The 55,604-nt window shown below is 65.3% G+C and carries 55 protein-coding genes (1 of these 55 running past the window's edge); 26 read left to right on the top strand and 29 right to left on the bottom strand.

From position 1 onward, the window contains the following. From dadA to ACIPK7_RS20190, 4 genes are all read right to left on the bottom strand, one after another. A protein-coding gene (dadA, locus tag ACIPK7_RS20205; RefSeq protein ID WP_192210541.1) for a D-amino acid dehydrogenase crosses the window boundary here: on the bottom strand, positions 1–1,251 show its 5' portion. Its footprint begins 45 nt before the window's first position; the window shows 1,251 of its 1,296 coding nt (coding positions 1–1,251); it begins with the start codon at positions 1,249–1,251; its stop codon lies beyond the left edge, outside the window. A 361-nt stretch (positions 1,252–1,612) separates the two neighbouring features. Then, complete coding sequence (locus ACIPK7_RS20200) at positions 1,613–1,957, bottom strand: YdbL family protein (RefSeq protein ID WP_192433376.1); 345 nt, start codon at positions 1,955–1,957, stop codon at positions 1,613–1,615. 14 nt (positions 1,958–1,971) lie between these two features. Beyond that, positions 1,972–2,163 (bottom strand): YnbE family lipoprotein, encoded by a 192-nt coding sequence (locus ACIPK7_RS20195; RefSeq protein WP_081515164.1) that lies wholly within the window; start codon positions 2,161–2,163, stop codon positions 1,972–1,974. 18 nt (positions 2,164–2,181) lie between these two features. After that, positions 2,182–4,746: a YdbH domain-containing protein gene (locus ACIPK7_RS20190; protein ID WP_401089791.1), complete on the bottom strand. Its 2,565-nt coding sequence runs from the start codon at positions 4,744–4,746 to the stop codon at positions 2,182–2,184. 172 nt (positions 4,747–4,918) lie between these two features. On the opposite strand from ACIPK7_RS20190, the gene dadR reads away from it, so the two are divergent. The 3 genes from dadR (at position 4,919) to ACIPK7_RS20175 (ending at position 8,500) form a co-directional block, all read left to right on the top strand. Continuing rightward, the gene (gene dadR / locus ACIPK7_RS20185; protein WP_015479539.1) at positions 4,919–5,407 is read left to right on the top strand and encodes a transcriptional regulator DadR; all 489 of its coding nucleotides are present in this window, start codon (positions 4,919–4,921) and stop codon (positions 5,405–5,407) included. A gap of 150 nt (positions 5,408–5,557) precedes the next feature. Continuing rightward, positions 5,558–6,877: an FAD-binding oxidoreductase gene (locus tag ACIPK7_RS20180; RefSeq protein WP_081515162.1), complete on the top strand. Its 1,320-nt coding sequence runs from the start codon at positions 5,558–5,560 to the stop codon at positions 6,875–6,877. 69 nt (positions 6,878–6,946) lie between these two features. Further along, the gene (locus ACIPK7_RS20175) at positions 6,947–8,500 is read left to right on the top strand and encodes a phospholipase D family protein (protein ID WP_401089789.1); all 1,554 of its coding nucleotides are present in this window, start codon (positions 6,947–6,949) and stop codon (positions 8,498–8,500) included. Here ACIPK7_RS20175 and ACIPK7_RS20170 read toward each other — a convergent pair. Further along, positions 8,497–9,666, bottom strand: a complete 1,170-nt coding sequence (locus ACIPK7_RS20170) for an MFS transporter (RefSeq protein ID WP_401089787.1) — start codon at positions 9,664–9,666, stop codon at positions 8,497–8,499. The genes ACIPK7_RS20175 and ACIPK7_RS20170 overlap by 4 nt on opposite strands. Before the next feature lie 157 nt (positions 9,667–9,823). After that, positions 9,824–11,317: an aldehyde dehydrogenase gene (locus ACIPK7_RS20165; RefSeq protein ID WP_401089785.1), complete on the bottom strand. Its 1,494-nt coding sequence runs from the start codon at positions 11,315–11,317 to the stop codon at positions 9,824–9,826. A gap of 300 nt (positions 11,318–11,617) precedes the next feature. Between ACIPK7_RS20165 and ACIPK7_RS20160 the strand changes: the two genes are divergently transcribed. Further along, on the top strand, positions 11,618–11,980 hold the full coding sequence (locus ACIPK7_RS20160) for a cupin domain-containing protein (protein WP_024762072.1): 363 nt from the start codon (positions 11,618–11,620) through the stop codon (positions 11,978–11,980). Positions 11,981–12,106: 126 nt separating this feature from the next. Here the strand turns inward: ACIPK7_RS20160 and rpmG are convergent, their stop codons facing one another. Then, entirely contained in the window at positions 12,107–12,262 is a 156-nt protein-coding gene (gene rpmG, locus ACIPK7_RS20155) for a 50S ribosomal protein L33 (protein ID WP_017520721.1), read from the bottom strand. Between the two features lie 12 nt (positions 12,263–12,274). Next, on the bottom strand, positions 12,275–12,511 hold the full coding sequence (gene rpmB / locus ACIPK7_RS20150; protein WP_009614118.1) for a 50S ribosomal protein L28: 237 nt from the start codon (positions 12,509–12,511) through the stop codon (positions 12,275–12,277). Between the two features lie 365 nt (positions 12,512–12,876). Here rpmB and ACIPK7_RS20145 point away from each other — a divergent pair, with 365 nt between their 5' ends. Together ACIPK7_RS20145 and ACIPK7_RS20140 are read left to right on the top strand one after the other, a co-directional pair. After that, entirely contained in the window at positions 12,877–14,448 is a 1,572-nt protein-coding gene (locus ACIPK7_RS20145) for an ABC transporter substrate-binding protein (RefSeq protein ID WP_401089783.1), read from the top strand. A gap of 62 nt (positions 14,449–14,510) precedes the next feature. Continuing rightward, complete coding sequence (locus ACIPK7_RS20140) at positions 14,511–15,026, top strand: hypothetical protein (RefSeq protein ID WP_401089781.1); 516 nt, start codon at positions 14,511–14,513, stop codon at positions 15,024–15,026. On the opposite strand, the gene radC is transcribed toward ACIPK7_RS20140, so the two are convergent. Continuing rightward, complete coding sequence (radC, locus tag ACIPK7_RS20135) at positions 15,000–15,674, bottom strand: DNA repair protein RadC (protein ID WP_192433390.1); 675 nt, start codon at positions 15,672–15,674, stop codon at positions 15,000–15,002. The two genes, ACIPK7_RS20140 and radC, sit on opposite strands and share 27 nt — an antisense overlap. A 142-nt stretch (positions 15,675–15,816) precedes the next feature. Here radC and coaBC point away from each other — a divergent pair, with 142 nt between their 5' ends. Genes coaBC through ACIPK7_RS20110 form a run of 5 tightly spaced genes read left to right on the top strand, consistent with a single transcriptional unit; the run spans position 15,817 to position 21,591 of the window. Further along, positions 15,817–17,025: a bifunctional phosphopantothenoylcysteine decarboxylase/phosphopantothenate--cysteine ligase CoaBC gene (coaBC, locus tag ACIPK7_RS20130; RefSeq protein ID WP_045217692.1), complete on the top strand. Its 1,209-nt coding sequence runs from the start codon at positions 15,817–15,819 to the stop codon at positions 17,023–17,025. Positions 17,026–17,032: 7 nt separating this feature from the next. Continuing rightward, positions 17,033–17,488, top strand: coding sequence for a dUTP diphosphatase (gene dut / locus ACIPK7_RS20125; RefSeq protein ID WP_081515156.1), 456 nt, complete (start codon positions 17,033–17,035; stop codon positions 17,486–17,488). Positions 17,489–17,528: 40 nt separating this feature from the next. Then, positions 17,529–20,153: a phosphomannomutase/phosphoglucomutase gene (locus ACIPK7_RS20120; protein WP_401089778.1), complete on the top strand. Its 2,625-nt coding sequence runs from the start codon at positions 17,529–17,531 to the stop codon at positions 20,151–20,153. A 26-nt stretch (positions 20,154–20,179) separates the two neighbouring features. Further along, positions 20,180–21,085 (top strand): acetylglutamate kinase, encoded by a 906-nt coding sequence (gene argB / locus ACIPK7_RS20115; RefSeq protein WP_192433396.1) that lies wholly within the window; start codon positions 20,180–20,182, stop codon positions 21,083–21,085. Between the two features lie 59 nt (positions 21,086–21,144). After that, complete coding sequence (locus tag ACIPK7_RS20110) at positions 21,145–21,591, top strand: thioesterase family protein (RefSeq protein WP_192433398.1); 447 nt, start codon at positions 21,145–21,147, stop codon at positions 21,589–21,591. 15 nt (positions 21,592–21,606) lie between these two features. Here ACIPK7_RS20110 and ACIPK7_RS20105 read toward each other — a convergent pair whose 3' ends face one another. Continuing rightward, positions 21,607–22,227, bottom strand: coding sequence for a DUF4124 domain-containing protein (locus ACIPK7_RS20105; RefSeq protein WP_192433400.1), 621 nt, complete (start codon positions 22,225–22,227; stop codon positions 21,607–21,609). Between the two features lie 20 nt (positions 22,228–22,247). After that, positions 22,248–22,889 (bottom strand): orotate phosphoribosyltransferase, encoded by a 642-nt coding sequence (gene pyrE / locus ACIPK7_RS20100; RefSeq protein ID WP_045217699.1) that lies wholly within the window; start codon positions 22,887–22,889, stop codon positions 22,248–22,250. Positions 22,890–22,970: 81 nt separating this feature from the next. On the opposite strand from pyrE, the gene ACIPK7_RS20095 reads away from it, so the two are divergent. Continuing rightward, the gene (locus ACIPK7_RS20095) at positions 22,971–23,750 is read left to right on the top strand and encodes an exodeoxyribonuclease III (protein ID WP_045217700.1); all 780 of its coding nucleotides are present in this window, start codon (positions 22,971–22,973) and stop codon (positions 23,748–23,750) included. A gap of 73 nt (positions 23,751–23,823) precedes the next feature. Here ACIPK7_RS20095 and ACIPK7_RS20090 read toward each other — a convergent pair whose 3' ends face one another. Continuing rightward, positions 23,824–24,195: a DUF4870 domain-containing protein gene (locus tag ACIPK7_RS20090; protein WP_401089775.1), complete on the bottom strand. Its 372-nt coding sequence runs from the start codon at positions 24,193–24,195 to the stop codon at positions 23,824–23,826. A gap of 49 nt (positions 24,196–24,244) precedes the next feature. Then, on the bottom strand, positions 24,245–24,964 hold the full coding sequence (gene rph, locus ACIPK7_RS20085) for a ribonuclease PH (protein WP_192433402.1): 720 nt from the start codon (positions 24,962–24,964) through the stop codon (positions 24,245–24,247). Positions 24,965–25,130: 166 nt separating this feature from the next. On the opposite strand from rph, the gene ACIPK7_RS20080 reads away from it, so the two are divergent. The 6 genes from ACIPK7_RS20080 (at position 25,131) to ACIPK7_RS20055 (ending at position 30,383) form a co-directional block, all read left to right on the top strand. Next, the gene (locus tag ACIPK7_RS20080) at positions 25,131–25,994 is read left to right on the top strand and encodes a YicC/YloC family endoribonuclease (protein ID WP_192433404.1); all 864 of its coding nucleotides are present in this window, start codon (positions 25,131–25,133) and stop codon (positions 25,992–25,994) included. A gap of 46 nt (positions 25,995–26,040) precedes the next feature. Continuing rightward, complete coding sequence (gene gmk, locus ACIPK7_RS20075; RefSeq protein WP_192433406.1) at positions 26,041–26,652, top strand: guanylate kinase; 612 nt, start codon at positions 26,041–26,043, stop codon at positions 26,650–26,652. Positions 26,653–26,751: 99 nt separating this feature from the next. Continuing rightward, a complete protein-coding gene (rpoZ, locus tag ACIPK7_RS20070) occupies positions 26,752–27,018 on the top strand; it encodes a DNA-directed RNA polymerase subunit omega (RefSeq protein WP_045217709.1) in 267 nt (88 codons plus the stop codon). A 60-nt stretch (positions 27,019–27,078) separates the two neighbouring features. Next, positions 27,079–29,187: a bifunctional GTP diphosphokinase/guanosine-3',5'-bis pyrophosphate 3'-pyrophosphohydrolase gene (gene spoT, locus ACIPK7_RS20065; RefSeq protein ID WP_192433408.1), complete on the top strand. Its 2,109-nt coding sequence runs from the start codon at positions 27,079–27,081 to the stop codon at positions 29,185–29,187. Between the two features lie 22 nt (positions 29,188–29,209). Then, positions 29,210–29,590 (top strand): RidA family protein, encoded by a 381-nt coding sequence (locus ACIPK7_RS20060; protein ID WP_017520704.1) that lies wholly within the window; start codon positions 29,210–29,212, stop codon positions 29,588–29,590. Between the two features lie 58 nt (positions 29,591–29,648). Next, positions 29,649–30,383: a hypothetical protein gene (locus tag ACIPK7_RS20055; protein WP_192433410.1), complete on the top strand. Its 735-nt coding sequence runs from the start codon at positions 29,649–29,651 to the stop codon at positions 30,381–30,383. Positions 30,384–30,416: 33 nt separating this feature from the next. Here ACIPK7_RS20055 and ACIPK7_RS20050 read toward each other — a convergent pair whose 3' ends face one another. The 3 genes from ACIPK7_RS20050 to ACIPK7_RS20040 all read right to left on the bottom strand — a co-directional run bounded on the left by ACIPK7_RS20050 (position 30,417) and on the right by ACIPK7_RS20040 (position 32,777). Continuing rightward, positions 30,417–31,040: a LysE family translocator gene (locus ACIPK7_RS20050; RefSeq protein WP_192433412.1), complete on the bottom strand. Its 624-nt coding sequence runs from the start codon at positions 31,038–31,040 to the stop codon at positions 30,417–30,419. Between the two features lie 67 nt (positions 31,041–31,107). Beyond that, entirely contained in the window at positions 31,108–31,908 is an 801-nt protein-coding gene (locus tag ACIPK7_RS20045; protein ID WP_401089771.1) for an AraC family transcriptional regulator, read from the bottom strand. Beyond that, a complete protein-coding gene (locus tag ACIPK7_RS20040) occupies positions 31,908–32,777 on the bottom strand; it encodes an NAD-dependent epimerase/dehydratase family protein (protein ID WP_192433416.1) in 870 nt (289 codons plus the stop codon). Before ACIPK7_RS20040 ends, ACIPK7_RS20045 begins: the two co-directional genes overlap by 1 nt. Positions 32,778–32,872: 95 nt before the next feature. On the opposite strand from ACIPK7_RS20040, the gene ACIPK7_RS20035 reads away from it, so the two are divergent. From ACIPK7_RS20035 to ACIPK7_RS20025, 3 genes are all read left to right on the top strand, one after another. Further along, the gene (locus ACIPK7_RS20035) at positions 32,873–33,805 is read left to right on the top strand and encodes a hydrogen peroxide-inducible genes activator (RefSeq protein ID WP_192433418.1); all 933 of its coding nucleotides are present in this window, start codon (positions 32,873–32,875) and stop codon (positions 33,803–33,805) included. Then, positions 33,802–35,877, top strand: a complete 2,076-nt coding sequence (recG, locus tag ACIPK7_RS20030) for an ATP-dependent DNA helicase RecG (RefSeq protein WP_192433420.1) — start codon at positions 33,802–33,804, stop codon at positions 35,875–35,877. Before ACIPK7_RS20035 ends, recG begins: the two co-directional genes overlap by 4 nt. 91 nt (positions 35,878–35,968) lie before the next feature. Then, a complete protein-coding gene (locus ACIPK7_RS20025; RefSeq protein WP_401089768.1) occupies positions 35,969–37,375 on the top strand; it encodes an HDOD domain-containing protein in 1,407 nt (468 codons plus the stop codon). 81 nt (positions 37,376–37,456) lie between these two features. Here ACIPK7_RS20025 and ACIPK7_RS20020 read toward each other — a convergent pair whose 3' ends face one another. The 5 genes from ACIPK7_RS20020 to ACIPK7_RS20000 form a co-directional block, all read right to left on the bottom strand. Beyond that, positions 37,457–37,858, bottom strand: a complete 402-nt coding sequence (locus ACIPK7_RS20020; protein WP_192433424.1) for a helicase — start codon at positions 37,856–37,858, stop codon at positions 37,457–37,459. Between the two features lie 135 nt (positions 37,859–37,993). Continuing rightward, positions 37,994–38,266 (bottom strand): HU family DNA-binding protein, encoded by a 273-nt coding sequence (locus tag ACIPK7_RS20015; protein WP_017520695.1) that lies wholly within the window; start codon positions 38,264–38,266, stop codon positions 37,994–37,996. Positions 38,267–38,462: 196 nt separating this feature from the next. Next, on the bottom strand, positions 38,463–39,617 hold the full coding sequence (locus ACIPK7_RS20010; protein WP_192433426.1) for an NAD(P)/FAD-dependent oxidoreductase: 1,155 nt from the start codon (positions 39,615–39,617) through the stop codon (positions 38,463–38,465). Between the two features lie 84 nt (positions 39,618–39,701). Continuing rightward, entirely contained in the window at positions 39,702–39,869 is a 168-nt protein-coding gene (locus ACIPK7_RS20005; protein ID WP_017520693.1) for a rubredoxin, read from the bottom strand. A 198-nt stretch (positions 39,870–40,067) separates the two neighbouring features. Next, a complete protein-coding gene (locus ACIPK7_RS20000; RefSeq protein ID WP_015479573.1) occupies positions 40,068–40,235 on the bottom strand; it encodes a rubredoxin in 168 nt (55 codons plus the stop codon). A 223-nt stretch (positions 40,236–40,458) separates the two neighbouring features. Between ACIPK7_RS20000 and ACIPK7_RS19995 the strand changes: the two genes are divergently transcribed. Together ACIPK7_RS19995 and ubiA are read left to right on the top strand one after the other, a co-directional pair. After that, a complete protein-coding gene (locus tag ACIPK7_RS19995) occupies positions 40,459–40,998 on the top strand; it encodes a chorismate lyase (protein WP_401090025.1) in 540 nt (179 codons plus the stop codon). 27 nt (positions 40,999–41,025) lie between these two features. Beyond that, positions 41,026–41,916, top strand: a complete 891-nt coding sequence (gene ubiA / locus ACIPK7_RS19990) for a 4-hydroxybenzoate octaprenyltransferase (RefSeq protein ID WP_192433428.1) — start codon at positions 41,026–41,028, stop codon at positions 41,914–41,916. 111 nt (positions 41,917–42,027) lie between these two features. On the opposite strand, the gene ACIPK7_RS19985 is transcribed toward ubiA, so the two are convergent. Next, positions 42,028–42,393: a hypothetical protein gene (locus tag ACIPK7_RS19985; protein ID WP_401089765.1), complete on the bottom strand. Its 366-nt coding sequence runs from the start codon at positions 42,391–42,393 to the stop codon at positions 42,028–42,030. Between the two features lie 314 nt (positions 42,394–42,707). Here ACIPK7_RS19985 and phoB point away from each other — a divergent pair, with 314 nt between their 5' ends. The 3 genes from phoB to ACIPK7_RS19970 all read left to right on the top strand — a co-directional run bounded on the left by phoB (position 42,708) and on the right by ACIPK7_RS19970 (position 46,174). Beyond that, positions 42,708–43,397, top strand: a complete 690-nt coding sequence (phoB, locus tag ACIPK7_RS19980) for a phosphate regulon transcriptional regulator PhoB (protein ID WP_138217117.1) — start codon at positions 42,708–42,710, stop codon at positions 43,395–43,397. A gap of 39 nt (positions 43,398–43,436) precedes the next feature. Continuing rightward, a complete protein-coding gene (gene phoR / locus ACIPK7_RS19975) occupies positions 43,437–44,741 on the top strand; it encodes a phosphate regulon sensor histidine kinase PhoR (protein WP_192433433.1) in 1,305 nt (434 codons plus the stop codon). A 92-nt stretch (positions 44,742–44,833) separates the two neighbouring features. Further along, positions 44,834–46,174, top strand: coding sequence for a hemolysin family protein (locus tag ACIPK7_RS19970; protein WP_401089763.1), 1,341 nt, complete (start codon positions 44,834–44,836; stop codon positions 46,172–46,174). Between the two features lie 154 nt (positions 46,175–46,328). Here the strand turns inward: ACIPK7_RS19970 and ACIPK7_RS19965 are convergent, their stop codons facing one another. The 7 genes from ACIPK7_RS19965 to pstS form a co-directional block, all read right to left on the bottom strand. Further along, positions 46,329–47,228, bottom strand: coding sequence for a peptidoglycan DD-metalloendopeptidase family protein (locus ACIPK7_RS19965; protein ID WP_401089761.1), 900 nt, complete (start codon positions 47,226–47,228; stop codon positions 46,329–46,331). 123 nt (positions 47,229–47,351) lie between these two features. Continuing rightward, a complete protein-coding gene (locus ACIPK7_RS19960) occupies positions 47,352–48,251 on the bottom strand; it encodes a response regulator (RefSeq protein ID WP_192433438.1) in 900 nt (299 codons plus the stop codon). Positions 48,252–48,384: 133 nt separating this feature from the next. Then, complete coding sequence (gene phoU, locus ACIPK7_RS19955) at positions 48,385–49,128, bottom strand: phosphate signaling complex protein PhoU (RefSeq protein ID WP_192433440.1); 744 nt, start codon at positions 49,126–49,128, stop codon at positions 48,385–48,387. Between the two features lie 85 nt (positions 49,129–49,213). Next, positions 49,214–50,050, bottom strand: a complete 837-nt coding sequence (gene pstB / locus ACIPK7_RS19950) for a phosphate ABC transporter ATP-binding protein PstB (protein ID WP_401089759.1) — start codon at positions 50,048–50,050, stop codon at positions 49,214–49,216. 52 nt (positions 50,051–50,102) lie between these two features. Continuing rightward, the gene (gene pstA / locus ACIPK7_RS19945) at positions 50,103–51,779 is read right to left on the bottom strand and encodes a phosphate ABC transporter permease PstA (protein WP_401089757.1); all 1,677 of its coding nucleotides are present in this window, start codon (positions 51,777–51,779) and stop codon (positions 50,103–50,105) included. A 25-nt stretch (positions 51,780–51,804) separates the two neighbouring features. Beyond that, positions 51,805–53,838, bottom strand: coding sequence for an ABC transporter permease subunit (locus ACIPK7_RS19940; RefSeq protein WP_401090023.1), 2,034 nt, complete (start codon positions 53,836–53,838; stop codon positions 51,805–51,807). A 395-nt stretch (positions 53,839–54,233) separates the two neighbouring features. Next, positions 54,234–55,205 carry a phosphate ABC transporter substrate-binding protein PstS gene (gene pstS / locus ACIPK7_RS19935; protein ID WP_192433446.1) on the bottom strand — a complete coding sequence of 324 codons (972 nt, stop codon included), beginning with the start codon at positions 55,203–55,205 and terminating at the stop codon, positions 54,234–54,236. Positions 55,206–55,604 lie beyond the last annotated feature (399 nt).

Here is a 55,604-nt window from a genome sequence, read left to right as displayed (position 1 = left end):
GCCGTAGCGGGAGATATCCAGACCTTCGGTGCTGATCTGCGGGCGCTTCTTCGCCATCAGGTCGGCGAGGTAGCGTCCCGAGCCGCAAGCCATGGTCCAGCCCAGGGTGCCGTGGCCGGTGTTGAGGAACAGGTTGCGGTAGCGGGTGGCGCCGACAATCGGGGTACCGTCCGGGGTGGCCGGGCGCAGGCCAGTCCAGAACTCTGCCTGGCTGACGTCGCCGCCTTCCGGATAGAGATCGGTGGTGATCATTTCCAGGGTGGCGCGGCGACGCGGGTTCAGCGACAGGTCGAAGCCGGCGATTTCCGCCATGCCGCCGACGCGGATGCGCTGGTCGAAGCGGGTGATCGCGACCTTGTAGGTCTCGTCGAGAATGGTCGAGGTCGGCGCCATGTCCGGGTTGGTGATCGGCACGGTCAGCGAGTAACCCTTGAGCGGGTAGACCGGGGCGTCGATGCCCAGCGGCTTGAGCATCTGCGGCGAGTAGCTGCCCAGCGCCAGCACGTAGCGGTCGGCGGTGACCAGTTGGCCATCGACCCAGACGCCGTTGATGCGGTCGCCGGCGAAGTCCAGGCGCTGGATGTCCTGGCCGAAGCGGAACTCCACGCCCAGGGCCTTGGCCATCTCGGCCAGCTTGGTGGTGAACATCTGGCAGTCGCCGGTCTGGTCGTTGGGCAGGCGCAGGGCGCCGACCAGCTTGTCGGCCACCTTGGCCAGGGCCGGCTCGACGCGGGCGATGCCGGCGCGATCCAGCACTTCATAGGGGACGCCGGTGCTTTCCAGGACGGCGATGTCCTTGGCAGCGGAGTCCAGTTGGGCCTGGGTGCGGAACAGTTGGGTGGTACCCAGGGAGCGGCCTTCGTAGGTGATGCCGGTCTCCGCACGCAGTTCGTCGAGGCAGTCGCGGCTGTACTCGGACAGGCGCACCATGCGCTCCTTGTTCACCGCGTAGCTCTTGGCATTGCAGTTGCGCAGCATCTGCCACATCCAGGTGTACTGGCTGGGGTCGCCGGTCAGCTTGATGGCCAGGGGCGCGTGGGTCTGCATCAGCCATTTCATGGCCTTGAGCGGGATGCCTGGGGCAGCCCAGGGCGAGGCGTAGCCAGGGGACACCTGGCCGGCGTTGGCGAAGCTGGTTTCAAGAGCCGGGCCGGGCTGGCGGTCGACGACGACCACTTCGAAGCCGGCACGGGCGAGATAGTAAGCACTGGCGGTACCGATCACACCGCTGCCAAGCACCAGAACGCGCATCTTTGCCTCCTACGTCGCGCCGGGGGCGCGGACGTTTCTTATTCTGAACGTAGATGCGCGCAGTATAGGAAGTCGGGCTCAGCGATATTCACTGAATGCGATACGTGTTTTGACGAAAATTCCTGGCGAAAGTCGCTTTCGCGGAGGGACATCCACCAGGATCAACGCATTTTTACCCGAGACCGGATGGTCGAGTATCTGGCGAAAATTTCACCAGACCCAGAGGAAATAGCGAACAGAAGGAGATTGGCCAGAACTTCTCGCGCCGGAGCATTTCCCGACGGGAATTACCTGCTTCCGCCGCAGCACCCCGGACTCACCGCCGGCAGCGGCGGCGAGCAGGGAAATCCCCTTGGCGTGCTTACTTACGCACCCACTGGCCGTTGACCTGTACGTACTGTCCCGAAGGCGTGCGCTCGATGGCCTTCTTGCCGGCCAGGGCTTCCACGTCCTTGAGGGTGGCGCCACTCTGGCTGGCGACCTTCTGGTACTCGGCGCGGCGCGCGGCGTTGATCTGCGCGGCGACATCCGCGGCGTCGCCGCTGTTCTTCACGACACCCAGGTAACCGTCGGGCTGCTCGCCGACCAGCCCCTGGGACTTGGCGCCGCCCAGCGCGGACATCGCCTGCTCCAGGCTCATGGCCATGACCGGCAGGCTCAGGCAGAGGGCGACCAGCGCGACGCCCAGTTTGCGGTGCAATCTCATGCAAAGGCTCCTTCTCAAAACAGGCCGCTGTTCTCGTTGATGATGCCGTCGAGCGCCTTGTCGACCTTGATATAGATCTCGTGCTCGATCTTCACGTTGAGGTTGATGTTGATCGGCTCCTTGGGCGCTGCCAGCTGCACGGTGGGCGTGCAGCCCTGGGCAAGGCCGGCCAGGAGCAGTAGGGCGAATAGGGCGCGGAGGCGCATTTCAGGTTCTCCTTGCGGTCATGGCGCGGCGGCCGGGTCGTTGCGCAGGCGGTCCTGCACGCGCTTGCGGATGGTGTCGCTGACCCGGTCGCTCAGTTGCAGGCTGGTGAGCAGCTTGGGCACGTTCTCCTCCAGATTGACGTTGAGGTTGATCGGCCGGCCCTGCTCCAGCTCGGGATTGCTCCCGCTCAGGCTCAGGGCAAGGAGCAGCTTGCCGGATTCATCATAATCCACGCGGCTGCTGAGCTTGTCGTAGCGGAAATCGTCGATGGCGGTGGCCACCAGTTGCATGGCCGGGTTGCTCTGGCCCAGCGACTGGATCTTCGGCGAACGGAACTGCAGCACGCCGGGTTGCCGCGCGGCCACTTCGCCATTGCGGATCACCAGCTTGCCCTCGTGCAGGCCCAGCGGCAGGTTGCCATCGATGATGCCGTTGCCGGAAAGGCCCTCCGCCGGATACGCCGCGAGGATCGCCTCCAGGGCCAGCCCCTCCAGCTTCAGGGTAAGACCCTGCCCCAGCGCAGAAAGATCCACGGCCCCCGCCGGCAGCCAGGCGCGGCCCTTGAACAGCCCCAGCTCCGCCTGCCGCCAGTCGACCCGGCCCGCCAGCGGCGCCGCCAGCGAGGCCTTGTAATTACCCTGCAGGGACAGTGGGCCGAGGGTGACACCGGGGTTCAGCGTGGCGACTTTTACCTGCGGCAGTTGCAACTGCATCTGCGAGCCCTTCAGGGCGAACTTCGCCTGCAGGTCGAGGCCATGCACCTCGCTGCGATCGTAGACACCCTCCAGCCCGCTGCCACGCAGGTTCAGGTCGAGGCTCTGCGGCGCAGTGCCCGGCGGCCGGCGCCAGTTCAAGTCGAAGCTGGCCTTGCCGTTGTTCAGGCTGAGCAGGCCGGGCCAGTCGCCGAGGGATTTCTCCAGCGGGTTGCCGGTGCGCAGGAAGAACTCCGGCTGCCGCGCGACCAGGGCAACGCCCTGCTTCGCCGAGTTGTTCAGCTCGACTTCGGCATTCAGCCCGCCGCTGTTCAACAGGCGGCCCTTGAACTGCTGGGTGTCGAGGCTCACCACCAGCGTGCCCATGGCATTCCAGGACAGCGGCTTGACGTGGGGCTGGCGCAGCTCGCCTACGGCCAGCTTCAGCGGGGCGCTCAATTGCAGGGTGGCCGGCGTGTCACTGGCATAGCCCAGGCTCAGCGCACCTTTACCCAGCGTTGCGGCAAGCTTGCTGGCCTTGAGCGACTGAGGACCCGTCAGAGTGCCCACCTGCAACTGCGCGCCATCGGCCAGATTGATACTCGCCGATTGCTGATCGATCCGGCCGTCGAAGCTCAGGTCGATGCGACTGTTGTCGCCGCGCAGGCCGGCCAGCTCCAGGTGCGGGATCTTCCCTTCCAGCCGCGCATCACTCAGTTGCAGCGCCAGCGGGGTCGCCTCCAGCAAGGCCACGCGGGAGCGCAGGCGCAGGTCGGCGGCCCCCACCGCACGCAGATCGGCGCGCACGCTGCCGACTTCCTCTTCTACACCGGGCTCCAGGTGCAGGGTCAGGCGCGCCGGGCGCAGGCCGACCGGCAGCGCCTGCAGCCAGTCGCCGTAGAGATCGGAAAGGCGCAGGTCGCCGCTGACCACCGAGGGCCGCCAGCCGATATCGGTCGCACTGGCGATCAGCCGCAGATCACCCTGCAGGTTGCCCGCACCCGGCAGCGGCCAGGGCTGCGGTAGCTGCAGGGAGAGATCGATACTGCCGCGTCCATCGCGCAGGCTCGGCCAGTCCGGCCAGGCGGCGTCGCCGGCCAGCTGGGTGTCCCAGCTCAGGCGCAGGCGCCCGGCCTCGGGGATCGGCAACGGCAGGTTCGGTGTCGGCAACCAAATGCCCAGCCAGTTGCGCACCGCCTGCACCGGTGGCACGGCGGGGCTGGCAATGCTGCCGCTGAGCTGGCGGCTGGTCGGCGCCCAGCTGGAATCCAGGGAAAGCAGCGGCTCGTTGTCCAGGTAGCTGTCCAGGTGCAGGCGCCACTGACCATCACCCGGTTGCAGCAGGCCGTTGAATGCCAGTTGCTGTCCGCCCTGGCGCAGCTCGCCGCCCAGCGCCGCGGCGCCGCCCTGGATCTGCTGCCAGTGCGCGCTGCCATTGAGCGTGCAGCGTTGCTCGCGGGCGCAGGGCAATTCGACGGCGACGCGCTCCAGCGCCAGCCGTCCGGGCAGCAGAGCCAGCCAGCGGTTGAGCTGGGTGATATCCGGCAGCCCGGCATCTGCTTCCGGCGCGCCCTGCCCCGGCCACTGGCGGATGTCGATGCTGCGGGCAGCCAGCTCCTTCAGGCGCCAGCGCCCGTCTTCATGCTCGGGCCAGCCGACGCGCAGGTCCTGCAACTGGATCGCCAGGCGCGCGCCATCCGGTGTCTGCCGCTGCAGGGCCAGGCGCTGCAGCGTCAGACCCTCGCGGGAAATACCCAGCCCCTGCCACTGCTCGACGCTGACCCCGGCATTCGCCAGCAGGCGCGGAACCGCCAGCCACGCCGCGCCGGCCGCCATTGCCAGGAGCAGCAACAGCAGCAGGAGAACGGTGCGCAGGCGGGGGAGCGACATGCGAAAGCCTCTGCAAAAAATGACCGACTTCGTCCCAAAAGACCGAAGCGTTGGCCTACAGGCTGGCCGTCCAACGCGGGAAGTTCAAGGGTTGCCAGTGATATTCCCTGCACAACCGACTATATTGCCGACATTCCCCCAAAGCTCATCGCTCGACTTCAGAGTCATACCCATGAGAACCCAGCATCAAAGCCGCCGCGAACTGGACAAGATCGACCGCAACATCCTGCGCATCCTGCAGGAGGAAGGCCGCATCTCCTTCACCGAACTGGGCGAGCGCGTCGGCCTCTCCACCACGCCGTGCACCGAGCGCGTGCGCCGGCTGGAGCGCGAGGGAATCATCATGGGCTACAACGCCCGGCTGAATCCGCAGTACCTCAAGGCCAGCCTGCTGGTGTTCGTCGAGATCAGCCTGGACTACAAGTCCGGCGACACCTTCGAGGACTTCCGCCGCTCGGTGCTCAAGCTGCCCCATGTGCTGGAGTGCCACCTGGTGTCGGGCCACTTCGACTATCTGGTGAAGGCGCGCATCTCCGAGATGGCCTCCTACCGCAAGCTGCTGGGCGACATCCTGCTCAAGCTGCCCCACGTGCGCGAATCCAAGAGCTACATCGTGATGGAAGAGGTGAAGGAAAGCCTCACCCTGCCCATTCCTGACTGAATAGCCGGCTGATTCCCCGCCGTTCGCGGCAAGCTCAACAGATTTATTTACGACTTCCCGGCGTTTTTTCCCGTGCGGCTATTGGCTGCGCGGGAAGTCGGCGTTTATCCTGCGTAAAATTTTAACAACACAAAAATCAGGATATCGCACATGAACGCCCGCGTTCACCAGCCGGTGCACACCGACCGCCACGCCCCGTCCTACTACGCCGCGAGCGTCAATCGCCGCCTCGAAGTACCGCCCCTGGCGGGCGAGGAAAAGGCCGACGTGTGCATCATCGGCGGTGGTTTCTCCGGGCTGAACACGGCCATCGAACTGGCCGAGCGCGGGCTCTCGGTGATCCTGCTGGAAGCGCATCAGATCGGCTGGGGCGCCAGCGGTCGCAACGGCGGCCAGTTGATCCGCGGCGTCGGCCACGGCCTGGAGCAGTTCGAGCCGGCAGTGGGCGCCGCTGGCGTGCACGCCATGAAGCTGATGGGCCTGGAAGCGGTGGAGATCGTCCGCCAGCGTGTCGAAAAATACGCCATCGACTGCGACCTGACCTGGGGCTACTGCGACCTGGCCAACAAGCCCTCGGACGTCGAAGGCTTCCAGGAAGATTTCGACGAGCTGAAAAGCCTCGGCTACCGCCACGAACTGCGCATGATCCCGCAGGATCAGATGCGCTCCATCGTCGGCTCCGACCAGTACGTCGGCGGCATGGTGGACATGGGCTCGGGCCACCTGCACCCGCTCAACCTGGCCCTGGGCGAAGCTGCCGCGGCGCAGAGCCTGGGCGTGAGGCTGTTCGAGAATTCCGCCGTCACCGGCATCGACTACGGCAGCGAAGTCCGCGTGCGCACCGCCCAGGGCAGCGTGCGCGCCAAGTCCCTGGTGATCGCCTGCAATGCCTACCAGAACGGCCTGAACCCCTACCTCGACGGCAAGGTGCTGCCCGCCGGCAGCTACGTGATCGCCACCGAACCGCTGTCCGCGGAACAGGCCCGCGCCCTGCTGCCGCAGAACATGGCCGTGTGCGACCAGCGCGTGGCGCTGGACTACTACCGGCTCTCCGCCGACAACCGCCTGCTGTTCGGCGGTGCCTGCCACTACTCCGGGCGCGACCCGGCGGACATCGCCGCCTACATGCGACCGAAGATGCTCAAGGTATTCCCGCACCTGGAAAACGTGCGCATCGACTACCAGTGGGGCGGCATGATCGGCATCGGCGCCAACCGCCTGCCGCAGATCGGCCGCCTGCCCGACCAGCCCAATGTGTATTTCGCCCAGGCCTACGCCGGCCACGGGGTGAACGCCACGCACCTGGCCGGCAAGCTGCTCGCCGAAGCCATCACCGCCCAGCAGGGCAGCGGCTTCGAGCTGTTCGCCAAGGTGCCGCACATCACCTTCCCCGGCGGCAAGCTGCTGCGCTCGCCACTGCTGGCCTTAGGGATGGCCTGGTACCGCTTCAAGGAAACCTTCGGCGGCTGACCGCCTGCGCGATCCACCGGCTAGAATCTTCCGCAGCCCGTCACCGGCGGGCTTGTCGGAGACTCATCCTTGCTTCCACGCCTGTTCCTGCTGATCCTGCTGGCCCTGGGTGGCTGCGCCAGCGCGCCGCCGCCCGAGCCTTCGCACGTGCTGCCGGTGCAGGGCACCCGGCTGGACAACCAGATCAGCGAACAGGCCGCCGCCCATCCCGGGCAATCCGGCTTCCACCTGCTGGCCTCCAGCGTCGACGCCTTCCTCGCCCGCGCCGAGCTGATCCGCAAGGCCCAGCGCAGCCTCGACGTGCAGTACTACATCGTCCACGACGGCCTCACCACCCGCGCGCTGATCCGCGAGCTGCTGCACGCGGCGGACCGTGGTGTGCGCGTGCGCATCCTGATCGACGACACCAGCAGCGACGGCTGGGACTACGAACTGGGCACCCTCGCCGCCCACCCGAACATCCAGGTGCGCCTGTTCAACCCGCTGCACCTGGGCCGCAGCACCGGCGTCACGCGCAACCTCGGGCGGCTGTTCAACCTCTCCGAACAGCACCGGCGGATGCACAACAAGCTGCTGCTGGCGGACAACAGCGTGGCCATCGTCGGCGGCCGCAACCTCGGCGACGAATACTTCGACGCCAAGGCCGAGATGAACTTCAGCGACCTCGACCTGATGGGCGTCGGGCCGGTGGCGCAGTCGCTGGGGCAAAGCTTCGACCAGTACTGGAACAGCCGCATCAGCCGGCCCATTGAGGACTATCTGTGGGGCGACCCGGACCTCGACGAACTCAACCGCATACGCCGCAAGCTGGACCACTACCTCGCGAAAGAGCGTGTGAAGAGCTCCAGCTACATCGCTCGGCTCAACCGCAACAGCGACCGCCCGCACCTGCAGGACTGGTTGGACGACCTGGTCTGGGCGCCGGGCAAGGCAGTCTGGGACACCCCGCTGAAAGTCCTCGACCACGGCGATCCGAAGGGCGAGTACCTGCTCAGCACTCAACTGCAGCCGCTGTTCGACGGGGTGTCGAAGGAACTGATCCTGGTCTCGGCCTACTTCGTACCGACCAGCGCCGGTGTCGACTACCTGACCCAGCGCGCCGACCGCGGCGTCAGCGTGCGCCTGCTGACCAACTCGCTGGAGGCAACCGACGTGCCCGCCGTGCACGCCGGCTACGCGCCCTACCGGCTGGAGCTGCTGGAGCACGGGGTGAAGCTCTATGAGCTGCGCGCCGATCCGGATCAGCGCCTGTCCGGCGCGCCGTGGATGGTGCACGGATCGAGCAGCGCCAGCCTGCACAGCAAGGCGGCGGTGTTCGACCAGCAGAAAGTCTTCGTCGGTTCGCTGAACTTCGACCCGCGCTCGGTGCTGTGGAACACCGAGGTTGGCATCATCGTCGACAGCCCGGAACTGGCCGACCAGGTGCGTCGCCTGGCGCTGGCCAGCATGTCGCCGAGCGTCAGCTATCAGGTGAAGATCGCGCCGAACAGCAACCCGCCGGAATTGGTCTGGATCGAAGAGCGCAACGGTCATCTGGTGGCGCTGGACCGTGAGCCGGGTAACGCCTGGCGCCGGCTCAATGCGTGGATCGCCGGCGCCATTGGGCTGGAGAAAATGCTCTAGGAGCGCTCCTGCTGCAGCGCGGCGTCGGTCGAGCGCATCACCGGCGGCAAGCCGCGCAGGCTCACCAGGATCACGAAGCCGGCTGCCCCCAGCGCCATCACCAGCGGCAGCGCGTGGCCGCTGATCCACTGGCTGGCCGCCCCGGTCGCCAGCGGCCCGATCAGGCAACCGATACCCCAGAGCTGGGCGATGTGCGCGTTGGCGCGGACCAGTGCGTCATCGCGATAGCGCTCGCCGATGAGGATCAGCGACAGGGTGAACAGCCCGCCCGCACTGGCGCCGAACAGTACCAGCACCGGCCAGATGGCCAGGTGGTGCAGCAGCAGCGGCATAGCCAGGCTGCTGAGGCACAGCACGATGCCGCAGCCCTTGAACAGCGTCTGCCGCGAGATACGATCGGCCAGCCAGCCGATGGGCAGCTGCAGCAGCGCATCGCCGACCACCACGGTGCTGACCATCGCCAGCGCCACCGCCTGCGTGAAGCCCTGCTGGATGCCGTAGACCGGCAGTAGGGTAAGGATCATCGCCTCGAAACCAGCGAACAGCACCACCGCCCAGGCGATGGCCGGCAACTGGCCGCAGAAGGCGAACAGCCCACGCCCGTTGGCGCTGTGCGGGTCGACCTTGGGCGCGCCGGTACGACCGAGCAGCAGCAGGGAACCGCCCACCAGCAGGCAGACGCTGAACCAGAAGCCACGGTTGTCGGCGGTGCCGATGAAGGTCAGCAGCACCGGGCCGGACAGCTGGCTCAGCGCGTAACCGGTGCCATACAGGGCGACCAGGCGGCCGCGCCATTTCTCGATGGCCAGCTGGTTGATCCAGCTTTCACCGAGAATGAACACCACGGTGAGCTGCACGCCGATCAACAGGCGCAGGATCAGCCAGATCGGGTAGCTCTGCAGCAGCGCCAGCAGGCCGACCGAGAAGGCCCCGGAAAGCAGGCACAGGCGCATCAGCAGTGGCGTACCAACCCGCGCAGCGAGACGCCCGGCGATCATTGCGCCCAGCAGCACGCCCACGGCGGGGGTGGACGCCATGACGCCGATGGCGAAGTTGCCGTAACCCCAGCCTTCCAGGCGCAGCGAGACCAGCGGCATGGTCAGGCCCAGGGCCAGACCGATGCTGATGACGGCAGCACACACAGCAAAATACGGTCCCCAACGCATTGTCTTTCTCCCGTTCCATCCGGAGCGCACGCCAGGCGCGAGGGTGCCCGATGCGCAATGCACAGCGGCCGGGCTTCCCTGAGGGAAACCCGGCCGCGGGTGTGGCTCTTTGTCAGAGCCGGCCCCTGACTCGGGGCCGACCTGCTTCAGGTCTGGATTACAACTTGATCCAGGTGGCCTTCAGCTCGGTGTATTTATCAAAAGCGTGCAGCGACTTGTCGCGGCCGTTGCCGGACTGCTTGAAGCCACCGAACGGAGCGGTCATGTCGCCGCCATCGTACTGGTTCACCCAAACGCTGCCGGCACGCAGTGCCTTGGCGGTCAGGTGGGCCTTGGACAGATCGCTGGTCCACACCGCGGCGGCCAGGCCGTAGGGGGTGTCATTGGCAATGCGCACGGCTTCTTCGGCATCGGTGAACTCGATGACCGACAGCACCGGGCCGAAGATCTCTTCACGGGCGATGCGCATGGCGTTGGTCACGCCGTCGAAGATGGTCGGCTCGACGTAGGTGCCGCCGGTCTCTTCCAGGGTGCGCTTGCCGCCGGCCACCAGCTTGGCGCCGTCGTCGTGGCCAGCCTGGATGTAGCTCAGGACGTTGTTCATCTGGGTGGTGTCGACCAGCGCACCGACGTTGGTTTCGGGGTCCAGCGGGTTGCCCGGCTTCCAGGCCTTGATGGCTTCGACAACCATCGGCACGAACTCGGCCTTGATCGACTTCTCCACCAGTAGGCGCGAGCCGGCGGTGCAGACTTCGCCCTGGTTGAAGGCGATGGCGCTGGCGGCAGCTTCAGCAGCGGCTTTCAGGTTCGGGGCGTCGGCGAAGACGATGTTCGGGCTCTTGCCGCCGGCTTCCAGCCAGACGCGCTTCATGTTGGACTCGCCCGCGTAGACCATCAGCTGCTTGGCGATCTTGGTCGAACCGGTGAACACCAGGGTGTCGACGTCCATGTGCAGGGCCAGGGCCTTGCCGACGGTGTGGCCGAAGCCCGGCAGGACGTTGAATACGCCTTTCGGGATGCCGGCCTCGATGGCCAGCTGGGCGATACGGATGCCGGTCAGCGGGGACTTCTCGGAAGGCTTGAGGATCACCGAGTTACCGGTGGACAGCGCCGGGCCGAGTTTCCAGCAGGTCATCAGCAGCGGGAAGTTCCACGGCACGATGGCAGCGACAACGCCGACCGGCTCGCGGGTAACCAGGCCCAGTTCGTTGTGGGCGGTGGCGGCGACTTCGTCGTAGATCTTGTCGATCGCTTCTCCGCTCCAGCGCAGGCTGTTGGCGGCGCTGGACACGTCGATACTCAGCGAGTCGCTGATCGGCTTGCCCATGTCGAGGGTTTCCAGCAGGGCCAGTTCCTCGGCGTTCTCCAGCAGCAGCTCGGAGAAGCGGATCATGACCTTCTTGCGCTTGGCCGGGGCCAGGCGCGACCAGGAGCCGGAATCGAAGGCAGCACGGGCGACCTGCACGGCACTCTCGGCATCTGCCAGGTCGCAGCTGGCGACCTTGGCCAGGAAACGGCCATCCACAGGGCTGATGCAATCGAAGGTGGCGCCGGATGCGGCGTCGACGTATTCACCGTTGACGAAGGCGCGGCCTTCGATCTTCAGGTCCTTGGCGCGAGCTTCCCAATCGGCGCGAGTGAGGGTACCCATGACAACGTGTCCTCTTATTAATGTACTTATCAGGTACAGGCGCCCGGCGGGCGCACTGTCAAAAATTCCGCAAGGCGGAGCAAACGCATGCTGTTGGCCACCCTAAACCGGAGGCAGCCAATTTTCAATATTTTTTACACTAAGCGGCCAAATGGCCTTGTCACGTTCGTTTTATTAAACATAGACTGCCCTGATTCGTCGGCTGATGGTTTTCCGACAGCCGCTTCGGAGTAAATATCCAACAGCGCTGCGCGTGCCCGCACGCACTCTCGCCAACAACTCTAAAGAACCGAGACCGCCATGAACGTCGAGCAGATCGTCGATTTCGCCCAGGCCACCACCGCCCCCGAACACTACCGCCCCGCTCCGGACCGCATCATCAAGGGTGACCCGGCGCAGAACGTGCGCAACCACTACGCCAGCGACTGCGGTCAGTTCAACGTGGGCATCTGGGAAGGCGAGCCGGGCCACTGGAACGTCAGCTACACCGAGCACGAGTACTGCGAGATTCTCCAGGGCGTGTCGGTGATCCGTGACGCCAACGGCGGCGCCAAGACCGTGCGCGTCGGCGACCGATTCGTCATCCCGGCCGGCTTCAGCGGCACCTGGGAAGTGCTGGAGCCCTGCCGCAAGGTCTACGTGATCTTTGAACAGAAGGCCTGAGCCTCCGAACACGAAAAAGCCCGCCAATCAGCGGGCTTTTTTTCGTCCGCGATCTTCGCAAGGCAAATCGCAGGCAAGAAAAAACCCGCCACGAAGGGCGGGTTTCTTCACAAGGGCGAAGATCAATTACTTGATCTTGGCTTCCTTGTAGATCACGTGCTTGCGAACAACCGGATCGTACTTCTTGATCTCGATTTTCTCAGGCTTGGTACGCTTGTTCTTGTCGGTGGTGTAGAAGTGGCCGGTACCGGCGCTGGACACCAAACGGATCAGTTCGCGCATGACTGCAGCTCCTTAGAATTTTTCGCCGCGGGCGCGCAGGTCGTTCAGAACGGCCTCGATACCACGCTTGTCGATGATACGCATGCCTTTAGCGGAAACGCGCAGACGCACGAAACGCTTCTCGGATTCTACCCAGAAACGGTGGTGCTGCAGGTTCGGCAGGAAACGGCGACGGGTTTTGTTGTGTGCGTGGGAAATGTTGTTCCCGGTAACCGGACCCTTACCGGTCACTTGGCAAACTCTCGACATGGCTCAGCCCTCTGTAAACCACATGCCAAACCCGGCATGGGTTGGCTGCTTAACTCAATAGGATTCTCAGTTTCACCAGGGTCTTAACTGCCGCTTCGCCGCGATCGAGTCGCAGGATCAGAGCAGGGCCCCAGAAAAGAGCGCAGCTTTATATCAGAAAGACACTTCCTGCTGCAAGGGAAAGCATGACTCGGACACCCCGACGCCAGCCCCCGCGGGCCGCGGCACTGGTGCCGTTCGTCGCCTGTCATCGTTGTGACCGGCGGCGGGTTGGTCTAGGGTAGCTCCTTCGAGGCTGCCAACAGCCTTGCATGACCCGCCCAGCCTCGCGGATGGGCATCTTGCCAGCTTACACGGAGTCCGTCATGCGTCTCGCCCTTCTCGCCCTTCTTCTTTCCCCCGCCCTTGCCAGCGCAGCCTCGCTAAGCGTGTGCACCGAAGCCAGCCCCGAAGGCTTCGATGTGGTCCAGTACAACTCGCTGACCACCACCAACGCCTCGGCCGACGTGCTGATGAACCGCCTGGTGGACTTCGACGCCGCCCGCGGCGAAGTGGTGCCGAGCCTGGCCGAGAGCTGGAAGGTCTCCGACGATGGCTTGACCTACGACTTCCAGCTGCGTGATGGCGTGGCCTTCCATCACACCGACTACTTCAAGCCCAGCCGGACGCTTTCCGCCGACGACGTGGTGTTCAGCTTCCAGCGCATGCTCGACCCGGCCCAGCCCTGGCACAAGGTTGCGCAGAGCGGCTTCCCGCACGCCCAGTCGATGCAGCTGCCGAGCCTGGTCAAGGCGGTGGAAAAGGTCGACGAGCACCACGTGCGCTTCAGCCTCAACCACCCGGACGCCACCTTCCTGGCGATGCTCAGCATGGGCTTCGCCTCCATCTATTCCGCCGAGTACGCCGACCAGCTAATGAAGGCCGGCACCCCGGAGAAGCTCAACGCCCAGCCAATCGGCACCGGCCCCTTCGTCTTCAAGCGCTTCCAGAAAGACGCCGTGGTGCGCTACGCCGCCAACGCCGAGTACTTCGGCGGCAAGCCGGCTGTGGATAACCTGGTATTCGCCATCACCCCCGACGCCGCCGTGCGCCTACAGAAGCTCAAGCGCGGTGAATGCCAGATCGCCCTGTCGCCCAAGCCGCTGGACGTAGAGGCTGCGCAGAAGAGCGCCGAACTCAAGGTCGAACAGACCCCGGCCTTCATGACCGCCTTCGTCGGCATCAACAGCCAGCACCCGCCACTGGATAACCCGAAGGTGCGCCAAGCGATCAACCTCTCTTTCGACAAGGACAGCTACCTCAAGAGCGTGTTCGCCGGGAGCGCCACCGTCGCCAATGGCGTCTATCCGCCCAACACCTGGAGCTATGCCAAGGACATCCCCGGCTATCCGCGCGACCTGGGCAAGGCCCGCGCGCTGCTGGCCGAAGCCGGGCACAAGGATGGCTTCAAGACCACCATCTGGACCCGCCCTTCCGGCAGCCTGCTCAATCCCAACCCGAGCGTCGGTGCGCAGTTGCTGCAGGCGGACCTGGCGCAGGTCGGCATCCAGGCCGAAATCCGCGTGATCGAGTGGGGCGAGCTGATCCGCCGCGCCAAGGCCGGCGAGCATGACCTGCTCTTCATGGGCTGGGCTGGCGACAACGGCGACCCGGACAACTTCCTCACTCCGCAATTCTCCTGTGCCAGCGTGAAATCCGGCCTGAACTTCGCGCGCTACTGCGACGACAAGCTCGACGGCCTGATCAGCCAGGGCAAGGCGGTGGCCGACCAGTCCAAGCGCAGCGAGCTGTACCACCAGGCGCAGCAGATCATCCACGACCAGGCGCTGTGGCTGCCGCTGGCGCACCCGACCGCCTCAGCGCTGACTCGCCAGAATGTGAAGGGCTACGTGGTGAACCCCTTCGGTCGCCAGGATTACTCGAAGGTGCAGCTCTGAGCCGCGCACTGCTCGACCATCTGCTGCCGGAGTTCCAGTTCACCGAGCGGCACTCGCTGACCATGCGCGCTTCGCCCGGCCAGGTACTCGATGCAGTGAGTCAGCTGACCGCCGAGCATGACCCGCTGGTGCAGCGTTTCCTGCAGATCCGCGAGGCGCCGGCGCGGCTCGCCCTTCGCCTGGGGTTGCGCAACGCGCTGGCGGACCGTCCGCGCTTCGGCCTGCACGAGTTCACCCTGCTGGGCCGCCACGGCGACCAAGAGATCGCCTACGGGCTGATCGGGCGCTTCTGGCGCAGCGACTTCGGCCTGCGCCCGTGTGCCGACGGCGATGCCTTCCGGCGCTTTGTCGAGCCTGGCACCGCAAGGCTCATGCTGCACTTCTCCTGCGAACCGGCCGAGCAGGACGGCTTCACCCATGTCCGCACGGAGACCCGCGTGCATTGCCCTGACAGCCGTAGCCGCCTGCTGTTCACGCCCTACTGGCTGGCGATCCGTCCGGTCAGTGGGCTGATCCGCCGGCGCCTGCTGCGCGACATTCAGCGCCGTGTCTCAGAGCATCCCCAGCTCAGCCATTGATTGCGGCTCGCCGTCACCGACGATGAAGTGATCCAGCACGCGCACATCGATCAGCGCCAGCGCCTGGACGATGCGACGGGTCAGCAGGTCGTCGGACTGGCTCGGCTCGGCGATCCCGGAGGGGTGGTTGTGCGCCAGGATCACTGCCGCGGCGTTGTGCGCCAGGGCGCGCTTGACGATCTGCCGGGGGTAGACGCTGGCGCTGTCGATGGAACCGTGGAACAGCACCTCGAACTCCAGCATGCGGTGACGGTTGTCCATGAACAGGCAGGCGAACACCTCGTGGGGCTCGTGGCGCAGCCGTGCCTTGAGGAAGTCGCGCACTGCCTGCGGGCTTTCCAGGGCGGGGCCGCGGTCCATATCTTCGGCCAGGTGCCGTCGGCTCATCTCCAGCACCGCCTGGAGCTGGGTGAACTTGGCCGGACCCAGCCCCCGATGGCTGCAGAACGCTTCAAGATCGGCCTCCAGCAGAGCTCGCAGGCTGCCGAACTCGACCAACAGCCGGCGCGCCAGATCGACGGCACTGCAACCGGTGACCCCGGTGCGCAGGAAGATGGCCAGCAATTCCGCATCGCTCAGGCTCGCCGCCCCCTGTTCGAGCAAGCGCTCCCGAGGTCGCTCCGACGCGGGCCAATCCAGAATTCTCACGCAACCTCCCAGCTCTTGTCCGCCCGCTGTTCCGGCGCAGGCGCTGTGCTATCTTAGCCCCCTCGCTGCGCGCAGCCGGAGGCCTGGGGAGGCGTCATCGGCTTCAGCGCGCGTCATCCATTTCCGTATTTAAGGCTGGCCTATGCAGCGGCTCTATCGTAAACGCATCGTTCTGGGCGTCGGCGGCGGTATCGCCGCCTACAAGAGCGCCGAACTGGTCCGCCGGTTGCGCGACCAGGGCGCCGAGGTGCGTGTCGTGATGACCCAGGGCGGCCGCGAGTTCATCACCCCGCTCACCCTTCAGGCCCTTTCCGGGCACCCGGTGCATCTGGACCTGCTCGACCCTGCCGCCGAGGCGGCCATGGGGCATATCGAGCTGGCCCGCTGGGCAGACCTGGTGCTGATCGCTCCCGCGACTGCCGATCTCATGGCGCGCCTGGCCCAGGGCGTGGCCAACGACCTGCTGACCACCCTGGTGCTCGCCACCGACGCGCAGGTCGCGCTGGCCCCGGCGATGAACCAGGCCATGTGGCGCGACCCGGCCACCCAGGTGAACGCCGAACTGCTGCGTAGCCGCGGCCTGCACTTCTTCGGCCCCGCCGCCGGCAGCCAGGCCTGCGGCGACGTCGGTCCGGGGCGCATGCTCGAGGCCGAAGAGCTGGCGCAACTGGCCGCCGACTGCTTCGAGTTCAAGGCCCTGACCGGCCAGCACATCCTGATCACCGCAGGGCCGACCCAGGAAAACATCGACCCGGTGCGCTACATCACCAACCACAGCTCCGGGAAGATGGGCTTTGCCCTGGCCGAAGCGGCCGCCGAAGCCGGTGCCCGCGTGACCCTGGTGACCGGCCCGGTGCACCTGCCGACCCCGGACCGGGTGAGCCGCGTCGATGTGGTCAGCGCTCGCGACATGCTCGCCGCCTGCGAAGCGGCGATGCCGGCGGACATTCTGATCGCTTCCGCCGCGGTAGCCGACTATCGCCCGGAACTGGTCGCCACACAGAAACTCAAGAAAGACCCCACCACCGGTGACGGCCTGCTCTTGCAGCTGGTGCGCAATCCCGACATCCTCGCCACCCTCTCGCTGCGCGAGGACCGGCCGTTCAGTGTCGGCTTCGCCGCGGAGACCGAGAACCTGCTCGAGTACGCCTCGCGCAAGCTCAAGGACAAGAATCTCGATCTGATCGTCGCCAATGACGTCGCCAATCCGTCCATCGGCTTCAATAGTGAAGAGAACGCCATCACGGTCATCGACCGCGAATTGCACAAGACTGCGTTCGCCCAGACCAGCAAGGGCAAGATCGCCCGCCAGCTGATCGCCTTCATCGCCGAACGCATCAATCAACACTGAGAACTCAATGCATTCCCTGCAAGCCAAGATCCTCGATCCCCGCCTGGGCAGCGACTTCCCGCTGCCGCAGTACGCCACTCCGGGCTCCGCCGGCCTCGACCTGCGCGCCATGCTCAAGGAGGACTGCGTCCTCGAGCCGGGCCAGACCGTTCTGATCCCCACCGGCCTGTCCATCTACGTCGCCGATCCGGGCCTTGCCGCGCTGATCCTTCCGCGCTCGGGCCTGGGCCACAAGCACGGTATCGTGCTGGGCAACCTGGTCGGCCTGATCGACTCGGATTACCAGGGCGAGCTGATGGTCTCCTGCTGGAACCGCGGCCAGACGGCTTTCAAGATCGCCATCGGCGAACGCATCGCCCAGTTGGTGCTGGTGCCGGTAGTGCAGGCGCACTTCGAGCTGGTCGAGTCCTTCGACGAAAGCCAGCGCGGCGCCGGCGGCTTCGGTCATTCCGGCAGCCATTGACCCTTTTCCCTTTCAGGATGAATCGCCGAGGAGACGTTGCATGAAACTTTTCCAACGCACTGCCAAGGACAGCGCCGAACTGCCGGAACTCGTGCCGGCGGAGAAGCCCGTCAAAGGGCCGGCGACCAAGGTCGACCTCAAACCGCTGCTGCCCGCACTCGTCCTCACCGTCGGCGGCGTAGCGGCGGCCGGCGCATTGCTGTGGTTCAGCCTGTTCGGTCAGACGGACAAGGCCTACGTCGCACAACTGAGCAGCGCCTGGTCGGAAAGCCAGGCCGGCGCGCTGCGCCAGTCGCTGAGCCTGCTGGCTGCGGACAGCCGCGCCATGGCGAGCGACTCGCAGTTGCTGCCGACCCTGCAGAGCAATGATCCGGCGCGCATCGCCGCCCTGGAGAAAGCGCTGACCCAGGGCCATCTGGACGCTCTGGTGGACGTCCACCTCAACGCCAGCGGCCAGGCCGTGCAGGACCCTTCACGCCCCGGCCCGCTCAACTATGCCGCGCTGGACATGCTGCATCGCGTCGAGAGCGGCCAAGCCGTGGCGCCGGAAGCCTACAAGGTCGGCACCCGCTGGCTGGTCTACAGCCCCTCCGCCCTGCGTGGTGCGGACAACACGATCCAGGGTTCGCTGCTGTTGGTCGTCGACCTGCAGCGCCTGCTCGGCAGCCTGCCGCCGATGTCCAGCGACATCGGTCAGCTGCAGCTTTCCCAGCAGTTCGGCAATTCGCCTGCGCAGGTGCTGCTACAGCGCGGCCAGGCCAGTGACGCTGCGCCGCTCAGCGTCTCCAGCGGCAACCCGAACTGGAAGCTGAGCTTCACTCCTGGCCCCAGCATCACCAGTCCGCTGTACTCGCCGCCCCTGCTGGGCATCGCCGCGCTGCTCGCGCTGGCAGGTGGCCTGCTCGGCCTCTATCTTGCGCAAAGCGCGATGCAGCGCCGGGTCAGCAAGGATGCCCAGGCCCTGGGGCAGTTCATTCAGGAACTCGCCGGCCAACGCACTGCCAAAGCTCCTGAGCTGAGCCTGCCGAGCCTGCAGGCGCTGGCTCAGGCGTTGGCCCGTCAGCCGCGCCGCAAGACCGAAACACCGGGTGCCAGCGCCCCCGCAGCGCCTGCAGTCGCCGCCCAGCCGACCCCGGCTGTCGCTACTGTCAGCGCCCCGCCCGCTGCCACCGAAACGCCATTGGTCGATCCGCTATTCCAGAACACCGACATTCTGGACATCGACATTCTTGATGAAGACCAGGATCTCCTGGGATTGGAGCAAACACCCGCTATGAGCACGCCTAAAGCCCCGCAACTGCCCGCCAGCATCTTCCGTGCCTACGACATCCGTGGCGTGGTCGGCGACACCCTGACCACCGAGACCGCCTACTGGGTCGGCCGTGCGATCGGCTCCGAAAGCCTTGCGCGCGGTGAACCGTGCGTCTCCGTGGGCCGTGACGGCCGCCTGTCCGGCCCCGAGCTGGTCCAGCACCTCATCCAGGGCCTGCTCGACTGCGGCTGCCAGGTCACCGACGTCGGCATGGTGCCGACTCCAGTCCTGTACTACGCAACCAACGTCCTGGAAGGCAAGTCGGGCGTAATGCTCACCGGCAGCCACAACCCGCCGGACTACAACGGCTTCAAGATCGTCGTCGCTGGCGAGACCCTGGCCAACGAGCAGATCCAGGCCCTGCGCGAGCGCATCCAGACCGGTGACCTCGCCTCCGGCGTGGGCAGCGTGCAACAGGTCGACATCCTGCCGCGCTACTTCCAACAGATCCGCGACGACATCGCCCTGGCCAAGCCGCTGAAAGTGGTGGTGGACTGCGGCAACGGCGTGGCCGGCGTAATCGCTCCGCAGTTGATCGAAGCCCTGGGCTGCACCGTGATCCCGCTGTATTGCGACGTCGACGGCAACTTCCCCAACCACCACCCGGACCCGGGCAAGCCAGAGAACCTGGAAGACCTGATCGCCAAGGTGAAAGAGACCGGCGCCGACCTCGGCCTGGCCTTCGACGGCGACGGCGACCGCGTGGGTGTGGTGACCAACGAAGGCACCATCATCTACCCCGACCGCCTGCTGATGCTGTTCGCCAAGGACGTGGTTTCGCGCAACCCAGGTGCCGACATCATCTTCGACGTCAAATGCACCCGTCGCCTGATCTCGCTGATCAGCGGCTACGGCGGTCGCCCGGTGATGTGGAAGACCGGCCACTCGCTGATCAAGAAGAAGATGAAGGAAACCGGCGCACTGCTCGCTGGCGAGATGAGCGGCCACATCTTCTTCAAGGAACGCTGGTACGGCTTTGACGACGGCATCTACAGCGCCGCGCGCCTGCTGGAAATCATCAGCCTGGACAAGCGCGACGCCGAGCGCGTGTTCTCCGCGTTCCCGATGGACATCTCCACCCCGGAAATCAACATCACCGTCACCGACGAGGGCAAGTTCGCCCTGATCGAGGCGCTGCAGGCCCGTGGCCAGTGGGGTGAAGCCAACCTCACCACCCTCGACGGCGTGCGGGTGGATTACCCCAAAGGCTGGGGCCTGGTGCGCGCGTCCAACACCACTCCGGTGCTGGTCCTGCGTTTCGAGGCGGATTCCCAGGACGAACTGGAACGCATCAAGGAAGTGTTCCGTACCCAGCTGAAAGCGGTCGACCCCGCCCTCAGCCTGCCCTTCTGACCCTGTAGCACATGCTGGAGCCCACCATGACCCAGAGCCGCGATGACGCCGCCCAGGTTGCCCGCGTCCTTGCCGAAGCCCTGCCCTACATCCGCCGCTTCGTCGGCAAGACGCTGGTGATCAAGTACGGCGGCAACGCCATGGAAACGGACGAGCTGAAGAACAGCTTCGCCCGCGACGTGGTGCTGATGAAAGCCGTCGGCATCAACCCGGTGGTGGTCCATGGTGGTGGTCCGCAGATCGGCGACCTGCTCAGCCGCCTGTCGATCGAGAGCCACTTCATCGATGGCATGCGCGTCACCGACGCGCAGACCATGGACGTGGTGGAGATGGTCCTCGGCGGCCAGGTGAACAAGGACATCGTCAACCTTATCAACCGTCATGGCGGCAGCGCCATCGGCCTGACCGGGAAGGACGCCGAGCTGATCCGCGCGAAAAAGCTCACCGTCACTCGCCAGACGCCGGAAATGACCAAGCCGGAAATCATCGACATCGGCCACGTGGGCGAGGTCACCGGGGTCAACGTCGACCTGCTGAATATGCTGGTACACGGTGACTTCATCCCGGTCATCGCGCCGATCGGCGTGGGCGCCAACGGCGAGTCCTACAACATCAACGCCGACCTCGTGGCCGGCAAGGTGGCCGAGGCGCTGAAGGCCGAGAAGCTGATGCTGCTCACCAACATCGCCGGCCTGATGGACAAGCAGGGCCAGGTCCTCACCGGCCTGACCACCGAGCAGGTCAACGAGCTGATCGCCGACGGCACCATCTACGGCGGCATGCTGCCGAAGATCCGCTGTGCCCTGGAAGCGGTGCAGGGCGGCGTGACCAGCGCGCACATCATCGATGGCCGCGTGCCCAACGCCGTGCTGCTGGAGATATTCACCGACAGCGGTGTCGGCACCCTGATCACCAATCGCAAGCAACGCTGATCGACAAGGACACCCGCCTGGAGCGATCCACGCGGGTGTCATTGCGTCTGGAGTTTGGAATGGCCGCGTCCCCCGTATCCCGCAACGACTTCAGCTTCTTCCACGGCCTGCGCGTGCGCTGGTCGGAGGTCGACCCGCAGGGCATTGTCTTCAATGGCAACTACCTGACCTATGCCGATGTCGCCACCACCGAGTACTACCGTCACCTGGGCGTGAGCTACCCGGCCGACCTGCTGCGCGGCGGCGGCGACCTGTTCGCGGTGAAGACCACCTTGGAATACCTGGCGCCCGCGCGCTTCGACGACTGGCTGGAAATGGGCGTGCGCGTGAGCCGACTGGGCCGCAGCAGCCTGACCTTCCAGGTATCGATCTGGAGTGATGAAAACCTGCTGACGCTGGGGGAGCTGATCTACGCCTATGCCGGCGAGGACCGGACAAGCCAGCCCCTGCCGGATTGGCTGCGCGGGAAGATCAACGAATTCGAGCGCGTCTCACCGCAACAGTAAGAGCGGGCGTCTACCTCAGTTGCCGCCGGACAGCTGGGCGAAACGCGCCCGGTCGGCGGCAAAACTGCTCTGCGCCTGGGTACGCAGCTGCTGATAGCGGGCGATGTCCTGCTGCAGACGCTGTTCATCGCTGCGTAGGTTGGCGAGTTGTGCGACCAGGTCATCCGGCACCTGGCGCCCGGCACGCTCCTGATCGGCAGCGCGGGCCTGCAGGTTGGCCTGCTGCGTTTTCAGCGACTGCAGGTTGCCCTTGGCCACGCTGGCCAGCCCATCGAGCTCCGCGAGCTTGCGATCACGGGCACGGTCAACGTCATCCACGCTGGTGTACATGCGCATCAGTTGTTGATCGGAACTGGCTCGTGCGGCATCCGCCTTGCGCTGCTCGATCTCGGCGGCGGTCGGCGCCGGCGGCACCTCGCGAATCACCCGACCCTGGTCGTTGAGCACCTGGTAGCCCTTGCCGATGTACTGCGGCGGCACGCCAAGGCGGTCGATGACGGTGATGCCCTTGTCATTGACGTAGCGGTACATCTCGACCTGGCTGGTCGGCTGGCCGGCAGCTGCCACCTGGCCGGCGAGCATGACCCCCAGAAGCCCCATCAACACCCTGTAACGGTAAGCACCCTGCTTGGCCATGCCCGACACCCTTGTTCCGGTTAGATACCGTACTGCGCCCGATAGGCCTCGACGGCCGCGAGATGCTGCTTGAGCTGCCCGTCGCCGGCCAGATACTCCAGCACTTGCTCAAGCGAGACAATGCTTACGACCGGGATCGAAAAGTCCCGTTCAACTTCCTGGATCGCCGACAGCTCGCCCTTGCCGCGCTCCTGGCGGTTCAGTGCAATCAGCACACCAGCGGCCTGAGCCCCTTGTGCGTCGATGATCTGCATGACCTCGCGGATCGCGGTGCCGGCGGTGATCACGTCGTCGATGATCAGCGCGCGGCCAGTCAGCGGTGCGCCGACCAGCGTGCCGCCTTCGCCGTGGTCCTTGGCTTCCTTGCGGTTGAAGCACCAGGGCAGGTCGCGACCATGCTGTTCCGCCAGCGCAATGGCTGTAGCGGCCGCCAGCGGGATTCCTTTATAGGCAGGCCCGAACAACACGTCGAAAGGTATGCCGCTGTCAACCACTGCGCTGGCGTAGAAACGACCCAGCTGGGACAGCGCAACACCGGTGTTGAACAGACCGGCATTGAAGAAGTACGGACTGGTACGCCCGGACTTGAGGGTGAATTCGCCGAAGCGAAGAACGCCGCGCTCGATGGCGAAGCGGATGAAATCGCGTTGATATGGCTGCATGGGAGAGAACCGGCCGGTATGAATTTAGCTAAACCGTTTGAGCTCGGGTATCATACACACACGTGATTTTGGGGGCCATTTATGCGGATCATCAGTGTGAACGTGAATGGTATTCAGGCTGCAGCCGAGCGTGGTTTGCTCAGTTGGCTGCAAGCCCAGAATGCCGACGTGATCTGCTTGCAGGATACCCGCGCCTCCGCTTTCGATCTGGATGACCCATCCTACCAACTGGATGGCTACTTCCTGTACGCCTGCGATGCCGAAGTGCCCAGTCAGGGCGGCGTCGCAATCTATAGTCGTCTGCAACCCAAGGCTGTCATAAGCGGCCTGGGTTTCGAGATGGCCGATCGTTACGGGCGCTACCTGCAAGCCGATTTCGATAAGGTGAGTATCGCCACTCTCCTGCTGCCTACCGGGCAGGAAGGGGACGAGAACCTGAACCACAAGTTCAAGTTCATGGACGATTTCGCCCAGTACATGAACAAGCAGCGCCGCAAGCGCCGCGAATACATCTATTGCGGCTCGCTGTACGTCGCGCACCAGAAGCTGGACGTGAAGAACTGGCGCGAATGCCAGCAATCGCCAGGCTTCATGGCGCCGGAGCGTGGCTGGATGGATGAGATCTTCGGCACCATGGGCTATGTCGACGCCCTGCGCGAGGTCAACCGCGAAGGCGACCAGTACAGCTGGTGGCCGGACAGCGAACAGGCCGACCTGCTCAACCTGGGCTGGCGCTTCGACTATCAGATCCTCACGCCGGGTCTGCGCCGCTTCGTGCGCAGCGCCAAGCTGCCGCGCCAGCCGCGCTTCTCCCAGCATGCGCCGCTGATCGTCGATTACGACTGGACCCTAAGCATCTGAGTCCTGTCGCGCCGCCGCAAGGCGGACAGAAAAAAGCCGGCTTCGAGCCGGCTTTTTCGTGTCTGGAGCGCGCTTACTTGATCGGCCGCCAGATGAAGGGATAGCGGTAATCCAGCCCTTCGTTGGCTTTGATCCCGGCGATGATGGTCAGCACCAGCGCGCCGATGCTCACCAGCCCGAGCAGGAAGAAGCCGATCACCACCAGCATCAACAGGCAGCTGACCACCACCGCGAGGCTCACGGTGATCTGGAAGTTCAGCGCTTCCTTCCCCTGACGGTCCACGAAGGGGTCCGATTCACGCTTGATCTGCCAGACGATCAGCGGCCCGAGCAAGTTGCCGAAGGGGAAGATGAAGCCAAGGAAGGCGGCGAAGTGGCAGAACATCGCCCACTGGCGGGCTTCCTGGCTCGGCTGAACCTGTTGTACCGGTACTTCGTCGCTCATCCTTTCGCTCCTTGCACTTTTAGATCGGGCAGGCTGGCCGCCCGTCGGGTCATTCTGCCAGCGCAGCGCGCTGCAGCTCGAACAGCTCGCGCAGGCCTTGCTGCGCCAGTTCCAGCATGGCATTCAGCTCGGCCGGCTGGAAGGGGGCGCCCTCGGCGGTGCCCTGGACTTCGATGAAGCCGCCGGCATCGGTCATGACCACGTTCAGGTCGGTCTCGGCGGCGGAGTCTTCCAGGTAGTCCAGGTCCAGCACCGGCTCGCCCTGGTACATACCCACTGAAACCGCAGCGACCATCTGCTTGAGCGGGTTGCCCTTGAGCGCGCCGCGCTTCTTCAGCACGGCCAGGGCGTCGATCAGCGCGACGGTGGCGCCGGTGATGGAAGCGGTGCGGGTGCCGCCGTCGGCCTGGATCACATCGCAGTCGATGTACAGGGTGTTCTCGCCCAGCTTGGACAGGTCCAGCGCGGCGCGCAGGGAGCGGCCGATCAGGCGCTGGATTTCCAGGGTGCGGCCACCCTGCTTGCCGCGCGCGGCTTCACGCTGGTTACGCTCGCCGGTGGAGCGCGGCAGCATGCCGTATTCGGCGGTCAGCCAGCCCTGGCCCTGGCCCTTGAGGAAGCGCGGCACACCGGATTCGGCGCTGACGGTGCAGATCACCTTGGTGTCGCCGAACTCGACCAGCACGGAGCCCTCGGCGTGCTTGGTGTAATGGCGGGTGATACGGATCGGGCGCAGTTGGTCGGCGGCGCGGCCACTGGGACGGTTCATGGAGGCATCCTGTACAGATTGCTGGCGGGGGAATGTCCGCCATTATAGAGGCCAGCGGACGGGCGCAACCACCGCCAGCGTGCTGCGGCGCGCTACGCTGGGGTACAATTACCGGTTTCCGACGACCTGTCGGCCGTTTTCCCAGCCCATTCTGAGAGGTGACTCCATGGTCCACAGCATGACCGCCTTCGCCCGCGTCGAGCGCGCCAGCACCCATGGAACCCTGAGCTGGGAGCTGCGCTCGGTCAACCACCGCTACCTCGAGCCCAACCTGCGCCTGCCCGAAGCCTTCCGCGATCTCGAAGGCGCGGTGCGCGAAGCGCTGCGCCAGGGCCTGTCGCGCGGCAAGGTGGAATGCACCCTGCGCTTCAACGAGGAAAACGCCGGCAAGGCGCTGCAGGTCGACCGCGAGCGCGCCGCGCAACTGGTCGCCGCCGCCGAGACCGTCGCCGACCTGATCAAGAATCCCGCCCCGCTCGACCCGCTGGCCGTGCTGGCCTGGCCGGGCGTACTGGTGGGCGATGCCGCCGACCCGCAGGCGCTCAACGCCAGCGCGCTGGCCGCTTTCACCCAGGCCCTGGATGAACTCAAGGCCGGCCGCGCCCGCGAAGGTGCCGAGCTTTCGAAGATCATCGACGAGCGCCTGACGGCCATGCAGGATGAAGTGGCCAACCTACGCCAGTTGGTGCCGGAAATGCTCGCCAACCAGCGCCAGAAAGTCCTCGACCGCTTCACCGAGATGAAAGCCGAACTCGACCCGCAGCGCCTGGAGCAGGAAATGGTCCTGCTGGCGCAGAAGAGCGACGTCGCCGAGGAGCTGGATCGCCTGACCACCCACGTCACCGAAGTGCGCCGCGTGCTCAAGGCTGGCGGCGCCGCCGGCCGACGCCTGGACTTCCTGATGCAGGAACTCAACCGCGAGGCCAACACGCTGGGTTCGAAGGCTTTCGATCCGCGCTCCACCCAGGCCGCGGTCAACCTCAAGGTCCTGATCGAGCAGATGCGCGAACAGGTCCAGAATATCGAGTAAGCCGGACGCATCCGGCCCCAATCCACCGCAACTCCAGGAACACGCCATGTCCGGCACCCTGTACATCGTTTCCGCGCCGTCGGGCGCCGGCAAGACCAGCCTGGTCAAGGCCCTGCTCGACGCCATGCCCAGCGTGCGCGTCTCCGTCTCCCACACTACCCGCGGCATGCGCCCGGGCGAAGTGGACGGGGTGAACTACCACTTCGTCGGCCATGACACCTTCCGCGCCATGCTCGATCGCAACGAATTCCTCGAGCACGCGCAGGTCTTCGACAACCTCTACGGCACCTCCCAGCGCTGGGTCGAGAAGACCCTCGCCGAAGGCAACGACCTGATCCTTGAGATCGACTGGCAGGGCGCGCAGCAGGTGCGCCGGCTGATGCCCCAGGCGCAGTCGATCTTCATCCTGCCGCCGAGCCAGGAAGCCCTGCGCCAGCGCCTGACCAACCGCGGCCAGGACAGCAACGAGGTGATCGAGCGGCGCATGCAGGAAGCCGTCAGCGAAATGAGCCACTATGTGGAGTACGACCATCTGGTGATCAACGACGATTTCGCCCACGCGCTGGAAGATCTCAAGTCGATCTTCCGCGCCCGCCAACTCCGTCAGGACGCCCAGCAGCAGCGTCACACCGAGCTGCTGCAACGCCTGCTGGCCTGAAGTCGCCGAGAGAAGGCACTTCCATAAAGATTGGCGATTTTTTAGACTATCCAGTCCGCCCGGCATTTTCCGGGCCTACATTTCAGTACGAGGAACACCATGGCCCGCGTCACCGTTGAAGACTGCCTGGACAACGTCGATAACCGTTTCGAGCTGGTCATGCTCGCCACCAAGCGTTCGCGTCAGCTGGCCACCGGCGGCAAAGAGCCGAAGGTACCGTGGGAAAACGACAAGCCCACCGTCGTCGCCCTGCGTGAAATCGCTTCCGGCCTGATCGACAACGAAATCGTTCTGCTGGAGGACGTGGTTGAAGAAGAACCGCTGTTCGCTGCCTTCGAAGACGAGGCCAACAACGAGGCCCTGTAAGTCGATGTCTGGCCGACGAATCGGTGCACCACGACTGGCCGCTCGGCAGGGGGTAGACCCATGCCGAGCATAGACGCCTTCGCCGATCGTCTGTCGAGCTATCTGGGCCCGGACCAGGTAAACCTGGTCCGTCGCGCCTACTACTACGCCGAGCAAGCCCACGACGGGCAACGCCGCCGCAGCGGCGAGGCTTACGTCACCCATCCGCTCGCCGTCGCCAATATCCTCGCCGACATGCACATGGACCATCAGAGCCTGATGGCAGCCATGCTGCACGACGTGATCGAGGACACCGGCATCGCCAAGGAAGCGCTCACCGCGCAGTTCGGCGAAACCGTCTCGGAACTGGTGGACGGGGTCAGCAAGCTGACCCAGATGAACTTCGAGTCCAAGGCCGAGGCGCAGGCCGAGAACTTCCAGAAGATGGCCATGGCCATGGCGCGCGATATCCGCGTGATCCTGGTGAAGCTGGCCGACCGCCTGCATAACATGCGCACGCTGGAAGTGCTATCCGGCGAGAAGCGCCGGCGCATTGCCAAGGAAACCCTGGAAATCTACGCACCCATCGCCAACCGGCTGGGCATGCACAGCATGCGCGTGGAATTCGAGGACCTGGGCTTCAAGGCCATGCATCCGATGCGCTCCGAGCGCATCCGCCAGGCGGTGAAGAAGGCCCGTGGCAACCGCCGCGAGATCGTCGGCAAGATCCAGGAATCGCTGGTCAACTGCCTCGCCCGCGAAAACATGGAAGGCCAGGTCCTGGGCCGCGAGAAGCACCTGTTCAGCATCTACAAGAAGATGCGCGGCAAGCGAAAGGCGTTCAACGAGATCATGGACGTCTACGCCTTCCGCATCGTGGTCGACAAGGTCGACACCTGCTACCGCGTGCTCGGCGCCGTGCACAACCTGTACAAGCCGTTCCCCGGTCGCTTCAAGGACTACATCGCGATTCCCAAGGCCAACGGCTACCAGTCGTTGCACACCACGCTGTTCGGGATGCACGGCGTGCCCATCGAGATCCAGATCCGCACCCGCGAGATGGAAGAGATGGCCAACCACGGCATCGCCGCGCACTGGCTGTACAAGTCCAGCGAAGAGGAAGCGCAGAAAGGCACCCATGCCCGCGCCCGCCAGTGGGTGAAGGGCATCCTCGAACTGCAGCAACGCGCCGGAAACTCGCTGGAATTCATCGAGAACGTGAAGATCGACCTGTTCCCGGACGAGGTCTACGTCTTCACGCCCAAGGGCCGCATCATGGAGCTGCCCAAGGGCTCCACGGCGGTGGACTTCGCCTACGCGGTGCACACCGACGTCGGCAACAGCTGCATCGCCTGCCGCATCAACCGCCGCCTGGCGCCGCTGTCCGAACCGCTGCAGAGCGGCGCGACAGTGGAAATCGTCACCGCGCCGGGCACCCGGCCGAACCCGGCCTGGCTGAACTTCGTGGTCACCGGCAAGGCGCGCACGCACATCCGCCACGCGCTCAAGCTGCAACGCCGCTCCGAGTCGATCAACCTCGGCGAGCGCCTGCTGAACAAGACCCTGGCCGGCTTCGACAGCCACCTGGAAAAGATCCCGCAGGAACGCATCCAGGGCGTGCTCAACGAATACCGCATGGAAGTCTTCGAGGACCTGCTCGAAGAGATCGGCCTGGGCAACCGCATGGCCTACGTGGTCGCACGCCGCCTGCTGTCCAGCGAAGGCGAGGAAGCGCCCAGCGCCGAAGGGCCGCTGGCGATCCGCGGTACAGAAGGCCTGGTGCTCAGCTACGCCAAGTGCTGCACGCCGATTCCCGGCGACCCGATCGTCGGCCACCTGTCGGCCGGCAAGGGCATGGTCGTGCACCTGGAGAACTGCCGGAACATCAGCGAAATCCGCCACAATCCGGAAAAATGCATCCAGCTCAGCTGGGCCAAGGATGTCACCGGCGAATTCAACGTTGAACTGCGTGTCGAGCTGGAACACCAGCGCGGCTTGATCGCCCTGCTGGCGACCAGCGTCAACGCCGCCGACGGCAACATCGAGAAGATCAGCATGGACGAGCGCGACGGTCGCATCAGCGTCGTCCAGCTCGTCGTCAGCGTGCATGACCGTGTGCACCTGGCCCGCGTCATCAAGAAGCTGCGCGCGCTCAAGGGCGTGATTCGCATCACCCGCATGCGCAGCTGATCCCACCCCGTTAGGAGTCGACATGACCAAGACCGTTATCCACACCGACAAAGCCCCGGCCGCCATCGGCACCTACTCCCAGGCGATCAAGGCTGGCAACACCGTCTATGTCTCCGGCCAGATCCCGCTGGACCCGAAAACCATGGAACTGGTCGAAGGCTTCGAAGAGCAGACCGTCCAGGTCTTCGAAAACCTGAAAGCCGTGATCGAGGCTTCCGGCGGCTACCTGCACGACGTCGCCAAGCTGAACATCTTCCTCACCGACCTGTCGCACTTCGCCAAGGTCAACGAGATCATGGGCAAGTACTTCGTCCAGCCCTACCCGGCTCGCGCCGCCATCGGCGTAGCCGCCCTGCCCAAGGGCGCCCAGGTCGAGATGGACGCCATCGTCGTCCTGGAATAAGCCGTACCTCCCGAACGGGGCCTTCAGGGCCCCGTTCTTTTGTCTGCAAGGAGCAAACATGCGTCGCGCCCTGATCCTGAGCGCCCTGATCGGCCTGCTCACCGGCTGCGCCGGCACCCCGTCCGACCCTTCCGGCGTCTGGGTCAACCAGGCCGCCATCGATGCCGCCGGCAAGGGCGGCAAGCTGCGCGAGGCGCTGCTGGCCTACGGCCCGAACCTGGAATGGAAGCTGGACACCAAGGCTAGCCAAGCCACCTTCAGCAACGGCTTCGAGCTCGGCGAAGGCCAGCTGACCGCCGAAGATCCCAAGCACTACCGCGTCGACTTCTACGGCAGCAACCAGGAATCCCTGGAGCTGGACGGCAAGGAGCTGGTGCAGGTAGGCAGCGACAATTGGCCCGAGCAGCGCTTCCTGCGTCCCAAGCAGCAGCCCGCCGCGCAGAGCCCGGCCGGCAGCACCTTCGAAAACGCCCTCTACGCCGCCTACCTCAGCGGCACCTGGATCATCGAGGAAGGCGAAGGCAAGGGCAGCAAGGTCAAGTTCGCCGCCAACGGCAGCCTCGAAGGCATGCCCGGCTTCGATCGCTACGCGCTGTGCCTGGCCGGCGACTGCGCGGCCATGAGCGGCGACAACGACAGCATCTGGCTGCAACAGGGCCAGCAGGGGCGCGAGTTCCTCTTCGAGCGCGACGGCGACAAGCTGGAGTTGTTCGAGGCGGTGAACCGCGCCCAGTCCGACGAGATGCCGCAGTACGCGCCCGGCAACAAGGTCTGGACGCTGGAGCGCGACTGATCCGTGCGAGCAGGCGGTCGCGAATGACAGTCTTCAGCGCAGCCCGCTCCACAGCAGCCAGCCACCCAGCGCCAGCAGCAGGCCGCCGCACAGGCGGTCCAGCGCCGTGACCCGACGCTTCAGCCAACCGCGCCAGCGCGGGCGATCCAGCAGGCGCACCAGCGCCATGTCCCACAGCAGCACCACCGCGCCCATCCACAGCACGCACACGCCCAGCGCCCAGCCCGGCAGGCGGAACTGCCCGAGCACGCCGAACAGCCCGGTGTAGAAGATCGGCAGCTTGGGGTTCAGGCTGCTGGCCAGCAGGCCTTCGCGCATCCCCCGCAGAAATCCTCCACTGCGCTGCAGCCCCAGATCAGTGGGAATCTCCAGCTCCCGACGCGCCAGCAGCGCCTGCGCGCCGAGCCAGACGAAGTAGACGCCACCCAGCAACTGCACCACCCGCAGCCCGTGGCTGGCCACTTCCGGCAACAGACCGAGAACGAACAGCACCAGCAGCATGCTCGCCAGATTGGCCAGGGCGATGCCCGCCGCGCAGCCATCGGCATGGCAACGACCGCGCAGCAGCGCGGCGCGGATCAGCAGGAAGAAGTCCGGCCCCGGTGACAGCAGGGCGGCGAAGTGGGTGCTGGCGACCAGCGCGAAGGCGGCGAACATGGTGATCTCCCGGATAGCGGCGTCGCGCAGTCTGGGAGCGTCGGGGTTCACCGGTCTTGGAAGAAAGTCAGGTGCGCGTGGCGCGCAGGAAGCGTCCGGGCGTGACGCCGGTAAAGCGGCGGAAGGTGCCGGAAAAATGCGCCTGGTCGTAGAACCCCAGGCTCAACGCGACCTCCAGCGGCTTCTCGCCAGCCACCAGCAGGCGCTTGGCCTCGCGGATGCGCCGCTGCAGCAGGTAGGTGTGGGGCGGCACGCCGTAGGCGTTGCGGAAGGCTTCGATCAGGTGGCGCGGATGGCGTTGCAGGAGCGCCGCGAGTTCTTCGAGGCTGACCGCTTCGCGGTAATGCGCTTCCAGGTAGTCACGCAACTTCGCGGTGACGCTGCCGTCGCGGGATGCCGACGCAGTCGGGCGCATGCCGCCGTGGCGGACGAACACCAGCTCCAGCAGCGCCAGCAGTTCGCTCTCCAGCGCCAGCGCGTCGTTGCGTTCGAACTCCGTGGCGACGCGCCGCAGCGCCTCGGCCACCTGCCCGTCATCGTGCGGATTGAGCGCCTGGAAGCCGCGCGGCAACTGTTTGCGGCCCAGCAGCGGTAGCAGCCGCGATTCCTCGATGTAGAGCATGCGATAGACCAGGCGCTCGGACTCGGCGTTGCCGGTGTGCGGCTCCTCCGGGTTCATCAGCGACAGGGTGCCGGCAGGCAGCACGTGGTGCGCGCCGCGGCACTGGTAGCCGCCCGCGCCGTGCAGGATGGCGCCGATGGCGAAGGCGTCGTGGCTGTGGCGCCCGAACGGCTGGCCGGAGAAGTCCGCATGGAACAACTCCACTCCCGGTAACCAGGGGCGCGCCAGCAGCCGGTTGGCGTCCATCAGTCCTGCTTGCCCGCGAGGATGGCCGCGTAGCCTTCGCGGAAGCTCGGGTAGCGCGGCTCCCAGCCCAGCGCGCGAGCGCGGGCGTTGCTGCAGCGCTTGCTGCCGGCGCGGCGCACGGTCTGCTCGTCGGCCCAGTGGGTGACGCCCAACTGGTTACGCAGCCAGCCGACTACCTCATGCAGCGCCGCCGGCTCGTTGTCGACGCCGAGGTAACAGTCTTCCAGCGCGACGCCGCCGCGATCGGCCTCCAACAGCGCGGCGAGCAGGCCGGCGGCGTCTTCGGCATGGATGCGATTTGCGTACAGCGGCGGCTCGCTGGCGACGCGGTAGCCCTCGCGCACCTGCTTGAGCAACCACTCGCGACCGGGGCCGTAGATGCCGGTGAGGCGCACGATGCTGGCAGGAATGCCGCTCTGCAGCGCCAGCTGCTCGGCCTCGAGCATCACGCTGCCCGAATAGCTCTGGGCCTGGGCGGGCGAGGTCTCGTCAACCCACTCGCCATCGCGCTGGGCGTACACGCCGCTGCTGGAGACGAACAGCAGACGCTTGGGCAACTGCCCGCGCTGCTGTAGCCAGCCGAGGGTATTGCGCAGGCCTTCGACATAGGCCGCGCGATATCCTGCCTCGTCGTGCTGGGTCGCGGCGGCGCAGAACACCAGATAGTCCAGCTTGCCCACCGGCCAGGTGTCCGGGCATTCCAGCTGGCCGAGGTCACCGGCCACCGGCAGCACTTCCAGCGGCAGCGCGGCAACGTTGCGGCGCAGGCCATGGACGCGCCAGTCGCGGGCGGCCAGCTGGCGTCCCAGGCGGCTGCCGACGTCGCCGCAACCGACGACCATCAGGCTGGGGAAGGTGCTCTTGCTCATGCTTGGCTCCGCGAATCAAAGCTCGGCAGTTTAGCGCGGTTGGTTCGCGGCGGTGCAGCCGCTATGCTTGGGCCACCTCAACGGACTTAGTCGCCATGACCCTTACCGAACTGCGCTACATCGTCACGCTTGCCCAGGAGCAACATTTCGGCCGCGCCGCGGAACGCTGCCACGTCAGCCAGCCGACGCTCTCGGTGGGCGTGAAGAAGCTGGAAGACGAGCTCGGCGTGCTGATCTTCGAGCGCAGCAAGAGTGCGGTGCGCCTGACCCCGGTCGGCGAAGGCATCGTGGCGCAGGCGCAGAAGGTGCTGGAGCAGGCCCAGGGCATCCGCGAACTGGCCCAGGCCGGCAAGAACCAGCTGACCTCGCCGCTCAAGGTCGGCGCCATCTACACCATCGGCCCGTACCTGTTCCCGCACCTGATCCCGCAGCTGCACCGGGTCGCCCCGCAGATGCCGCTGTACATCGAGGAAAACTTCACCCACATCCTGCGCGACAAGCTGCGCACCGGCGAGCTGGACGCAATCATCATCGCCCTGCCCTTCCAGGAAGCCGATGTGCTGACCCTGCAGCTGTTCGACGAGCCCTTCTACGTGCTGATGCCGGCGGACCACCAGTGGACCGCGAAGAAGACCATCGACCCGGAGCTGCTCAACGACAAGAGCCTGCTGCTGCTCGGCGAGGGCCACTGCTTCCGCGACCAGGTGCTCGAAGCCTGCCCGACCACCCACAAGGGCGGCGAAAACAAGCACACCACGGTGGAGTCCAGCTCGCTGGAAACCATCCGTCACATGGTCGCCTCCGGCCTTGGCGTGTCGGTGCTGCCGTTCTCCGCCGTGGACAGCCACCACTACGCACCGGGCGTGCTGGAAGTGCGCCCGTTCAGTGCGCCAGTGCCCAAGCGCACCGTCGCCATCGCCTGGCGCGCCAGCTTCCCGCGGCCGCGCGCCATCGAGGTGCTGGCCGACTCGATCCGCCTGTGCTCGGTCGCCAAACCGACCGTCAAGGGTGAAGCCGAGCCGGCATGACCGATCTGTCGAACGTCCCGGTCACCGCGCTCAAGGGCGTGGGCGCCGCGCTGGAAGAGAAGCTGGCGAAGGTCGGCCTGGAGAATCTCCAGGACATCCTCTTCCACCTGCCGCTGCGCTACCAGGATCGCACCCGCATCACCCCCATCGGCGCGCTGCGTCCGGGGCAGGATGCGGTGGTCGAAGGCGTGGTCTCCGGCGCCGACGTGGTGATGGGCAAGCGCCGCAGTCTATTGGTGCGCCTGCAGGACGGTACCGGCACCCTGAGCCTGCGCTTCTACCACTTCAGCCAGGCGCAGAAGGAGAACCTCAAGCGCGGCACGCACCTGCGTTGCTACGGCGAGGCTCGCCCAGGCGCCTCGGGTCTGGAGATCTACCACCCCGAGTACCGCTCCCTCACCGACGCCGCCGCGGCGCCGGTGGAGCAGACGCTGACGCCGATCTACCCGACCACCGAAGGCCTCACCCAGCAGCGCCTGCGCCAGCTCAGCGAGCAGACCCTGGCGCGCCTGGGCCCGTCGAGCCTGCCGGACTGGCTGCCGGCGGAACTGGCCCGCGACTACCGCCTGGGCCCGCTGGACGAAGCCATCCGCTACCTGCACCGGCCGCCGCCGGACGCCGACCTGGAAGAGCTCGCCGAAGGCCGCCACTGGGCCCAGCACCGCCTCGCCTTCGAGGAACTGCTGACCCACCAGCTGTCGCTACAACGCCTGCGCGAAAGTGTTCGCTCCCAGGCCGCGCCGCAGCTGCCGCCGGCCAAGAAATTACCAGCGCTTTACCTGAAGAACCTCGGCTTCAAACCCACCGGTGCGCAGCAGCGCGTCGGCGCGGAAATCGCCTACGACCTTGCCCAGCCCGAACCCATGCTGCGGCTGGTGCAGGGCGACGTCGGCGCCGGCAAGACCGTGGTTGCCGCCCTCGCGGCCCTGCAGGCGCTGGAAGCCGGCTATCAGGTGGCGCTGATGGCGCCGACCGAGATCCTCGCCGAGCAGCACTTCCTCAACTTCACCAAGTGGCTGCAACCGCTGGGCATTGAGGTCGCCTGGCTGGCCGGCAAGCTCAAGGGCAAGGCCCGCGCCAGCGCACTGGAACAGATCGCCGGCGGCGCGCCGATGATCGTCGGCACCCACGCGCTGTTCCAGGACGAGGTGAAGTTCAAGCGTCTAGCCCTGGTGATCATCGACGAACAGCACCGTTTCGGCGTACAGCAGCGCCTCGCCCTGCGCCAGAAAGGCGTCGACGGTCGGCTTTGCCCGCACCAACTGATCATGACCGCCACGCCCATTCCGCGAACCCTGGCGATGAGCGCCTACGCCGACCTCGACACCTCGATCCTCGACGAGCTGCCACCCGGCCGTACCCCGGTGAACACCGTGTTGGTGGCCGATAGCCGCCGCATCGAAGTGATCGAGCGAGTGCGCGCTGCCTGCGCAGAAGGCCGCCAGGCGTATTGGGTGTGCACGCTGATCGAGGAATCCGAAGAGCTCACCTGCCAGGCCGCGGAAACCACCTACGAGGAACTCTCCTCGGCGCTGGGTGAACTGCGCGTCGGTCTGATCCACGGGCGCATGAAGCCGGCAGACAAGGCCGTGGTCATGGAAGCCTTCAAGGAAGGCCTGCTGCAGTTGCTGGTCGCCACCACGGTGATCGAGGTCGGCGTGGACGTGCCTAACGCCAGCCTGATGATCATCGAGAACCCCGAGCGCCTGGGCCTGGCCCAGCTGCACCAGTTGCGCGGCCGCGTGGGCCGGGGCAGCGCGGCGAGCCACTGCGTGCTGCTCTACCATCCGCCGCTGTCGCAGATCGGCCGCGAGCGCCTGGGCATCATGCGCGAGACCTGCGACGGCTTCGTCATCGCCGAAAAGGACCTGGAGCTGCGCGGTCCCGGCGAAATGCTCGGCACTCGCCAGACCGGCCTGCTGCAATTCAAGGTGGCCGACCTGATGCGCGACGCCGACCTGCTGCCGGCGGTGCGCGATGCCGCCCAGGCCCTGCTGGCACACTGGCCGCAATCGGTCAGCCCACTGCTGGCACGCTGGCTGAGACACGGGCAGCAATACGGACAAGTGTGATCTATTTCACTTTCATCGGTCAGTTGACTGCTCGGTCACGCTGACTGCGTGGTTATACTCCGACCCAGCCGTTGATAACCGGATCACATTCATGAGCGACGCCGCATGCGCCCCATCCGACTCCTCGCAGGCCCCCGAGGTCATCCTGCAGCTGCTCGCCAAGCTGGGCATACCGTCTCGCGAAGTCTGCGATGCCACGACGCTGCCGGCCACGCGCCGGGTGCAGGCCAGCCTGCTGGAAGATGCCGTGGGCACCCTGCTGGTGCTGTTCCCGCAAAGCCAGCTGCTGGACCTGAACCGCCTGGCCGAACTCACCGGGCGCAAGCTGGTGGCGGTCAAGCCCGATCGTCTGGAGCGCATGCTTGGCAAGCACCAGCTCGGTCGTCTGCCGGCGCTGCCGCCGCTGACCAGCTCGCCGTGCCTGTATGACGAACGCCTGCTGCAGGAACCCCAGCTGCTAATCGAATCCGGCGCGCCGGGCACGCTGCTGGAAATTCCCACTGCGTCTTTCCGCCACCTGCTGGAGAAAGCCAGCGCGGCGCGCTTCGGCGTGGCGCTGGAGTCGATCCGGCCGAACCTCGACCGCCCGGACGACGACCGCAAGGAAATCACCCAGGCCGTGCAGGCGTTCACCGCCCGCCGCATCCAGCAGCGCCTCGAGGAAACCATCGAGATTCCGCCGCTGCCGGAAACCGCACAAAAGATCATCAAGCTGCGCGTCGACCCCAACGCCACCGTGGACGACATCACCGGCGTGGTGGAGACCGACCCGGCGCTTGCTGCGCAAGTCGTCAGCTGGGCGGCCTCGCCCTACTACGCCGCGCCGGGCAAGATTCGCTCGGTGGAGGACGCCATCGTCCGCGTACTGGGCTTCGACCTGGTGATCAACCTCGCCCTGGGCCTGGCCCTGGGCAAGACCCTGAGCCTGCCCAAGGACCAGCCGCAGCACGCCACGCCCTACTGGCACCAGGCGATCTACACCGCCGCGGTGATAGAGGGCCTGACCCGCGCCGTGCCGCGCGCCGAGCGCCCGGAAGCCGGCCTGACCTACCTCGGAGGCCTGCTGCACAGCATCGGCTACCTGGTCCTGGCGCACATCTTCCCGCCGCATTTCTCGCTGATCTGCCGGCACCTGGAAGTGAACCCGCACGTCGAGCACAACCTCGTCGAGCAGCACCTGCTGGGCATCACCCGCGAGCAGATCGGCGCCTGGCTGATGCGCACCTGGGACATGCCGGAAGAGATCTATACCGCACTGCGCTTCCAGCACGACCCGACCTATGCCGGCGATTGCTCGGCCTATGCCAACCTGGTGTGCCTGGCGACCCGCCTGCTGCGCAACCACGGCATCGGCAGCGGCCCGGAGACCGATATTCCGCAAGACCTGCTGGATCGCCTGGACATCCCGCGCGAGAAGGCCGAAGACGCCGTACGCAAGGTACTCGACGCCGAAGCGGTGCTGCGCGAGCTGGCCAGCCAGTTCAATCCCGCGCACTGAATGTACCACCGCTGAAGCCGTTGCGATGCAGACATGAAAAAGGCCCCGTCAGGGGCCTTTTTTCTGTGCGTCGAAAGCGTCTCAGGCGGCTTTCTTGTCGCTGCTCGGCGCGGTTTTCTTTTTCGGCTTGAGGTACTTCACCAGGCCCTGGAACCAGATCACCAGGCCGGGGTTGCCCTGGATCTGGATGTCCTTGTTCTGGATGCCCTGCATGAAGGCCAACTGCGGGTTCTTGGAGGTCATGGTGGCGAAGCCGTAGGCGCCATCCTTGAAGCCCAGCGCGAAGGCCGGCTGCGGATGGATGCCGCGACGGGCGCTGACCTTGAGGTCTTTCACGATGTAGTGGCGGGCGACCTTGCCGTCGAGCGTGTGGAGCTGGAACACCAGGTCCTTGCCTTCGAGCTGCTTCTGGAACGCCGGGTTTTCGCGGCTGGCCTTGGCCATCAGGCGACCGAGCATCCACAGGAGTAGACGGAATTTCATGCACAAACCTCGACGTTCGAGACAATAGTCTGCGCATTGTAGCCAGTTTGAAAACGGACTACATCCGGTCTTTTGGAGGGATTATGTAACTGCAGGAGGCAACCCGGAGCCGCTCTGGCTCCGGGTCAGACGCGATCAGTTGACGGCGTCTTTCAGCGCCTTGCCCGGTTTGAAGGCAACGGTATTGCTGGCTTTGATCTTGACCGGCTGGCCGGTTTGCGGGTTCTTGCCAGTACGGGCGCCACGGTGGCGCTGAACGAAGGTACCGAAACCGACAAGGGTAACGCTGTCCTTGCGGTTGAGCGCGCCAGTGATTTCATCCAGCAGCGCGTTCAGCACCTTGTTGGCTTGTTCTTTGGTGAGGTCGGCCTTCTCGGCGATCGCGGCGGCGAGTTCTGGTTTACGCATAAATGCCTCTTTGACGGTTTGTTGTTGTTGTGTCCGTGCTGTCTTCCCAACAGCGCCCAAGGCACCGCAGGCTTGCCGTACAGGCTCTAGGCTGCGGCAGACGGGGGGAGAATGGCACGCCGCCGGCTGGTACGCCAGTATCGTCTGACAATTTGCGAGCTCTTTCCCACGGCAAAAACGCCATTGGCGACGCCTGTCACGCCAGTAGTGCCGGCAACTCCTTGTTCAGGGAGAGTTTTTCGCTCACGGCGGCCCCAGTAAGGGCATATCCGAGCAATCGACCGGCGGTATCCCGGCACAGCACCTTGAGGTCCGGGCCAGAGCCTTCCACCCGCCATTCGCCCTCACTGCCACGCGGCGGCGGCGACACCACCAGCGGGCACACCGGGGTCTTCACGGTCACCGGCATGGCACCGTAGGCCACCGGCGTCGGCTTGCCGGCCAGGGTCTGCGCCAGCGCGCGGGCGCAGGACATCAGCGGCATCACGTAGAGCAGGTTGAGGCCATCGACCTCGGCGCAATCGCCCAGGGCGTAGATGTTGGCGTGGGAGGTGCGCAGTTCGCGGTTCACCATCACGCCGCGATTGATATCCAGGCCGGCGGCAGCGGCCAGGTCGATGCGCGGGCGCAGGCCGACTGCAGAGACGACCAGATCGCAGGGGATCACCTGGCCATCGGAGAGATGTGCTTCCAGGCCGTCAGCGGCGCGTACCAGGCTGTTCAGCACCGGGCCCAGGTGGAAGCGCACGCCGAGGCCTTCCAGCCCCTGCTGCACTGCCTGGGCGGCGGCCGGGTGGAGCAGGCCTGGCATGACCTGCTCGCACGGCGCTACCACGTCGAGTTGGTAACCGCCGCCGGAGAGGTCGTTGGCGAATTCGCAGCCGATCAGGCCGGCGCCCAGCAGCAGCACGCGGCGCTTGCCGGCGGCGGCGCTGCGGAAGCGCGCATAGTCTTCCAGGTCGTTGATCGGGAAGATCAGGTCCTGGGCATCGCCCTCGACTGGTACGCGGATGGTCTCGGCGCCCCAGGCCAGCACCAGATCGCGGTAGTGGATCTCCTCCTCGCCAATCCAGATGCGCCGGTGGCCCGGGTCGATGCCGGTGACACGGGTGTGAGTGAGGATACGCGCCTTGAGCTGGTCGGCCATGGCGCCCGCCTCGGCCATGGCCAGGCCATCGGCGTCCTTGTCCTTGGAGAAGCCGGTGGAGAGCATCGGCTTGGAGTAGGAGCGTCCGTCGTCGGCGGTGATCAGCAGCAGCGGCGTCTCGCTATCCAGCTTGCGCCACTCGCGGGCGAGGTTGTAGCCGGCCAGGCCAGTTCCGATGATCACCAGCGGTGCGTTTTCGCTCATTGCTCTCTCACCTCAAAACACGCCATTTCGTTAAGATGGCACGACGGCCGTAGGGCCGCCGCATGAATTCGTTCGGGCAGGGGCTCAGGAGATTTCGATCATCTCGAAATCGATCTTGCCCACGCCGCAATCCGGACAGACCCAGTCCGCCGGGATGTCTTCCCAGCGCGTGCCAGGGGCGATGCCCTCGTCCGGCAAGCCCAGTGCCTCGTCGTAGATGAAGCCACAGACCACGCATTGCCATTTGCGCATCAGCCAAGTCCTCCTGCGATTGCCCGGTGAAGCTAACGTATCGGCGCGCACCGGCCAACGGCGGGCGCGACGCCAGGCTCCGTCAGCAGGGTCAACCCGGCGCCCCCCCAGTCTACCGCGTCAGGCGCGGGCTTGCGGGGTGCACAAACGCAGACGGCGGCCCGAAGGCCGCCGTCGCGGGAATCGATCCGGGCGGGATCAGCCGATCTCGATCATCTCGAAATCCAGCTTGCCGACGCCGCAATCCGGGCACAGCCAGTCTTCCGGCACGTCTTCCCAGCGGGTACCGGCGGCGATGCCCTCTTCCGGCCAGCCCTTGGTTTCGTCATAGATCAGGCCACACACCACGCACTGCCACTTCTTCATCAGCTATCACCCTCATGTTCTTGTCGCTTGGACGTCGGTGCATCCAATGTCCGGCTTTGTACTGGCGATGGGCTTGCGGTGCAAGTACCGGGTAGCTGGCCATACCTTTGATGGGGTCTGGCGTAATGCACTCTTGCGGACAACGCAATCGGCCGCGCAAAGGCGCCATGTTAAGCTGCCGCGTCCCTGGCCAACCGCAGTCCAAGCCGTGCCCGAAGCCGCCCTGATCCATCCGCCACGCTGGCTCACCTCCGCCCAGTTGCATCCCGCTCCCGCCGCCCAGGTCGTGGACTGGCTGTTCGACGAAGGCTCGCTGACGCGCCGGCTGACGGCCCTCTCCGCCGACCACTTCGCCGTGCAGCCGCTGGCCGAGGGCTGGCACCGTCTGCGCACCGACGAGTGCGCTGCACTGGGCGTGCCAGACGGCAGCCAGGGCTGGGTGCGCGAGGTGTATCTGAAAGGTCACGGAACGCCCTGGGTATTCGCCCGCAGCGTTGCCGCGCGCTCCGCGCTGGAAGGCTCCGGCTTCGACCTGCGCCTGCTTGGCACGCGCTCCCTGGGTGAGTTGCTGTTCAGCGACCGCGCCTTCCAGCGCGGCCCCATCGAGGTGTGCCGCTACCCAGCGGCGAGCCTGCCGTCGGAGGTGCGCGCCGAGCGCCTGTGGGGCCGTCGCTCCTGCTTCAGTCGCGACGGCCTGGGCGTCCTGGTCGCCGAAGTATTCCTGCCTTCGCTGTGGCACCGCCTGGAACAACAGCCCGTATAATTCCCGGATCGTTTTCCGGAGGCCGCCATGTTCGTCGCCCTGATCAAACCCCTCGCCCGCCTGCATCCCCGCGCCTGGGACTTCATACAGCTGACGCGCATGGACAAGCCGATCGGCATCTATCTGCTGCTCTGGCCGACGCTGTGGGCGCTGTGGATGGCCAGCGGCGGCGTACCGAGCGTGAAGAACCTGGTGATTTTCATCCTCGGGACCGTGCTGATGCGCATGGCCGGCTGCGTAATCAATGACTTTGCCGACCGCAAGCTCGACGGCCACGTCGAACGCACCAAGACACGCCCGCTGGCGACCGGCAGGATCACCGTGCGCGAGGCCTGGATTGCCTTCTTCACGCTGCTGGGGCTGAGTTTCCTGCTGGTGCTGTGCACCAATGAGCAGACCATCTGGCTGTCCTTCGGCGGCGCGGCGGTGGCAGCGCTCTACCCCTTCATGAAGCGCTACACCTACTACCCGCAGGTGGTGCTGGGTGCAGCGTTCTCCTGGGGCATCCCGATGGCCTTCACCGCAGCCAGCGGCACGCTGCCGGCGGTGGCTTGGCTGCTGTTCTTCGCCAACGTGCTGTGGACGGTCGCGTACGACACCTACTACGCGATGACCGACCGCGAGGACGACCTGAAGATGGGTATGAAGTCCACGGCGATCCTCTTCGGCGATGCCGACCGAGTGATCAACCTGAGCCTGCAGGGCCTGATGCTCCTGCTGCTGATCCTGGCCGGCAACAAGCTGGCGATGCATCTGTATTACTACCTGGGCCTGGCCGTGGCGGCGGGCTGCTTCGCCTGGCAGTTCCACTCGACCCGCGATCGCGAGCCGATGAAGTGCTTCAAGGCCTTCCTGCACAACCACTGGGCGGGGCTGGCGATCTTCCTCGGTACCGTGGCGGACTTCGCCCTGCGCTGATGTAAGAGACCTTGTAGGAGCAAGCTTGCTCGCGAACCCGCTTGATACCGAGGTGCCAGGTAAGGTTCGCGAGCAAGCTCGCTCCTACGAAGAGCCATTACGGAAGAGCCGTTAAGGCTTGGCCATGTGCCAGACGCCCATCTTGCCTTCGCCGGCCATGTCACCGGCCTTCTGGTCCTGCACGAAGGTGTACAGCGGCTTGCCCTTGTAGGCCCACTGCACGGTGCCGTCATCGCGCTTGATCAAGGTCCAGTCGCCCATCGCCTTGGCATCGGCCGAGGCCATCAGGGGCGGCCAGTTCTGCGCGCAGCCGCCATTGCACATCGACTTGCCGCCACTGTCCTTGTCGAAGGTGTAGAGCGTCATGCCCTTGGCATCGACCAGCATGCCGTTCTTCTCCGTGCCAGGCTCGGTGGCCAGGGCGGACATCGCCGGCAGCATCAGGCCCATTGCCAGGGCCGGGAATAGCAGTTTCATAAACGCTTCTCCTCTGGTGAGGTGGAAACGGCGCGAGCATCGGCGCAACGGCGGGCGGAATTGCAGGCAGGGCCGGCCAGGGCGACGTCGACAACGCACTCACTACCGTCATCGCAAGACTCCGGCAGGCTCTCTGCCGGGACCACCGCCGACCGGGCCGGTGGGTTCCCTGTGTGCCGCGCAGGGATCGCGCGACGCGCCCTTCAGCATAGACGAGCGCTCTGCGACAAGGCTCGGCTACCATCGCGGTGTCACATTCATGAAATATTTCCGTTATCTAATGCGGCGCATTACAGAAATTCTGAGGCCTCAGCATGGTTGGCAAGACAATCCTCATCGTCGATGACGAAGCTCCGATCCGGGAAATGATCGCCGTGGCCCTGGAGATGGCCGGCTACGAGTGTCTGGAGGCCGACAGCGCCCAGCAGGCACACGCGGTGATCGTCGATCGCAAGCCGGACCTGATTCTGCTCGACTGGATGCTCCCGGGCACCTCCGGCATCGAGCTGGCCCGCCGCCTCAAGCGCGACGAGCTGACCTCAGCCATACCGATCATCATGCTCACCGCCAAGGGCGAAGAGGACAACAAGATCCAGGGTCTGGAGGTCGGCGCCGATGACTACATCACCAAGCCCTTCTCCCCGCGCGAACTGGTTGCCCGCCTGAAGGCCGTGCTGCGCCGCACCGGCGCTGGCGACAGCGAGACGCCGATCGAAGTCGGCGGCCTGATGCTCGACCCGATCAGCCACCGCGTGACCATCGACGGCAAGCCTGCCGAGATGGGACCGACCGAATACCGCCTGCTGCAGTTCTTCATGACCCACCAAGAGCGCGCTTACACCCGCGGCCAGCTGCTGGACCAGGTCTGGGGTGGCAACGTCTACGTCGAGGAGCGCACCGTCGACGTGCACATCCGCCGTCTGCGCAAGGCCCTGGGCGAGGTTTACGAAAATCTGGTTCAGACCGTGCGCGGCACCGGGTATCGTTTCTCGACCAAAAGCTGACCGGGTCGCTGACTCGCCGGGCACAAGGAACGGAATGTCGTGACCCAGAACTGGAGTGGCGTGTTGATACGCCACCTGCTGCTAGTCGTCGCTGCCGGCGCGCTGCTCGGCCTGATCACCGGCCAGTACGGCTGGGCCATCGCCGTGGCACTGGCGGGCTACCTCGGCTGGTCGACCTGGCAGCTGCTGCGCCTGCACAAGTGGCTGAAGAACCACCAGCCCGATGAAGCCCCGCCCGATGGCTACGGCCTGTGGGGCGAGGTATTCGACAGCATCTACCACCTGCAAAGGCGCAACCAGCGCGCCCGCGGACGTCTGCAGGCGGTGATCGACCGCATGCAGGAGTCCACCGCAGCGCTGCGCGACGGCATGATCCTGCTCGACCGCGACGGCAACCTGGAGTGGTGGAACCAGTCCGCCGAGCGCCTGCTGGGCCTCAAGAGCCCGCAGGACGGGGGCCAGCCGGTGACCAATCTGGTGCGCCATCCGCGCTTCAAGGAATACTTCGAGGGCGAGGACTACCGCGAGCCGCTGGAACTCGCCTCGCCGATCAACGACAACCTGCGCCTGCAGTTCCACATCACCCTCTATGGCGCCGGCGAGCACCTGATGCTGGTGCGCGACGTGACCCGCGTCCATCAGCTGGAGCAGATGCGCAAGGACTTCGTCGCCAACGTCTCCCATGAGCTGCGCACGCCGCTGACGGTAATCGCCGGCTACCTGGAAACGCTGCTGGACAACGTCGAGGACGTGAACCCACGCTGGACCCGCGCGCTGCAGCAGATGCAGCAGCAGGCCGGGCGCATGCAGAACCTGCTCAACGACCTGCTCCTGCTGGCCAAGCTGGAAGCCACCGATTACCCGGCGGACAACAAGCCGGTAGCGGTGGACCTGATGCTGCTGTCGATCCGCAACGACGCCCAGGCGCTGTCCGGCGCACGCAGCCATCGCATCAGCCTGGAGGCGGACTCGAAGGTGAAGCTCAAGGGCAGCGAGGCCGAACTGCGCAGCGCCTTCTCCAACCTGGTGTTCAACGCCGTGAAGTACACCCCCGACGAAGGCGAGATCCGCATTCGCTGGTGGGCCGACGAGCAAGGCGCGCACCTCGCCGTGCAGGACAGCGGCATCGGCATCGACCCCAAGCACCTGCCGCGCCTGACCGAGCGCTTCTACCGCGTCGATTCCAGCCGCAATGCCAGCACCGGCGGCACCGGCCTGGGCCTGGCCATCGTCAAGCACGTGTTGCTGCGCCACCGCGGCTCCCTGGACATCAGCAGCGTGCCGGGCAAGGGCAGCAGCTTCACCTGCCACTTCCCGCCGCAGCAAGTCGAGAGCCGCGCATAACGGTGTCCGACTTCGACTCTGGTCTAGACGGGCTTGCCAGCCAGGCCCTGCGAACCGCATTCTTGTCCGTCCATTCTTGAACCAACAGAACCATGGACCCTTCCCCTAGTAGTAACTTCCTGACCTATTTCGCCGATTTCGGCCTGATCCTGTTCGCCCTGTTCCTCGTCGTGCTCAACGGCTTCTTCGTCGCCGCCGAGTTCGCCATGGTCAAGCTGCGCTCGACCCGCGTGGAGACCATCGCCAACCAGCACGGCTGGCGTGGCGCCATCCTGCGCAAGGTGCACAACCAGCTCGACGCCTACCTCTCCGCCTGCCAGCTGGGCATCACCCTGGCCTCCCTTGGCCTGGGCTGGGTCGGCGAGCCCGCCTTCGCCGAGCTGCTGGAGCCCTTGCTGGCTGCGGTCGGCGTGCACTCCGAGGAAGTCATCCGCGGCGTGTCGTTCTTCAGCGCGTTCTTCATCATTTCCTACCTGCACATCGTGGTCGGCGAGCTGGCGCCCAAGTCCTGGGCGATCCGCAAGCCGGAGCTGCTGTCGCTGTGGACGGCGGTACCGCTGTATCTGTTCTACTGGGCGATGTACCCGGCGATCTGGCTGCTCAACGCCAGCGCCAACACCATCCTCAAGTTCGCCGGGCAAGGCGAGCCAGGGCCGCACCACGAGCACCACTACAGCCGTGACGAGCTCAAGCTGATCCTGCACTCCAGCCGCGCCCACGACCCCAGCGACCAGGGCATGCGCGTGCTGGCCTCGGCGGTGGAGCTGGGCGAACTGGAAGTGGTGGACTGGGCCAACTCCCGCGAGGACCTGATCTACCTGGAGCGCACCGCGCCGCTGGATGACATCCTCGCCACCATCCGCCGCCACAAGTACAGCCGCTACCCGGTGTACGACAGCGAGAAGGGCGAGTTCATCGGCCTGCTGCACATCAAGGACCTGCTGTTGGCCCTGGCCACGCTGGACAGCCTGCCGGAGTCCTTCGACCTCGACGAGCTGACCCACCCGCTGGAGAAAGTCACCAAGCACCTGCCGCTGGCCCGCCTGCTGGAGCAGTTCCGCCAGGGCGGCTCGCACTTCGCGCTGGTCGAGGAAGCCGACCACAAGGTCGTCGGCTACCTGACCATGGAAGACGTGCTGGAAGTGCTGGTCGGTGATATCCAGGATGAACACCGCAAAGCCGAGCGCGGCATCGTCGCCTACCAGCCCGGCAAGCTGCTGGTGCGCGGCGATACCCCGCTGTTCAAGCTGGAACGCCTGCTGGGCCTGGACCTTGACCACGTCGAGGCGGACACCCTCGCCGGCCTGGTCTACGACACCCTCAAGCGCGTGCCGGAAGAAGAGGAAGTGCTGGATACCGAAGGCCTGCGCATCATCGTGAAGAAGATGAAGGGGCCGAAGATCGTCCTCGCCAAGGTAGTGAAGCTCGACTGAGCGCTGCGCCGCTGAATGAAAAAGGCTGCCCTTGGGCAGCCTTTTTCTTGGGTTCTTCGTAGGAGCGAGCTTGCTCGCGAACAGTGCTATCCGGCAACGCCGGAACTGGGAAGGTTCGCGAGCAAGCTCGCTCCTACAGGAAGTCCCACTGGCGTCAGTGCTCCCGGACCACCGCGAAATTCGGCAGGGTATCCACCGGCTGGGAGAAGTCGTAGGGAATCGACTCCAGCGCCAGGCCGACGTTGCGCTGCACCACGAAGTGCAGGTGCGGGCCGCTGCTGTTGCCGGTGTTGCCCGACTGCGCCAACGGCGTACCGGTGCCGACGCGCTGGCCTTCGCGTACCAGCACCGAGCCGCGCATCAAGTGCAGGTAGACGCCCATGGTGCCGTCGTCATGCAGTATCCGCACGAAGTTGCCGGAGGGGTTCTTGCCGCGCCCATCCTGTCCGTTCTCGATCTTCACCACGGTACCGCCGCGAGCAGCGATGATCGGAGTGCCCACCGGCATCGCGATATCCATGGCATAGCGGCCCTTGGGCGTGAAGTGGCTGTAGCGGCCATTGGCGCCCTGGGTCAGGCGGAACGGCCCGCCAGTCCATGGCAACGCGTACTGGTAGGACAATGGCGTCGGTCGAGGATCACCCAGCGCATAGCGCAGCTTGGGCTTGTAGCGCAGCGGCTTGGCGGGATCGAGCGGCGTCAGGGTGGCGAGCCGGATCGAACTGCGCGGCGCTAGCACCCAGCGGATCGGCCGCCCCGGCGCGCCCACGGCGTTCTGCGCGCCAGTCACGCTCAGCTCGACTTCCACCGGTGCGTACAGGTCGTTGCGCACCTGCAGGGTCTCGCCGCCGGCGTGCTTCTTGGTCTCCAGCTTCACCTGTTCTTCCAGGTGCTCGACCATGCGATCGCGGAAGACGAAGACAGCCGCACCCGCCACGGCCTTGTCCGTGTAGGTGACCACGCCGTTGGCGTCGGTGTACTTGTAGATGGTCACGGCCGAAGCCGTCCCGGAGGCGGTCAATAGACCGCACAGGAGGATACTGCGCCCTAGCATGTCGACTCTGGTTATAGGTATGGCGACGCAGGCAAGACTAGCAGCGTAGCCCGTGCGTCGCGACCTGCCACCGGTCGGCGTGTGAAGCAGTACTGCCCGCCGGTCGGCGCATTTGTAACCGGATCAGGCGCCTGGCACGTAGTGCTTCTGCGAGCTGCCGCGGGCGATCAGGCGGGAAAGGTAGTCGAGCTTCTGCGGGTCACGGTCGACGAAGCGAAACGTCAGCTGCAGCCACTCGCTGTCCGGCTTGGGTTCAAGCGCCGCCACGGCATGCAGGTAGCCGTTGAGGCGAGCAACGTCGCTGTCTTCCTCCAGATCCAGCACGGCGCTTTCCAGCACCTGGGGCAGCGGCGTACCGCGCTTCACCACCAGCAGCGCTTCCTTGAGGCTGAGCGCCTTGATCACACAGGGCAGGCTCGCCGACGGCAGGCGCAGCTGCCCTTGCTGGCCCTTGGCGCCGCTTCGGGAGGCAGGAGCGGCAGCAGTCGGAGCCGGAGAGGCAGCAGCCGGACGCGGTGCAGCGGGCGCTGCCGCCGGTCGCACCGTCTCGGCCTTGCCACCGGTGAGGGCTGCCAGCGAGTCATTGGGCATGGAGCCGACCAAGCTGCGCTGCGGCGCCTGGGCCGCGAGGGCTTCCAGCTTGCCGGCGCGCGACAGCGCCTTCTTCACCTTGCTCACCAGCTGGTCATTGGAGAACGGCTTGCCGATGAAATCGGAGACGCCTGCCTGGATGGCCTGCACCACGTTGTCCTTGTCGCCGCGGCTGGTGACCATGATGAAGGGCGTGGTCTTCAGGTTGTCCTGCTCGCGGCACCAGGTGAGCAGCTCGATGCCCGACAGCTCGGGCATTTCCCAGTCGCAGAGGATCAGATCCACGGCCTGGCGCGCGAGGAACTGCTGCGCCTTGCGGCCGTTGACCGCTTCTTCGATCTGCAGACCGGGGAAATGGTCCCGCAGCCCCTTCTTCACCAGGTCACGGATGAACGGAGCGTCATCCACGACCAGCACACTGACCTTGCCCATCGGCATCTCCCGAAAACGATAGGGCGAAGGATAGCCTTGCCGAGTGGCTACATGCCATTGGTGAGGGACCGCTCGGCCATAAAATGACGAACCCGGCGCAATGGCCGGGTCCGTTCTGGTACGGGCGTCAGGCTTATTCGGCCTTATCGGCCTTGCCTGCGGTGCCCTGCACCTCTTCCTTCATGCGAGCCAGGCCGATGTGACGGACATCGGTGCCGCGCACCAGGTAGATCACCAGTTCGGCGATGTTGCGCGCGTGGTCGCCGATGCGCTCCAGCGACCGCAGGGCCCAGATGACGTTGAGCACGCGGGAGATAGCCCGCGGGTCTTCCATCATGTAGGTGACCAGCTCACGCAGGGCGGTCTTGTATTCGCGGTCGACGGTCTTGTCGTACTGCGCAACCGACAGCGCAAGGTCCGCGTCGAAGCGGGCGAAGGCGTCCAGCGCCTCCTGCACCATCTTGCGCACCTGGTTGCCGATGTGGCGCACCTCGACGTAGCCGCGCGGCGACTCGCCTTCCTCGCACAGCTGGATGGCGCGGCGGGCGATCTTCGAGGCTTCGTCACCAATGCGCTCGAGGTCGATCACCGACTTGGAGATGCTGATGATCAGGCGCAGGTCGGAGGCCGCCGGCTGGCGCCGGGCGAGGATGCGCAGGCATTCCTCGTCGATGTTGCGCTCCATCTGGTTGATCTGGTCGTCGATCTCGCGCACCTGCTGGGCCAGGCCCGAGTCGGCATCGATCAGCGCGTTGACCGCGTCGTTGACCTGCTTCTCCACCAGACCGCCCATGGCCAGCAGGTGGCTGCGCACGTCTTCCAGCTCGGCGTTGAACTGCTGCGAGATGTGGTGGGTGAGGCTTTCTTTGTTGATCATGTTCGCTCCGCGAAAGCCGCAGGCTCCGGGCCGCTGGCTTGTGATGTTCTCCGGGAAGTTCTACCGCGCACGCAATACCGCGAAACTAGCCGTAGCGACCAGTGATGTAATCTTCCGTCTGCTTCTTGGCCGGGTTGGTGAACAGGGTATCGGTATCGCCGAACTCGATCAGCTTGCCCATATACATGAACGCCGTGTAGTCGGAGACGCGCGCGGCCTGTTGCATGTTGTGGGTCACGATGACGATGGTGAACTTGGATTTCAGCTCGTAGATCAGCTCTTCGATCTTCAGGGTGGAGATCGGGTCCAGTGCCGAGCAGGGTTCGTCGAGCAGCAGAACTTCAGGCTCCACGGCGATGGTGCGGGCAATGACCAGACGCTGCTGCTGGCCACCGGAGAGGCCGAGGGCGGATTCGTGCAGGCGATCCTTCACCTCATCCCACAGCGCCGCGCCCTTGAGGGCCCACTCGACGGCTTCGTCGAGCACGCGCTTCTTGTTGATGCCCTGGATGCGCAAGCCGTACACCACGTTCTCGTAGATGCTCTTGGGGAACGGGTTGGGCTTCTGGAACACCATGCCGACGCGGCGGCGCAGTTCGGCGACGTCGACGTTCTTGGCGAAGATGTTGTGGCCGTCGAGCAGGATCTCGCCCTTCACGTGGCAACCGTCGACCAGGTCGTTCATGCGGTTGAAGCAACGCAGCAGGGTCGACTTGCCGCAGCCGGACGGGCCGATGAAGGCGGTCACGCGCTGCTTGGGGATGTTCATGCTGACGTCGAACAGCGCCTGCTTCTCGCCGTAGAACAGGCTCAGGCCGGGCACTTCGAGGGCGACGGTCTCGCTTTCCAGGTTCATGCCCTGGCGGTCGCCGCGGCCGAGCGCGCCGATGTCGATGCCGTGGGATGCGGTTTCATGTTGCATGTTCAGTCTCCTTGGGAGGCTTGGCGGCGGGCACGACCCGCCGCCTGCAGAATCAGTTTTCCAGCGCCTTGTACTTTTCGCGCAGGCGGTTACGAATGGCGATGGCCGAGAAGTTCAGCAGGGCGATCACCATCACCAGCAGCAGCGCGGTGGCGTACACCAGCGGGCGCGCGGCCTCGACGTTCGGGCTCTGGAAGCCGACGTCGTAGATGTGGAAGCCCAGGTGCATGATCTTCTGGTCCAGGTGCACGTACGGGTAGTTGCCGTCGACCGGGAGCGCCGGAGCCAGCTTCACCACGCCCACCAGCATCAGCGGCGCCACCTCACCGGCGGCACGGGCCACGGCGAGGATCAGGCCGGTCATCATCGCCGGGCTGGCCATCGGCAGGACCACTTTCCACAGGGTCTCGGCCTTGGTCGCGCCCAGGGCGAGGGAACCCTCACGGGTAGCCCGCGGGATGCGCGCCAGGCCTTCCTCGGTGGCCACGATCACCACCGGCACCGCGAGGATGGCCAGGGTCAGCGAGGCCCAGAACAGCCCCGGCGTACCGAAGGTCGGGGCCGGCAGGGCTTCGGGGAAGAACATGCGGTCGAGCGAGCCGCCCAGCACGTAGACGAAGAAGCCCAGGCCGAACACGCCGTAGACGATCGCCGGAACACCCGCGAGGTTATTCACCGCGATGCGGATGATGCGGGTCAGCAGGCCCTGGCGTGCGTATTCGCGCAGGTAGACGGCTGCGATCACACCGAACGGGGTGACGATCACGGCCATCACCAGGGTCATCATCACGGTGCCGAAGATGGCCGGGAAAATACCGCCTTCGGTGTTGGCTTCACGCGGGTCATCGCTGAGGAACTCCCACAGTTTCTTGAAGTAGAAGCTCAGCTTGGTGGCCACGCCCATCTGGTTCGGCTGGTAGGCATGCACCAGCTTGCCGACGCTGATCTCGGTCTGCTGGCCGCTGGCATCGCGCATGACGATGCTGTCACGGTTGAACTCCGAGTGCAGGCCGTTGAGCTGTTCTTCCAGCACCTTGTACTGGGCGTTCAGCTCGGCGCGGCCTGCGGCGATGTCGGCCTCGGCGGTGGCATCCAGCTCGTTGTTCAGCTGCAGGCCACGTTCCTTCAGGCGCAGCCGCTCAAGGCCGTGGTTGATGCCGCCAATGTCCTTTTTCTCCAGCTGGTACAGCTTGCTGTAGAGCTCATCGACGCGCTTGAGGCGGGTCTGCAGCTCGGCCATGGCGGCCGCACCTTCGGCGACGACCTTGCCGTTTTCCTTCACGCTCAGCAGGTAACCATAGAAGTTGCCCCACTCGCGGCGCTCCAGGGTCACCAGTTCGGCCGGGTGACGACGGTCGGTCAGCCACTCGCCGATCACCCAGGAGAAGTCGCTGCCGTACAAGTCGCGGTTGCCCAGCTTGAGCAATTCGCGGGTCATGAATTCCGGACCATTGTCCGGCACCGGCAGACCGGCCCCGCGCAGACGTTCGCGCGGTACCTGCTCGACTTGCACTTCTTCGCCGATCAGAGTCTTGGGCGCTTCACCGGGGACGGAGTAGGTCGCCTCGATCACATCTGCCGGCCAGAAGTGGCCGAGACCGCGCACGGCGATCACGGCGAGCAGGCCGATGGTCATGATCACGGCAATGGATACCGCACCGGCGTTCATCCACACCCAGGGAGAACCGCTGGCAAACCACGCTTTGACGGATTCCTGTTTCTGTTTCACGGAACGTAGCCTCGTCGGGCGTCGCTTAGAGCGACGCGTATTTCTTGCGCAGGCGCTGACGGATCAGCTCTGCCAGGGTGTTCATCACGAAGGTGAAAGACAGCAATACCAGCGCCGAGAGGAACAGCACGCGGTAGTGAGTCCCGCCCACCTCCGACTCGGGCATTTCCACCGCGACGTTCGCCGCAAGGGTGCGCATGCCCTGGAAAATGTTCACGTCCATGACCGGGGTGTTGCCGGTAGCCATCAGCACGATCATGGTCTCGCCCACGGCGCGGCCCATGCCGATCATCAGCGCCGAGAAGATGCCCGGGCTGGCGGTCAGGATCACCACGCGGGTCAGCGTCTGCCAGGGCGTGGCGCCTAGAGCGAGGGAGCCGTAGGTCAGGCTGCGCGGCACGCTGAAGATGGCGTCTTCGGCGATGGAGAAGATGTTCGGGATCACCGCGAAGCCCATGGCCAGGCCTACTACCAGTGCGTTGCGCTGGTCGTAGGTGATGCCCAGGTCGTGGCTGATCCAAAGGCGCATGTCGCCGCCGAAGAACATCGTCTCCAGGTGCGGGCTCATCCACAGGGCGAAGGCGCCGGTGGCGAGGACCACAGGGATCAGGATCGCTGCTTCCCAGCCAGCCGGCAGGCTCAGGCGGATGCGCTCGGGCAGGCGGCTCCAGATCAGGCCGGCTGCCAGGATACCCAGCGGCGTGAGCAGCAGCAGGCTGAAGATGCCCGGCAGGTGGCCTTCGACATACGGCGCGAGGAACAGGCCGGCAAAGAAGCCGAGGATCACCGTCGGCAGCGCTTCCATCAGCTCGATCACCGGCTTCACCTTGCGGCGCATGCCCGGAGCCATGAAGTACGCGGTGTAGACGGCGGCGGCGATGGCCAGCGGAGCGGCGAGGATCATCGCGTAGAAGGCGGCCTTCAGGGTCCCGAAGGTCAGTGGTGACAGGCTCAGCTTGGGCTCGAAGTCGGTGGTCGCGGCGGTGGACTGCCAGACATAGGACGGCTTGTCGTAGCTCTCGTACCAGACCTTGCCCCACAGCGCGCTGAAGGACACTTCCGGGTGCGGGTTGCTCAGGCTGAAGCGACGCAGCTCGCCGCCCTGCTCAACGATCAGGCGGTTGGCGCGAGGCGACAGGGCCATCGGGCCAGCAGAGGGCGCGACGTTTTCCACCAGCAGCGTGCGGTGCGCGGTGCTGTGGAAGATGCCCAGGTTGCCCTGCTTGTCGATGGCCAGGAAACCCTTGCGGCGCTGCTCCGGCGCAATGCTGGAGATCGGCTGGTCGCCCAGCTTGAAGTCACGCACGTGGGACAGGCGCGGTTCGCCGTCTTCGCCGCGAGCCATGAACCACTGGCTTATGCCGCCCTTGGAGTCGCCGACCATCAGCGAGATGCCACCCAGCAGTTGGCTGCTGGCGGTCACTTCGGCGGAGGCATCATCCAGCAGCTTGTAGCGGCCGTTGAGCTGGTGGCTGTTCAGGTCGAACACGTCGGCCTGGGCGCGGCCATTGAGCACATAGAGCCACTGCTTGCGCGGGTCCATGTAGATAGCTTTCACCGGCTCGGAGATCTGCGGCAGGTTAATGCGCTCTTCCTGCAAGGCGCTCTCGCCGGTCAGCATGTTTTCCTGTTGGGTCAGGCCGAGCAGCAGCATTTCGCTGCCGGTGGACGCGGCCAGCAACAGGCTGTCGTCACCCGAGACGATCGCCACGTGCTCCAGCGGACGACCCTGGGGATCCAGGTTCATCGGCGCTTCACCGTAGGGGTACTCGATGTGCGGCTCGATGGTTTTCTTGTTGTCCGGGTAGGTGACCTTGTAGCCGTGCTTGAACACCAGCACCTGGCCGTTGGACAAACCCAGCGCGACAGTCGGATGACCCGGCTGGTCCTCGGCGATGGAGGTGACACTGGTGCCGGCGGGCAGCTTCAGCGCAACACGGTCCATCTCGTCGCCTTTCTTGGCGTCGAAGAACACCACTTCGCCGTTGGCGGCGACGCGCATGCCCACCATGTTCTGCTCTTCGATGCTCAGCAGCAGCGGCGCCTGGGCCGTCTTCAGCCAGGCCGGAGCCAGAGGGTCACGCGTTTCCAGTTCGGCGCCGCGGAACAGCGGCAGCACGACGTAGGCGAGGTAGAAGAAAATCAGGGTAATGGCAGCCAGCACGGCGAGACCGCCGACCAGGACGTACCAACGGGTCAGTCGATCCTTGAGCGCCCGGATACGGCGCTTGCGCTGCAGGGCAGGTGTATTGAAATCAATCCGCTCGGGGAGAGAAGAAGTCATCGGGGAGTTGGCCATGTCGTTCATGGAGTGACACCCTAGCGGCTCTGTATGACAGAAAGATGACATGGAAGTGACGCGACAAAGCCCACCAGCAGAGCCATGCTGGCGGGCTCGGTCGAGTGAGCGTCAGCCCATGCCGGGCGGCGATCTCCGCCCGGTTGGAGGGCTGATTACAGACCCAGATCCTTGATGGCTTTTTCGGCGACTTTGGACGGCAGGGGGATGTAGCCGTCTTTCACGACAACCTGCTGGCCGGTCTTGGAGAGCACCATCTTCAGGAACTGTGCTTCCAGCGGGTTCAGCGGCTTGTTCGGCGCCTTGTTGACATAGACGTAGAGGAAGCGCGAGAGCGGGTAGGAGCCGTTCAGGGCATTCGCCTCGTTGTCTTCGATGAACTCGCCGCCTTCTTTCTTGGCCAGGGCAACGGTCTTCACGCTAGCAGTCTTGTAACCGATACCAGAGTAACCAACGCCGTTCAGGGACTGGCTGACCGACTGAACTACGGAAGCCGAACCCGGTTGCTCGTTCACGTTCGGCTTGTAGTCGCCTTTGCACAGGGCTTCTTCCTTGAAGTAGCCATAGGTGCCGGATACGGAGTTACGGCCGAACAGCTGTACGGGCTTGTTAGCCCAGTCGCCGGTCAGGCCCAGGTCACCCCAGGTCTTCACTTCCGACTTGCCGCCGCACAGGCGGGTGGAGGAGAAGATGGCGTCAACCTGCTGCATGGTGAGGCCCTTGATGGGGTTATCCTTGTGCACGAAGATCGCCAAGGCGTCCACGGCAACCGGAACAGCAGTCGGCTTGTAGCCGTACTTCTGTTCGAAGGCCTGCAGTTCGACATCCTTCATCTTGCGGCTCATCGGGCCCAGGTTGGCAGTGCCTTCGGTCAGCGCCGGCGGCGCGGTGGAGGAGCCGGCGGCCTGGATCTGCACGTTCACGTTCGGGTACAGGCGCTTGTACTCTTCCGCCCACATGGTCATCAGGTTGGCCAGAGTGTCGGAACCGACGCTCGACAGGTTGCCCGACACACCGCTGGCTTTCTGGTATTCCGGCAGGGCCGGATCGATCGCGGCTACCGCACTGGCGGTGCCTACGCCTGCAGCGACAAAAGTCAGGGCCGCCATCAAACGCTTGAGTTTCATGCCTTGCTCCTTAAGGAGAATGGGGTTGGATGGAACGGGGGCCAGTATCGTCAGGCCGCATGAAGACTCTATGACGCGAATGTGACAGTTGGATGAAATGCCATCAGTCTGTAAGCAGGCGGTTGTAACAAGGCAACTCGGGGTTCTCTAACGGGCGGGACAATGCGCTCCAGAGCCGCCACAAGGGCCTTCGGCTCTTCATAGGAGCGCCCTTGCTCGTGCGTACCCTTCTCCCCAATGCAACCAATTCGGGGCGGTAGAGCGATACCTATATCTGGCGCGGTTACGAGGCCGATTTTTCGCACGCAAAAGCAAAACCCCCGGCCAGCGAAGCTGACCAGGGGTCTTGGGATAGGAGCTTGACGATGACCTACTCTCACATGGAGAAACTCCACACTA

It is taken from the genome of Pseudomonas sp. NPDC086581 (assembly GCF_044746165.1).
GTDB lineage: Bacteria > Pseudomonadota > Gammaproteobacteria > Pseudomonadales > Pseudomonadaceae > Pseudomonas.
This window is presented reverse-complemented; position numbering and strand designations above follow the sequence as displayed.

Coding starts and splice junctions, on each gene's coding strand:
- ACIPK7_RS20200 (WP_192433376.1), bottom strand. CDS start 1,957: ATGAGATTGCACCGCAAACTGGGCGTCGCGCTGGTCGCCCTCTGCCTG.
- ACIPK7_RS20195 (WP_081515164.1), bottom strand. CDS start 2,163: ATGCGCCTCCGCGCCCTATTCGCCCTACTGCTCCTGGCCGGCCTTGCC.
- ACIPK7_RS20190 (WP_401089791.1), bottom strand. CDS start 4,746: ATGTCGCTCCCCCGCCTGCGCACCGTTCTCCTGCTGCTGTTGCTGCTC.
- dadR (WP_015479539.1), top strand. CDS start 4,919: ATGAGAACCCAGCATCAAAGCCGCCGCGAACTGGACAAGATCGACCGC.
- ACIPK7_RS20180 (WP_081515162.1), top strand. CDS start 5,558: ATGAACGCCCGCGTTCACCAGCCGGTGCACACCGACCGCCACGCCCCG.
- ACIPK7_RS20170 (WP_401089787.1), bottom strand. CDS start 9,666: ATGCGTTGGGGACCGTATTTTGCTGTGTGTGCTGCCGTCATCAGCATC.
- ACIPK7_RS20165 (WP_401089785.1), bottom strand. CDS start 11,317: ATGGGTACCCTCACTCGCGCCGATTGGGAAGCTCGCGCCAAGGACCTG.
- ACIPK7_RS20160 (WP_024762072.1), top strand. CDS start 11,618: ATGAACGTCGAGCAGATCGTCGATTTCGCCCAGGCCACCACCGCCCCC.
- rpmG (WP_017520721.1), bottom strand. CDS start 12,262: ATGCGCGAACTGATCCGTTTGGTGTCCAGCGCCGGTACCGGCCACTTC.
- rpmB (WP_009614118.1), bottom strand. CDS start 12,511: ATGTCGAGAGTTTGCCAAGTGACCGGTAAGGGTCCGGTTACCGGGAAC.
- ACIPK7_RS20145 (WP_401089783.1), top strand. CDS start 12,877: ATGCGTCTCGCCCTTCTCGCCCTTCTTCTTTCCCCCGCCCTTGCCAGC.
- ACIPK7_RS20140 (WP_401089781.1), top strand. CDS start 14,511: ATGCGCGCTTCGCCCGGCCAGGTACTCGATGCAGTGAGTCAGCTGACC.
- coaBC (WP_045217692.1), top strand. CDS start 15,817: ATGCAGCGGCTCTATCGTAAACGCATCGTTCTGGGCGTCGGCGGCGGT.
- dut (WP_081515156.1), top strand. CDS start 17,033: ATGCATTCCCTGCAAGCCAAGATCCTCGATCCCCGCCTGGGCAGCGAC.
- ACIPK7_RS20120 (WP_401089778.1), top strand. CDS start 17,529: ATGAAACTTTTCCAACGCACTGCCAAGGACAGCGCCGAACTGCCGGAA.
- argB (WP_192433396.1), top strand. CDS start 20,180: ATGACCCAGAGCCGCGATGACGCCGCCCAGGTTGCCCGCGTCCTTGCC.
- ACIPK7_RS20110 (WP_192433398.1), top strand. CDS start 21,145: ATGGCCGCGTCCCCCGTATCCCGCAACGACTTCAGCTTCTTCCACGGC.
- ACIPK7_RS20105 (WP_192433400.1), bottom strand. CDS start 22,227: ATGGCCAAGCAGGGTGCTTACCGTTACAGGGTGTTGATGGGGCTTCTG.
- pyrE (WP_045217699.1), bottom strand. CDS start 22,889: ATGCAGCCATATCAACGCGATTTCATCCGCTTCGCCATCGAGCGCGGC.
- ACIPK7_RS20095 (WP_045217700.1), top strand. CDS start 22,971: ATGCGGATCATCAGTGTGAACGTGAATGGTATTCAGGCTGCAGCCGAG.
- ACIPK7_RS20090 (WP_401089775.1), bottom strand. CDS start 24,195: ATGAGCGACGAAGTACCGGTACAACAGGTTCAGCCGAGCCAGGAAGCC.
- rph (WP_192433402.1), bottom strand. CDS start 24,964: ATGAACCGTCCCAGTGGCCGCGCCGCCGACCAACTGCGCCCGATCCGT.
- ACIPK7_RS20080 (WP_192433404.1), top strand. CDS start 25,131: ATGGTCCACAGCATGACCGCCTTCGCCCGCGTCGAGCGCGCCAGCACC.
- gmk (WP_192433406.1), top strand. CDS start 26,041: ATGTCCGGCACCCTGTACATCGTTTCCGCGCCGTCGGGCGCCGGCAAG.
- rpoZ (WP_045217709.1), top strand. CDS start 26,752: ATGGCCCGCGTCACCGTTGAAGACTGCCTGGACAACGTCGATAACCGT.
- spoT (WP_192433408.1), top strand. CDS start 27,079: ATGCCGAGCATAGACGCCTTCGCCGATCGTCTGTCGAGCTATCTGGGC.
- ACIPK7_RS20060 (WP_017520704.1), top strand. CDS start 29,210: ATGACCAAGACCGTTATCCACACCGACAAAGCCCCGGCCGCCATCGGC.
- ACIPK7_RS20055 (WP_192433410.1), top strand. CDS start 29,649: ATGCGTCGCGCCCTGATCCTGAGCGCCCTGATCGGCCTGCTCACCGGC.
- ACIPK7_RS20050 (WP_192433412.1), bottom strand. CDS start 31,040: ATGTTCGCCGCCTTCGCGCTGGTCGCCAGCACCCACTTCGCCGCCCTG.
- ACIPK7_RS20045 (WP_401089771.1), bottom strand. CDS start 31,908: ATGGACGCCAACCGGCTGCTGGCGCGCCCCTGGTTACCGGGAGTGGAG.
- ACIPK7_RS20040 (WP_192433416.1), bottom strand. CDS start 32,777: ATGAGCAAGAGCACCTTCCCCAGCCTGATGGTCGTCGGTTGCGGCGAC.
- ACIPK7_RS20035 (WP_192433418.1), top strand. CDS start 32,873: ATGACCCTTACCGAACTGCGCTACATCGTCACGCTTGCCCAGGAGCAA.
- recG (WP_192433420.1), top strand. CDS start 33,802: ATGACCGATCTGTCGAACGTCCCGGTCACCGCGCTCAAGGGCGTGGGC.
- ACIPK7_RS20025 (WP_401089768.1), top strand. CDS start 35,969: ATGAGCGACGCCGCATGCGCCCCATCCGACTCCTCGCAGGCCCCCGAG.
- ACIPK7_RS20020 (WP_192433424.1), bottom strand. CDS start 37,858: ATGAAATTCCGTCTACTCCTGTGGATGCTCGGTCGCCTGATGGCCAAG.
- ACIPK7_RS20015 (WP_017520695.1), bottom strand. CDS start 38,266: ATGCGTAAACCAGAACTCGCCGCCGCGATCGCCGAGAAGGCCGACCTC.
- ACIPK7_RS20010 (WP_192433426.1), bottom strand. CDS start 39,617: ATGAGCGAAAACGCACCGCTGGTGATCATCGGAACTGGCCTGGCCGGC.
- ACIPK7_RS20005 (WP_017520693.1), bottom strand. CDS start 39,869: ATGCGCAAATGGCAATGCGTGGTCTGTGGCTTCATCTACGACGAGGCA.
- ACIPK7_RS20000 (WP_015479573.1), bottom strand. CDS start 40,235: ATGAAGAAGTGGCAGTGCGTGGTGTGTGGCCTGATCTATGACGAAACC.
- ubiA (WP_192433428.1), top strand. CDS start 41,026: ATGTTCGTCGCCCTGATCAAACCCCTCGCCCGCCTGCATCCCCGCGCC.
- ACIPK7_RS19985 (WP_401089765.1), bottom strand. CDS start 42,393: ATGAAACTGCTATTCCCGGCCCTGGCAATGGGCCTGATGCTGCCGGCG.
- phoB (WP_138217117.1), top strand. CDS start 42,708: ATGGTTGGCAAGACAATCCTCATCGTCGATGACGAAGCTCCGATCCGG.
- ACIPK7_RS19970 (WP_401089763.1), top strand. CDS start 44,834: ATGGACCCTTCCCCTAGTAGTAACTTCCTGACCTATTTCGCCGATTTC.
- ACIPK7_RS19965 (WP_401089761.1), bottom strand. CDS start 47,228: ATGCTAGGGCGCAGTATCCTCCTGTGCGGTCTATTGACCGCCTCCGGG.
- ACIPK7_RS19960 (WP_192433438.1), bottom strand. CDS start 48,251: ATGGGCAAGGTCAGTGTGCTGGTCGTGGATGACGCTCCGTTCATCCGT.
- phoU (WP_192433440.1), bottom strand. CDS start 49,128: ATGATCAACAAAGAAAGCCTCACCCACCACATCTCGCAGCAGTTCAAC.
- pstB (WP_401089759.1), bottom strand. CDS start 50,050: ATGCAACATGAAACCGCATCCCACGGCATCGACATCGGCGCGCTCGGC.
- pstS (WP_192433446.1), bottom strand. CDS start 55,205: ATGAAACTCAAGCGTTTGATGGCGGCCCTGACTTTTGTCGCTGCAGGC.